The sequence below is a fragment of the Salibaculum halophilum genome, assembly GCF_002094885.1.
Classification (GTDB): domain Bacteria; phylum Pseudomonadota; class Alphaproteobacteria; order Rhodobacterales; family Rhodobacteraceae; genus Salibaculum; species Salibaculum halophilum.
Map to the genome: position 1 here is coordinate 111,293 of NZ_MSIT01000003.1, position 55,256 is coordinate 166,548.

At 67.3% G+C, this 55,256-nt stretch carries 58 protein-coding genes, 1 tRNA gene and 1 riboswitch (1 of these 60 cut by a window edge); of the genes, 24 read left to right on the top strand and 35 right to left on the bottom strand.

The window, feature by feature from the left end; genetic code table 11:
* Nucleotides 1–16: 16 nt before the first annotated feature.
* Nucleotides 17–1,675 (bottom strand): NAD+ synthase, encoded by a 1,659-nt coding sequence (locus BU124_RS03455; protein ID WP_084861056.1) that lies wholly within the window; start codon nt 1,673–1,675, stop codon nt 17–19.
* Between the two features lie 149 nt (nt 1,676–1,824).
* Between BU124_RS03455 and BU124_RS03460 the strand changes: the two genes are divergently transcribed.
* Nucleotides 1,825–3,270: an MORN repeat-containing protein gene (locus BU124_RS03460; protein ID WP_084861057.1), complete on the top strand. Its 1,446-nt coding sequence runs from the start codon at nt 1,825–1,827 to the stop codon at nt 3,268–3,270.
* Between the two features lie 33 nt (nt 3,271–3,303).
* Here BU124_RS03460 and BU124_RS03465 read toward each other — a convergent pair whose 3' ends face one another.
* From BU124_RS03465 to BU124_RS03485, 5 genes are all read right to left on the bottom strand, one after another.
* Nucleotides 3,304–3,957 (bottom strand): class I SAM-dependent methyltransferase, encoded by a 654-nt coding sequence (locus BU124_RS03465; RefSeq protein WP_084861058.1) that lies wholly within the window; start codon nt 3,955–3,957, stop codon nt 3,304–3,306.
* Nucleotide 3,958: 1 nt separating this feature from the next.
* Nucleotides 3,959–4,717, bottom strand: coding sequence for a CDP-diacylglycerol--serine O-phosphatidyltransferase (pssA, locus tag BU124_RS03470; RefSeq protein WP_084861059.1), 759 nt, complete (start codon nt 4,715–4,717; stop codon nt 3,959–3,961).
* A complete protein-coding gene (locus BU124_RS03475) occupies nt 4,704–5,420 on the bottom strand; it encodes a phosphatidylserine decarboxylase (protein ID WP_281250891.1) in 717 nt (238 codons plus the stop codon). Before BU124_RS03475 ends, pssA begins: the two co-directional genes overlap by 14 nt.
* A gap of 124 nt (nt 5,421–5,544) precedes the next feature.
* Entirely contained in the window at nt 5,545–7,074 is a 1,530-nt protein-coding gene (locus BU124_RS03480; protein ID WP_084861222.1) for a cryptochrome/photolyase family protein, read from the bottom strand.
* Nucleotides 7,068–7,727 carry an SDR family NAD(P)-dependent oxidoreductase gene (locus BU124_RS03485; protein WP_084861061.1) on the bottom strand — a complete coding sequence of 220 codons (660 nt, stop codon included), beginning with the start codon at nt 7,725–7,727 and terminating at the stop codon, nt 7,068–7,070. The genes BU124_RS03480 and BU124_RS03485 overlap by 7 nt, the downstream gene beginning before the upstream one ends.
* A gap of 55 nt (nt 7,728–7,782) precedes the next feature.
* On the opposite strand from BU124_RS03485, the gene BU124_RS03490 reads away from it, so the two are divergent.
* The 8 genes from BU124_RS03490 to BU124_RS03525 all read left to right on the top strand — a co-directional run bounded on the left by BU124_RS03490 (nt 7,783) and on the right by BU124_RS03525 (nt 17,113).
* Nucleotides 7,783–8,469 carry a histidine phosphatase family protein gene (locus tag BU124_RS03490; RefSeq protein WP_342743716.1) on the top strand — a complete coding sequence of 229 codons (687 nt, stop codon included), beginning with the start codon at nt 7,783–7,785 and terminating at the stop codon, nt 8,467–8,469.
* Nucleotides 8,470–8,792: 323 nt separating this feature from the next.
* Nucleotides 8,793–10,352 (top strand): 2-isopropylmalate synthase, encoded by a 1,560-nt coding sequence (locus BU124_RS03495; RefSeq protein ID WP_084861063.1) that lies wholly within the window; start codon nt 8,793–8,795, stop codon nt 10,350–10,352.
* Nucleotides 10,353–10,537: 185 nt separating this feature from the next.
* On the top strand, nt 10,538–11,575 hold the full coding sequence (locus BU124_RS03500) for a rod shape-determining protein (protein ID WP_084861064.1): 1,038 nt from the start codon (nt 10,538–10,540) through the stop codon (nt 11,573–11,575).
* A gap of 29 nt (nt 11,576–11,604) precedes the next feature.
* Nucleotides 11,605–12,546, top strand: coding sequence for a rod shape-determining protein MreC (mreC, locus tag BU124_RS03505; RefSeq protein ID WP_084861065.1), 942 nt, complete (start codon nt 11,605–11,607; stop codon nt 12,544–12,546).
* Nucleotides 12,539–13,078, top strand: coding sequence for a rod shape-determining protein MreD (locus BU124_RS03510; protein ID WP_084861066.1), 540 nt, complete (start codon nt 12,539–12,541; stop codon nt 13,076–13,078). Before mreC ends, BU124_RS03510 begins: the two co-directional genes overlap by 8 nt.
* Complete coding sequence (gene mrdA / locus BU124_RS03515) at nt 13,075–15,033, top strand: penicillin-binding protein 2 (RefSeq protein WP_084861067.1); 1,959 nt, start codon at nt 13,075–13,077, stop codon at nt 15,031–15,033. The genes BU124_RS03510 and mrdA overlap by 4 nt, the downstream gene beginning before the upstream one ends.
* A gap of 10 nt (nt 15,034–15,043) precedes the next feature.
* A complete protein-coding gene (gene rodA / locus BU124_RS03520) occupies nt 15,044–16,183 on the top strand; it encodes a rod shape-determining protein RodA (RefSeq protein ID WP_084861068.1) in 1,140 nt (379 codons plus the stop codon).
* Between the two features lie 3 nt (nt 16,184–16,186).
* Nucleotides 16,187–17,113, top strand: a complete 927-nt coding sequence (locus BU124_RS03525; protein ID WP_084861069.1) for a 2-hydroxyacid dehydrogenase — start codon at nt 16,187–16,189, stop codon at nt 17,111–17,113.
* Between the two features lie 92 nt (nt 17,114–17,205).
* Here the strand turns inward: BU124_RS03525 and BU124_RS03530 are convergent, their stop codons facing one another.
* Nucleotides 17,206–17,994 (bottom strand): SseB family protein, encoded by a 789-nt coding sequence (locus BU124_RS03530; RefSeq protein ID WP_084861070.1) that lies wholly within the window; start codon nt 17,992–17,994, stop codon nt 17,206–17,208.
* Nucleotides 17,995–18,221: 227 nt separating this feature from the next.
* Here BU124_RS03530 and BU124_RS03535 point away from each other — a divergent pair, with 227 nt between their 5' ends.
* The 4 genes from BU124_RS03535 (at nt 18,222) to BU124_RS03550 (ending at nt 21,597) form a co-directional block, all read left to right on the top strand.
* Nucleotides 18,222–18,881, top strand: a complete 660-nt coding sequence (locus BU124_RS03535) for an ABC transporter ATP-binding protein (RefSeq protein WP_084861071.1) — start codon at nt 18,222–18,224, stop codon at nt 18,879–18,881.
* Complete coding sequence (locus tag BU124_RS03540) at nt 18,859–20,544, top strand: KpsE/RkpR family capsule polysaccharide export protein (RefSeq protein WP_084861072.1); 1,686 nt, start codon at nt 18,859–18,861, stop codon at nt 20,542–20,544. The genes BU124_RS03535 and BU124_RS03540 overlap by 23 nt, the downstream gene beginning before the upstream one ends.
* Nucleotides 20,544–21,377, top strand: a complete 834-nt coding sequence (gene kdsA / locus BU124_RS03545) for a 3-deoxy-8-phosphooctulonate synthase (protein ID WP_084861223.1) — start codon at nt 20,544–20,546, stop codon at nt 21,375–21,377. Before BU124_RS03540 ends, kdsA begins: the two co-directional genes overlap by 1 nt.
* A gap of 145 nt (nt 21,378–21,522) precedes the next feature.
* Nucleotides 21,523–21,597 (top strand) — tRNA-Gln (locus BU124_RS03550).
* Between the two features lie 279 nt (nt 21,598–21,876).
* Here BU124_RS03550 and ychF read toward each other — a convergent pair.
* Nucleotides 21,877–22,974: a redox-regulated ATPase YchF gene (gene ychF / locus BU124_RS03555; RefSeq protein WP_084861073.1), complete on the bottom strand. Its 1,098-nt coding sequence runs from the start codon at nt 22,972–22,974 to the stop codon at nt 21,877–21,879.
* Nucleotides 22,975–23,109: 135 nt separating this feature from the next.
* Here ychF and trpA point away from each other — a divergent pair, with 135 nt between their 5' ends.
* Together trpA and BU124_RS03565 are read left to right on the top strand one after the other, a co-directional pair.
* Nucleotides 23,110–23,901: a tryptophan synthase subunit alpha gene (gene trpA, locus BU124_RS03560; RefSeq protein ID WP_084861074.1), complete on the top strand. Its 792-nt coding sequence runs from the start codon at nt 23,110–23,112 to the stop codon at nt 23,899–23,901.
* A gap of 96 nt (nt 23,902–23,997) precedes the next feature.
* On the top strand, nt 23,998–25,161 hold the full coding sequence (locus BU124_RS03565) for an alpha-hydroxy acid oxidase (protein ID WP_084861075.1): 1,164 nt from the start codon (nt 23,998–24,000) through the stop codon (nt 25,159–25,161).
* Here the strand turns inward: BU124_RS03565 and BU124_RS03570 are convergent, their stop codons facing one another.
* Nucleotides 25,162–26,319, bottom strand: coding sequence for an MFS transporter (locus tag BU124_RS03570; protein WP_084861076.1), 1,158 nt, complete (start codon nt 26,317–26,319; stop codon nt 25,162–25,164).
* 216 nt (nt 26,320–26,535) lie between these two features.
* On the opposite strand from BU124_RS03570, the gene BU124_RS03575 reads away from it, so the two are divergent.
* Nucleotides 26,536–27,189 (top strand): 50S ribosomal protein L25/general stress protein Ctc, encoded by a 654-nt coding sequence (locus BU124_RS03575; protein ID WP_084861077.1) that lies wholly within the window; start codon nt 26,536–26,538, stop codon nt 27,187–27,189.
* A gap of 57 nt (nt 27,190–27,246) precedes the next feature.
* On the opposite strand, the gene BU124_RS03580 is transcribed toward BU124_RS03575, so the two are convergent.
* Nucleotides 27,247–28,503 (bottom strand): sensor domain-containing phosphodiesterase, encoded by a 1,257-nt coding sequence (locus tag BU124_RS03580; protein ID WP_245831598.1) that lies wholly within the window; start codon nt 28,501–28,503, stop codon nt 27,247–27,249.
* Between the two features lie 132 nt (nt 28,504–28,635).
* Here BU124_RS03580 and pth point away from each other — a divergent pair, with 132 nt between their 5' ends.
* The 3 genes from pth (at nt 28,636) to BU124_RS03595 (ending at nt 30,774) form a co-directional block, all read left to right on the top strand.
* Nucleotides 28,636–29,310: an aminoacyl-tRNA hydrolase gene (gene pth / locus BU124_RS03585; protein ID WP_084861078.1), complete on the top strand. Its 675-nt coding sequence runs from the start codon at nt 28,636–28,638 to the stop codon at nt 29,308–29,310.
* On the top strand, nt 29,307–30,323 hold the full coding sequence (locus tag BU124_RS03590; RefSeq protein WP_084861079.1) for a DUF2332 domain-containing protein: 1,017 nt from the start codon (nt 29,307–29,309) through the stop codon (nt 30,321–30,323). Before pth ends, BU124_RS03590 begins: the two co-directional genes overlap by 4 nt.
* A 73-nt stretch (nt 30,324–30,396) precedes the next feature.
* Nucleotides 30,397–30,774: a DUF2237 family protein gene (locus BU124_RS03595; RefSeq protein WP_084861080.1), complete on the top strand. Its 378-nt coding sequence runs from the start codon at nt 30,397–30,399 to the stop codon at nt 30,772–30,774.
* On the opposite strand, the gene BU124_RS03600 is transcribed toward BU124_RS03595, so the two are convergent.
* From BU124_RS03600 to trmB, 14 genes are all read right to left on the bottom strand, one after another.
* The gene (locus BU124_RS03600; protein WP_084861081.1) at nt 30,692–31,249 is read right to left on the bottom strand and encodes a helix-turn-helix transcriptional regulator; all 558 of its coding nucleotides are present in this window, start codon (nt 31,247–31,249) and stop codon (nt 30,692–30,694) included. The two genes, BU124_RS03595 and BU124_RS03600, sit on opposite strands and share 83 nt — an antisense overlap.
* A 20-nt stretch (nt 31,250–31,269) precedes the next feature.
* Nucleotides 31,270–31,767: a PepSY domain-containing protein gene (locus tag BU124_RS14735; RefSeq protein ID WP_179141857.1), complete on the bottom strand. Its 498-nt coding sequence runs from the start codon at nt 31,765–31,767 to the stop codon at nt 31,270–31,272.
* A gap of 46 nt (nt 31,768–31,813) precedes the next feature.
* Entirely contained in the window at nt 31,814–32,437 is a 624-nt protein-coding gene (locus BU124_RS03610; RefSeq protein ID WP_084861082.1) for a TIGR02466 family protein, read from the bottom strand.
* 98 nt (nt 32,438–32,535) lie between these two features.
* Entirely contained in the window at nt 32,536–33,039 is a 504-nt protein-coding gene (locus BU124_RS03615; protein WP_084861083.1) for a PepSY domain-containing protein, read from the bottom strand.
* Nucleotides 33,040–33,196: 157 nt separating this feature from the next.
* Complete coding sequence (gene trpB, locus BU124_RS03620; protein WP_084861084.1) at nt 33,197–34,447, bottom strand: tryptophan synthase subunit beta; 1,251 nt, start codon at nt 34,445–34,447, stop codon at nt 33,197–33,199.
* A gap of 150 nt (nt 34,448–34,597) precedes the next feature.
* A complete protein-coding gene (locus BU124_RS03625; protein WP_084861085.1) occupies nt 34,598–34,825 on the bottom strand; it encodes an N-(5'-phosphoribosyl)anthranilate isomerase in 228 nt (75 codons plus the stop codon).
* Between the two features lie 35 nt (nt 34,826–34,860).
* On the bottom strand, nt 34,861–35,505 hold the full coding sequence (locus tag BU124_RS03630; RefSeq protein ID WP_084861086.1) for a phosphoribosylanthranilate isomerase: 645 nt from the start codon (nt 35,503–35,505) through the stop codon (nt 34,861–34,863).
* Between the two features lie 2 nt (nt 35,506–35,507).
* Nucleotides 35,508–35,858, bottom strand: coding sequence for a LapA family protein (locus BU124_RS03635; RefSeq protein ID WP_084861087.1), 351 nt, complete (start codon nt 35,856–35,858; stop codon nt 35,508–35,510).
* 9 nt (nt 35,859–35,867) lie between these two features.
* On the bottom strand, nt 35,868–36,149 hold the full coding sequence (ihfB, locus tag BU124_RS03640; protein ID WP_084861088.1) for an integration host factor subunit beta: 282 nt from the start codon (nt 36,147–36,149) through the stop codon (nt 35,868–35,870).
* A 256-nt stretch (nt 36,150–36,405) separates the two neighbouring features.
* Nucleotides 36,406–38,088: a 30S ribosomal protein S1 gene (rpsA, locus tag BU124_RS03645; RefSeq protein WP_084861089.1), complete on the bottom strand. Its 1,683-nt coding sequence runs from the start codon at nt 38,086–38,088 to the stop codon at nt 36,406–36,408.
* Nucleotides 38,089–38,316: 228 nt separating this feature from the next.
* Nucleotides 38,317–38,925: a (d)CMP kinase gene (locus tag BU124_RS03650; protein ID WP_084861090.1), complete on the bottom strand. Its 609-nt coding sequence runs from the start codon at nt 38,923–38,925 to the stop codon at nt 38,317–38,319.
* Nucleotides 38,922–39,401 carry a hypothetical protein gene (locus BU124_RS03655; RefSeq protein ID WP_084861091.1) on the bottom strand — a complete coding sequence of 160 codons (480 nt, stop codon included), beginning with the start codon at nt 39,399–39,401 and terminating at the stop codon, nt 38,922–38,924. The genes BU124_RS03650 and BU124_RS03655 overlap by 4 nt, the downstream gene beginning before the upstream one ends.
* Nucleotide 39,402: 1 nt before the next feature.
* A complete protein-coding gene (gene aroA, locus BU124_RS03660) occupies nt 39,403–40,752 on the bottom strand; it encodes a 3-phosphoshikimate 1-carboxyvinyltransferase (protein WP_084861092.1) in 1,350 nt (449 codons plus the stop codon).
* A 230-nt stretch (nt 40,753–40,982) separates the two neighbouring features.
* Entirely contained in the window at nt 40,983–41,693 is a 711-nt protein-coding gene (gene trmB / locus BU124_RS03665; protein WP_084861093.1) for a tRNA (guanine(46)-N(7))-methyltransferase TrmB, read from the bottom strand.
* 163 nt (nt 41,694–41,856) lie between these two features.
* Here trmB and BU124_RS03670 point away from each other — a divergent pair, with 163 nt between their 5' ends.
* Nucleotides 41,857–42,279, top strand: coding sequence for a DoxX family protein (locus BU124_RS03670; RefSeq protein ID WP_084861094.1), 423 nt, complete (start codon nt 41,857–41,859; stop codon nt 42,277–42,279).
* Nucleotides 42,280–42,333: 54 nt separating this feature from the next.
* Here BU124_RS03670 and metK read toward each other — a convergent pair whose 3' ends face one another.
* The 8 genes from metK to miaB all read right to left on the bottom strand — a co-directional run bounded on the left by metK (nt 42,334) and on the right by miaB (nt 50,244).
* On the bottom strand, nt 42,334–43,515 hold the full coding sequence (metK, locus tag BU124_RS03675) for a methionine adenosyltransferase (RefSeq protein ID WP_084861095.1): 1,182 nt from the start codon (nt 43,513–43,515) through the stop codon (nt 42,334–42,336).
* 6 nt (nt 43,516–43,521) lie between these two features.
* A riboswitch (SAM-SAH riboswitch) is annotated at nt 43,522–43,572 on the bottom strand.
* A gap of 17 nt (nt 43,573–43,589) precedes the next feature.
* A complete protein-coding gene (lnt, locus tag BU124_RS03680) occupies nt 43,590–45,134 on the bottom strand; it encodes an apolipoprotein N-acyltransferase (protein WP_084861096.1) in 1,545 nt (514 codons plus the stop codon).
* Nucleotides 45,127–46,014, bottom strand: coding sequence for a hemolysin family protein (locus tag BU124_RS03685; protein ID WP_084861097.1), 888 nt, complete (start codon nt 46,012–46,014; stop codon nt 45,127–45,129). Before BU124_RS03685 ends, lnt begins: the two co-directional genes overlap by 8 nt.
* 51 nt (nt 46,015–46,065) lie before the next feature.
* Entirely contained in the window at nt 46,066–46,584 is a 519-nt protein-coding gene (gene ybeY, locus BU124_RS03690) for an rRNA maturation RNase YbeY (RefSeq protein ID WP_084861098.1), read from the bottom strand.
* 21 nt (nt 46,585–46,605) lie between these two features.
* Complete coding sequence (locus BU124_RS03695) at nt 46,606–47,619, bottom strand: PhoH family protein (RefSeq protein WP_084861099.1); 1,014 nt, start codon at nt 47,617–47,619, stop codon at nt 46,606–46,608.
* A 156-nt stretch (nt 47,620–47,775) separates the two neighbouring features.
* Nucleotides 47,776–48,102 (bottom strand): hypothetical protein, encoded by a 327-nt coding sequence (locus tag BU124_RS03700; RefSeq protein WP_084861100.1) that lies wholly within the window; start codon nt 48,100–48,102, stop codon nt 47,776–47,778.
* Nucleotides 48,103–48,105: 3 nt separating this feature from the next.
* Nucleotides 48,106–48,678 carry an OmpA family protein gene (locus BU124_RS03705; RefSeq protein WP_245831599.1) on the bottom strand — a complete coding sequence of 191 codons (573 nt, stop codon included), beginning with the start codon at nt 48,676–48,678 and terminating at the stop codon, nt 48,106–48,108.
* Nucleotides 48,679–48,903: 225 nt separating this feature from the next.
* Nucleotides 48,904–50,244 carry a tRNA (N6-isopentenyl adenosine(37)-C2)-methylthiotransferase MiaB gene (gene miaB / locus BU124_RS03710; protein WP_084861101.1) on the bottom strand — a complete coding sequence of 447 codons (1,341 nt, stop codon included), beginning with the start codon at nt 50,242–50,244 and terminating at the stop codon, nt 48,904–48,906.
* A 119-nt stretch (nt 50,245–50,363) separates the two neighbouring features.
* Between miaB and BU124_RS03715 the strand changes: the two genes are divergently transcribed.
* Nucleotides 50,364–51,227, top strand: a complete 864-nt coding sequence (locus BU124_RS03715; RefSeq protein WP_084861102.1) for a hypothetical protein — start codon at nt 50,364–50,366, stop codon at nt 51,225–51,227.
* Nucleotides 51,228–51,245: 18 nt separating this feature from the next.
* Here the strand turns inward: BU124_RS03715 and BU124_RS03720 are convergent, their stop codons facing one another.
* Together BU124_RS03720 and irrA are read right to left on the bottom strand one after the other, a co-directional pair.
* Complete coding sequence (locus tag BU124_RS03720) at nt 51,246–51,695, bottom strand: hypothetical protein (RefSeq protein ID WP_084861103.1); 450 nt, start codon at nt 51,693–51,695, stop codon at nt 51,246–51,248.
* A gap of 50 nt (nt 51,696–51,745) precedes the next feature.
* Complete coding sequence (irrA, locus tag BU124_RS03725) at nt 51,746–52,162, bottom strand: iron response transcriptional regulator IrrA (protein ID WP_084861104.1); 417 nt, start codon at nt 52,160–52,162, stop codon at nt 51,746–51,748.
* 165 nt (nt 52,163–52,327) lie between these two features.
* On the opposite strand from irrA, the gene fabA reads away from it, so the two are divergent.
* The 3 genes from fabA (at nt 52,328) to BU124_RS03740 (ending at nt 55,103) form a co-directional block, all read left to right on the top strand.
* Nucleotides 52,328–52,837 carry a bifunctional 3-hydroxydecanoyl-ACP dehydratase/trans-2-decenoyl-ACP isomerase gene (fabA, locus tag BU124_RS03730; protein ID WP_084861105.1) on the top strand — a complete coding sequence of 170 codons (510 nt, stop codon included), beginning with the start codon at nt 52,328–52,330 and terminating at the stop codon, nt 52,835–52,837.
* Nucleotides 52,838–52,935: 98 nt separating this feature from the next.
* Nucleotides 52,936–54,165, top strand: coding sequence for a beta-ketoacyl-ACP synthase II (locus BU124_RS03735; RefSeq protein WP_084861106.1), 1,230 nt, complete (start codon nt 52,936–52,938; stop codon nt 54,163–54,165).
* A gap of 152 nt (nt 54,166–54,317) precedes the next feature.
* Nucleotides 54,318–55,103 carry an enoyl-ACP reductase FabI gene (locus BU124_RS03740; protein WP_084861107.1) on the top strand — a complete coding sequence of 262 codons (786 nt, stop codon included), beginning with the start codon at nt 54,318–54,320 and terminating at the stop codon, nt 55,101–55,103.
* 91 nt (nt 55,104–55,194) lie between these two features.
* Here the strand turns inward: BU124_RS03740 and BU124_RS03745 are convergent, their stop codons facing one another.
* A protein-coding gene (locus BU124_RS03745; RefSeq protein ID WP_084861108.1) for an FKBP-type peptidyl-prolyl cis-trans isomerase crosses the window boundary here: on the bottom strand, nt 55,195–55,256 show its 3' portion. Its footprint extends 373 nt past the window's final position; the window shows 62 of its 435 coding nt (coding positions 374–435); its start codon lies off the right edge, out of view; its stop codon occupies nt 55,195–55,197.

The window sequence follows — 55,256 nt, forward strand, 5'->3', positions numbered from 1 at the left end:
CCGCGAAATCGCGCTATCAGCCCTCGTCGCGCCAGCGGTTCACGATGGGATAGCGCCGGTCCAGCCAGAAGGCGCGGCGTGACAGGCGCGGCCCGGGGGCCGACTGGAACCGCTTGTATTCGCTGGTATAGAGCAGGCCCTCGACCTGCTTGACATCATCGCGGGCATACCCGGCCGCCACGCACTCGGCGACGCTGGCCTCGTCGTCCACCAGCATCTGGAGGATCCCGTCGAGCACCGGGTAGTCGGGCAGGCTGTCACTGTCCTTCTGGTCGGCACGCAGCTCGGCCGAGGGCGGCTTGTCGAGGATCGCTTGCGGCACGACCTCGCCGGCCGGCCCAAGCATCCAGTCGCGGTGATTGGCATTGCGCCAGCGGCAGATGTCGAAGACCCGCGTCTTGTAAAGGTCCTTGATCGGGTTGTAGCCGCCGGCCATGTCGCCGTAGATCGTGGCATAGCCCACGGCCACCTCGGACTTGTTGCCGGTGGTCAGCAGCATCTCGCCGAACTTGTTGGACTGCGCCATCAACAGCAGCCCGCGGATGCGCGACTGGATGTTTTCCTCGGTCAGGCCTTCGGACAGGCCCTCGAACAGCGGGGCCAGCGTGCCGGTCACCGCGTCGCGCACCGCGCCGATGGGCACAGTGTCGTAGCGCACGCCCAGCGCCGTGGAGGCGGCCCGGCCATCGTCCAGCGAGCCCTGCGAGGTATACGCTGAGGGCAGCATGACACAGCGCACGTTGTCGGGGCCCAGCGCATCCACGGCGATGGCCGCCACGGCGGCCGAATCCACTCCGCCGGACAGGCCCAGCAGCACCTTTTCGAAGCCGCTCTTGGCGATGTAGTCGCGCAGGGCGAGCACCATCGCGTTGTAATCATCCTCCAGGCTGTCGGGGACATGCGCCATCAAGCCGGCCTCGGCCTGCCAGCCCTCCGCGCTGCGGGTGAACTCAACCTCGGCGATGGCCTCCTCGAAATGCGGCAGCTGCACCACCAACGCCCCGTGGCGGTTGAGCACGAAAGAGCCGCCGTCGAACACCTGGTCGTCCTGCCCGCCGACCGTGTTCAGATAGACCAGCGGCAGGTCGCATTCGGTCACCCGGGCGACCATCTGGTTCATGCGGACTTCGCGCTTGTCGCGGAAATAGGGGCTGCCGTTGGGCACAAGCAGCAGGTCGGCCCCGCTCTCGGCCATGGCCTCGCAGACATCCGGATACCAGGCATCCTCGCAGACCGGCGTGCCGATGCGCAGCGGCCCGGCATCCCACGGGCCCTGCATGTCGCCGCGCGAGAACACCCGGACCTCGTCGAAAACGTTGAAATTGGGCAGGAAATACTTGCGCGTCGTGGCATGCACCTTGCCACCCCTGAGAATGAAATAGGTGTTGTGCAGCTTGTCGTCCTCGGCCATCGGCCCGCCGACGCCGAGGATCGGGCCATCGGCACAGTCCGCCGCCAGCGCCGCGATGGCCTCGACCGCGCGGCGCACGAAGGCGGGTTTCATCACCAGGTCCTGCGGCTGATAGCCGGTGATGAACATCTCGGGCAGCATCACCATGTCGGCGCCGGCCGCCCTGCCCTTGTCCCAGGCCGCGCGCGCCTTTGCGGCATTGCCCGCGATATCGCCCACGGTGGGGTTGAGCTGTGCCAGTGTCAGGCGGAAGCGGTCGGCCATTGCGGAACACCCTCGGTAAGTCCTGCGGGCCATGTAGCAGATCGGCGGGCAAGGTGAAGCCGAATGCCCAGGGGCGGGCCGGTTTCTCCGTTGTCTTGTCGCGCCGTGCTGATTACCCTTGGCGCAAATTGTGGGGAGAGCCGCCGATCATGCCGCGCACCAAGTCGCATCACATCCTTGCCGCCACGCTGGTCGCGCTGGCCGCACTGCCAGCCGGGGCGCAGTCGGTGCAGACCAAGCAATACGACGACGGTGGCGTCTACGAGGGCCAGTTCCTGAACGGTCTGCAGCACGGCCAGGGCACGTACCGGCTGCCCAACGGCTATGAATACACCGGCGAATGGTTCGAGGGAGAGATTCGCGGCGAGGGCACGGCGAAATTCCCGAATGGCTCGGTCTACGAGGGCGAATTTGCCGCGGGCAAGCCGCACGGAACCGGCAAGATCACCTTCGCCGACGGCGGCACCTACGAAGGCGACTGGACCGAGGGCAACATCACCGGGCGCGGCATCGCGCGCTATGCCAACGGCGTCGTCTACGAGGGCGAGTTCCGCAACGCGATGCACCACGGCCAGGGGGTCATGCGCAGCCCCGACGGCTATGTCTATGAGGGGCCCTGGGTCAACGGCGTCAAGCAGGGCGTCGGCCGCATCACCTATCCCGACGGCGCGGTCTACGAGGGCAACCTCGTGGATGGCACGCGCCAGGGCGAAGGCAAGCTGACCATGCCCGACGGGCTGGTCTACGAAGGCACCTGGGAGGACGGCCAGATCCAGGGCGAGGGGCGCCTGATCCAGCCCAACGGCGACATCTACGAAGGCGACCTCGTGGCCGGCAAGCGCGAGGGCGAGGGCACCGTGACCTTTGCCAACGGCGACGTCTACCAGGGCGACTTCAAGAACGACATGCGCCACGGCGAGGGAACCTTCACCGGGACAGACGGCTATCGCTACGTCGGCCAGTGGTCCGAGGGCCAGATCGAGGGCGAAGGCGAGGTGACCTATCCCGACGGCTCGACCTACGTGGGCGAGTTCAAGGACGACATCGCCCACGGCACCGGCAAGATCACCTATCCCGACGGCTCCACCTACGAGGGTGAATGGCGCAACGGCGTGATCCATGGCGAGGGCGTCGCCACCTACGCCAACGGGCTGGTTTACGAGGGCGAGTTCAAGGACGGCAAGAACCACGGCCAGGGCACGATGACCTATGCCGACGGATATTCCTACACCGGGGAATGGGCCAACGGTCAGCGCAACGGCACCGGCACGGCCACCTATGCCGACGGAACCGTCTACGAGGGCGAGTTCAAGGACGGCCAGCGCCACGGCACCGGAAAGATCACCATGGCCGACGGCTTCGTCTACGAGGGCGAGTGGGAAAACGGCGAAATCAGCGGCCAGGGCGTGGCCACCTACGCCAACGGCGATGTCTACGAGGGCACCTTCCGCTCGGGCCGCCGCCAGGGCGAGGGAACCATGACCTACGCCACCGGCCAGGTGGCCGAGGGCGAGTGGCAGGACGGCGCCCTCGTCAGCCAAGACAGCGGCAGCCCGGCCGCCGACCCCGTCAGCGACGAGCAGGCGACCGAGTAGAGGTCGGCGTCACGGTCATTGGCGGACCGCCGCTCAACGCTCGGTTTCGGTTTGGTCAGTCCCGTCGGCCGCGCCGGACTTCTGCAGAACGAGGAACGTCATCATGCCGAGCGGCGGGAGGGGCGCCTGCTCCGCGATCGCCAGTGACGGGTCTTGCAAAACAGTGTCCATTTCAAAATCCGAGTGCCAGCCAAGGACATTGGCAAAGGGAGACGAGACACGTTCGAGGAACGCCAGAAACCCGCGTTCTCGCACAAAGTGGTTCGTGATCACCACGCGCCCGCCGGGCTTCAGGACCCGCACAATCTCTGCCATCACCTTTTCCGGTTCTGGAACCACGGACAGCACGTGCATGGCCGCAATCGTGTCAAAGCTGGCATCGTCGAACTCCAGCAAGCGCGCGTCCATCTGGCGCAGCTCGACCACCTGCGCGAGGTTCAGCCGCTGAACCTTGGCCCGGGCCTTGGCGAGCATGTCGGTGCTGAAATCAATTCCGGTGACCTGCAGATCGGCCTTGTAATACGGCAGGGCAAGGCCGGTTCCGACACCGACCTCCAGCACGGTGCCGGACAGCCCGTTGATATACCGCACGGCCCGGCGTCGGCCGACATTGGTGACAGCGCCAAAGGTCTTGTCATAGACCGGTGCCCAGCGTGCGTATGAGGTCTGAACGGCTTCGATTTCCAAGTCAGTCTTCCTTCCCGTAAGTGTCTGAGAACGCGGCAATCTGGCTCCAGATGACCATTGCCACGTATCCAAACGAGAAGACCACCAGCGTGATCCAAGCGTAGGTCAGCAACGTGGCGACGATCAAGGCGAACCCGAGCAGAAAGTACTTGATGTTCCCGCGTGAAATTCGGAGCCGCTTGGGCGACCATGTCGGGATGCGACTGATCATGGCCATTCCGACCAGGACCATATGGCCGCAAATCAAAACGTCGGGCAGAAGCGGTTGATTTGAAAAGGCAAAGGAAACGGACATCGGCAGGAGGACCAGGATCGCGCCTGCCGGTGCCGGGACACCGACAAAATCGTCGTCAGGGGGGCGGGCGTCTCCATCGGCATTGTTGCTCACGTTGAACCGCGCCAAGCGGAGGACACAACAGATCGCGAAGACCAGCACGCACAGCCACGCCGCACTGGGCATGTCCTGCAGCGCCCACAGATAGATCACGAGCGGGGGGGCAACACCGAAATTCACGAAGTCAGCGAGCGAGTCCAGCTCGGCCCCCATTTTGCTGTCACCACCCAAGAGCCGTGCGATCTTTCCATCCAGGCCGTCGAGGATGCAGGCCGCCACAATCAACAGCACCGCCAATTGATAGTCGCCCTGCACGCCGAAACGGATGGCCGACACCCCCGCGCAGATGGCCGCGATGGTCAGCATGTTCGGGACCAACTGGACCAGTGGGAGGTCGGTGAAGGATTTGCCGTTATTCGTCGGCATCGGCGCCTTCCGTCCCGGCCATGTCCAGCTCCGCCAGCACCGTCTCGCCCGCGATCATGGTCTGCCCGACAGCAACGAGGGGGGCGACATCAGGGGGCAGGTACACGTCCAGCCGTGAGCCGAAGCGGATCAGGCCGAACCGGTCACCGGTGCTCAGCCGGTCGCCCTGTTTCACGAAACAGACAATGCGACGGGCCACCAAGCCGGCAATCTGGACGACAGCAAGCTCTTGTCCGCCGGCAAGGCGCAGGCACACACCATTGCGTTCGTTATCCGTGCTGGCCTTGTCAAGCGACGCGCTGACGAACTTTCCCGGGCGATAGGCGACCGATGTGATTTCCCCTGCAATCGGGCTTCGGTTCACATGGCAATCGAAGACACTCATGAACACGCTGATCCGCGTGAGCGGCGTGTCGGCCATACCCAGTTCGGCCGGCGGAACAGCCGGTTCGATCAGTGACACGATCCCGTCGGCCGGGCTCACGATCACGCCGGGCCGTGTGGGCGTGACGCGATGCGGGTCGCGAAAGAAGTAGTAACACCAGATCGTAAGCCCGACACCGATCCAGCCGAGGACAGAGGCAACCAGGAAAAGGCCAACAGTCCCGGCCGCAAAGATCGCAACGAACCTTTTGCCCTCGGGGTGCATCGGCTTGATGAATGTCGAAAGCAGGTTCAATGCATCTTTCCTCGATGCTGGCAGGCACTTGTCATGGAGGTATTAGTGCCACGTGCAGACCACAGTCGCCAGAGCATGTTTCGCAGCTGCGTTGCCTGGCCGCGTGTCCTTGCGGATTTGCACCGGCTCGGGCCCACCCCGTTGCGCCCTACACCACCTCGCCCGCGTCCAGCCGGGCCAGTACCTGCTCGGCCTCCGACAGGATCACCTCGCGCTTGTCGGCATCCATGCGGTCCCAGGTCCGGTACATTTGCGCCATCCGCGGGTTGCCCGCGAAGCGGTCGCGGTGCCGGTCCATGAAATGCCAGTAAAGCAGGTTGAACGGGCAGGCCCCCTGCCCCGTCTTCTTGGTGACGGAATAGGCGCAGCCCTTGCAGTAATCCGACATCTTGTTGATGTAGTTGCCGCTGGAGACATAGGGCTTGGAGGCGATGATCCCGCCATCGGCGAACTGGCTCATCCCGATCACGTTCGGCGCCTCGACCCATTCGTAGGCATCCGCGTAAACCGCCAGGTACCACTCGTGAACCTGCGCCGGGTCGACCCCGGCCAGCAGCGCGAAGTTGCCCGTCACCATCAGCCGCTGGATATGGTGGGCATAGGCCTCGGTCCGGGTCTGGCCCACGGCCTCGGCCATGCAGCGCATCCCGGTTTCCCCGCCCCAGTAGACCGGTGGCAGATCGCGCGTCTGGCCCAGCGCGTTGCGCGCGGTGTAGTCCGGCCCTTCCAGGAAATAGATGCCCCGCACGTATTCGCGCCAGCCGATGACCTGGCGGATGAACCCCTCGGCCGCGTTCAGCGGGGCGCGCCCGTCGCGCCAGGCCTGTTCGACCGCCGCGCAGACCTCCATCGGCCCCAGCAACCCGGCGTTGACATACATCGAGATCACGCCATGCCAGAGGAACCGCTCGCCGGTCACCATCGCGTCCTGGTAGTCGCCGTATTTCGGCAGGCCGCCCGCGACCCAATGCGCCAGCGCCCGGCGGGCCTGCGCGCGATCCGTGGCGAACCAGAAATCCTCCAGGTCGCCGAAATTGTCGCCGAAACGGTCGGCCACCATGTCCAGAACCTCGCGCGTCACCGCATCCGGCGCGAACCGCATCGGCCCGTCGAAATCCACCGCCCCCGGCGCGGGCTTGCGGTTGTCATGGTCGAAATTCCACTGGCCCCCGGCGGGGTGGTCCCCCTCCATCAACAGGCCCGTGGTCTTGCGCATCTCGCGGTAGAAATATTCCAGCCGCAGGGCCTTGCGCCCGGCGGCCCAGGCCTCGAAGTCGGCGTGCGAACACAGGAACCGGTCATCGGGCTGCAGCGTCACCGGCAGCGGGCAGGCCCGCAGCGCCTCGATCAGGCGCCACTCGCCCGGTTCGGTCGCGAGGACCTCGGTCGCGCCGACCTCCTCGCCACGGCGCAGCAGCTCGGCACAGACGCTCGCCCCCGTGGCCCGATCGTCGAGGCGGCCGTATCGCACATCCCAGCCCGCCGCGCGCAGCTCGGCGGCGAACTTGCGCATCGCGCTGAACACGAAAGCGATCTTCTTGGGGTGATGGGGCACGTAGCCGGCCTCGTCGGCCACCTCGGCCATGACCACCACGTCGCGCGCCTTGTCCGCCGCACGCAGCGCCGACAGGCCTTCGCTCAGCTGATCGCCCAGGACAAGGACCAGCCGCGTCACCAGGGGATCTCCGTGCCGGCATAGTCGTAGAACCCGCCCGACTGGGCCGGCTCGAGCCTCGCCATGACGTCGCACAGCCGGCCGGCGGCCACCTCCGGCGTGACCTTGTCATGCCCCGGGTACCCGGCAGTGAAGGCTGTCTCGACCGTGCCGGGGTGCAATGCAGCGACCACGGCCTGCTTGCGCTTGCGCCCGATCTCGATCGCCGCGCCATGGATCACCTGGTTCACGGCGGCCTTGGAGGCCCGGTAGGAATACCAGCCGCCCATCCGGTTGTCGCTGATGGACCCGACGCGCGCCGACAGAACGCCTACCGCCGAGCGCCCCTCGCGCGGCAACAGCCGCGGCACCTGCGCCAGCACCAGCGCCGGGCCGATGGTGTTGATCGCGATGACTCTGGCCATCTGCTCGGGCGTGATGGCCGAAAGGGCCTTCTCGGGCGCGCCCCCCGCGGCCAGCGTGCCCGTGGCGACGAAGACCGCCGCGAAGGGGCCTTCCAGCGCACCGAGGTGACGCTCTACCGACTCCGCGTCGGTCACATCCAGCCCGTCGGCCGACCGCGACAGCCCGGTCACCCGATACCCGCGTGTTTCCAGTTCCGCGGCCAGGGCCGCGCCGATCCCGCCCGAGGCGCCGATGACAAGTGCGTTTTCCATGCTGGCGAGGTTAGGGCGCGGCCCGCGGCTTTCCAGTTGTCTCCGCGCCGGTCGCGTGCCACGCAACGACAGCAGCAACATCAAGAGGCAGAAGATGGGCGAAATCGTCATGGTCCGGCACGGCCAGGCCAACACGGGCGCCACAAGCGAAGCGGACTACGACCGGCTCTCGCCGCTGGGCCACCAGCAGGCGGCCTGGCTGGGCGCGTGGATGCGCGGCCACGACCCCGCCTTCGACCAGGTCCTCAGCGGCACCATGCGGCGGCACCGAGAAACCGCGCAGGCCATGGGCGTGACCGCCGACCGCACCGACGCGCGCCTCAACGAGCTGGATTATTTCGCCCTGGCCCGGGACATCGAGATCACCCACGGGCTGGCCCAGCCGGCCTCGGAACAGGATTTCGCATCGCACATCCCGCAGACCTTCAAGGCCTGGCACGCCGCCGAGATCACCGGTGCCGAACCCTTCGCCGCCTTCGAGGCGCGCATCCGCACCGTGCTCGACGAGGCCGCCGCGCCAGGCCGCCGGGTGCTTTGCATCACCTCAGGCGGGGTCATCGCCATGGCCCTGCGCCTGGCTCTCGATCTGGACCCGGAACGCCTGGCTCAGGTGCTGCTGCCGATCTACAATTCCTCGGTCCACCGCTTCCGCGTGCTCGAAAGCGGCACCTTCCTGTCCAGTTTCAACGCCATTCCCCACCTGGACCCGCCCGAGCGCGCCGACAGCCGCAGCTGGATCTGACTCCCCGCCTCTTCGGGTCGGCAAATACCGCCGCCGGAGGCAGGCGCCGGGTCCATCCGCGCCGTCGGCAGGGTCCGGCGCGGCACCGCGCCGGTGGCCGGATAAAGAGCGCGCGGAAGCGCACATTTTTGCAGCCGCCCCCTTTGCAAACACGTTTGGCCCGTATAGTGCGGTTCCATGACGCGCATCGCTCTCAGCCCGGCCCTGCCCGGCCTGCTTCTCCTTAGCCGCCTCTGAGCGTGCCTTTCGGCGCGACCGCTCAGGGGAGATGACGCGCCGGACACCCGCCAGACCATCGCTAAGGACACCAAGGACCACATCCCATGACCGACCACGTGTTGATCTTCGACACCACGCTGCGCGACGGCGAGCAGAGCCCCGGCGCGACCATGACCCACGACGAGAAGCTGGAGATCGCCGAGATGCTCGACGAGATGGGCGTCGATGTCATCGAGGCGGGCTTTCCCATCGCCTCGGAAGGCGATTTCAAGGCCGTCGCCGAGATCGCCCGGCGCAGCCGCAACGCGACGATCTGCGGGCTGGCCCGCGCCAACCCCACCGACATCGACCGCGCCTGGGAGGCGGTCCGGCACGCCGCCTCGCCCCGCATCCATACCTTCATCGGCACCTCGCCGCTGCACCGGGCCATTCCCGACCTGACCCAGGACGAAATGGCCGACCGCATCCACGAGACGGTCACCCATGCGCGCAACCTGTGCGACAACGTGCAGTGGTCGCCGATGGACGCCACTCGGACGGAATGGGACTACCTGTGCCGGGTGATCGAGATCGCGATCAAGGCCGGGGCCACGACGATCAATATCCCCGATACCGTGGGCTACACCGCCCCCGGCGAAAGCGCCAACCTGATCCGGCGGCTCATCACCGAGGTGCCCGGCGGCGAGGAGGTGATCTTTGCCACGCATTGTCACAACGATCTGGGCATGGCCACGGCCAATGCGCTGGCCGCGGTCGAGGGCGGTGCGCGGCAGATCGAATGCACCATCAACGGGCTGGGCGAACGCGCCGGCAACACCGCGCTGGAAGAAGTCGTCATGGCCCTGCGCACCCGCGGCGACATCATGCCCTTTCACACCGGCATCGACACCACCCGGATCATGGCGCTGTCGCGCCGGGTCAGCACGGTGTCCGGCTTTCCGGTGCAGTTCAACAAGGCCATTGTCGGCAAGAACGCCTTTGCCCACGAAAGCGGCATCCACCAGGACGGGATGCTCAAGAACCGCGAGAACTTCGAGATCATGCGCCCCGAGGACATCGGGCTGGCCGCCTCCTCGCTGCCGCTGGGCAAGCATTCGGGTCGCGCGGCGATGCGTGCCAAGCTTGACGAACTGGGGTTCGAGCTGGGCGACAACGAGGTCAAGGACATCTTCGCCCGTTTCAAGGAACTGGCCGACCGCAAGAAGGAGGTCTACGACGACGACCTGATCGCGCTGGTGCGCATCAACGAGGGCGCGGAGGATCATCTGCAGCTGCTCGATCTCGGCGTGAGTTGCGGCACCGGCGGCCCGGCCGAGGCGACGCTGACGATGGCGGTGGACGGCACCGGCCACACCGTAACCGACACCGGCGACGGCCCTGTCGATGCCACCTTCAAGGCGGTGCGCGCGATCTGGCCCAACGCGGCGCGGCTGGAACTCTATCAGGTGCACGCGGTGACCGAGGGCACCGATGCCCAGGCCACGGTCTCGGTGCGCCTGGTCGAGGACGGGCGCATCGCCACGGGCTCCTCGGCCGACACCGACACTGTCGTCGCCTCGGCGCGGGCCTATATCAACGCGCTCAATCGCCTGATCGTGCGCCGCGAGAAGACCGCGCCGGGCGCCGACGTCAAGGAAATCCGCTACACCGACGCGGGCGAATGACAAGGATGCGCCGGGCCGGGGCCACGGCGCCCCGGCCCATGGCAGACGCCCCGCCAGGTCCGGCGGAATAACGCCCCTGCGCGCCAAGCCCCCTTTTCCCTGCCCGGCCACGCGCCTATAAGCACCTGCAGTCCGCGCTCCAGGGGGAGTCGCGGACCAATATCCAATGGGGGACGGGCCGCAGGATGGCTGGATTTGCAAGTTTGTTTTCGTCGGACATGGCGATCGACCTGGGCACGGCGAACACCCTGGTCTACGTCAAGGGCCGCGGCGTGATCCTGTCCGAACCGTCCGTGGTGGCCTACCACGTCAAGGACGGTGTCAAGAAGGTGCTGGCCGTGGGCGAGGACGCCAAGCTGATGCTGGGCCGAACGCCCGGCTCCATCGAGGCCATCCGCCCCATGCGCGAAGGCGTGATCGCCGACTTCGACACCGCCGAGGAGATGATCAAGTATTTCATCCGCAAGGTGCACAAGCGCTCTACCTTCTCCAAGCCCAAGATCATCGTCTGCGTGCCCCACGGCGCCACCCCGGTTGAAAAGCGCGCCATCCGCCAGTCGGTGCTGTCCGCGGGCGCCCGCCGCGCCGGGCTGATCGCCGAACCCATCGCCGCGGCCATCGGCTCGGGCATGCCGATCACCGACCCCACCGGCAACATGGTCGTCGACATCGGCGGCGGCACCACCGAGGTGGCGGTCCTGTCCCTCGGCGACATCGTCTATGCCCGATCGGTCCGCGTGGGCGGCGACAGGATGGACGAATCGATCATCAATTACCTGCGCCGCCAGCACAACCTGCTGATCGGCGACAGCACCGCAGAGCGTATCAAGACCTCGATCGGCACCGCGCGCATGCCCGACGATGGCCGCGGCCAGTCCATGCAGATCCGCGGCCGCGACCTGCTCAACGGGGTGCCCAAGGAGACCGATATCAGCCAGGCCCAGGTGGCCGAGGCGCTGGCCGAACCGGTCCAGCAGATCTGCGAGGCGGTGATGACAGCACTGGAAGCCACCCCGCCGGACCTGGCCGCCGATATCGTCGACCGGGGCGTGATGCTGACCGGGGGAGGCGCGCTGATGGGCCATCTGGACCTGGCCCTGCGTGAACAGACCGGCCTTGCCGTGTCGGTCGCCGACGAGAGCCTGAACTGCGTGGCCCTCGGCACCGGCAAGGCGCTGGAATACGAAAAACAGCTGCGGCACGTGATCGACTACGAAAGCTGAGCTGTCGGCAGACGTTGGAATGACGCCCCATGGCACGGGACAGAGCCCAGTCCGAGGACTATGTCAGCCCGGTTCGGCGCCTGCTGATCGGGGTGCTGGTGCTGTTGCTGCTTGGGTTGTTCCTGCTCTGGCGGATCGACAGCCCGCGCGTTGAACGCGTCCGGGCCGAGATCATCGACCGCGTCGTGCCATCCTTCGAATGGGCCATGGCGCCCGTGACGGGCGTTGCCAACCTGGTGTCGGACTTCCAGTCCTACCAGCGGCTGGCCGAACAGAACCGCGACCTGCGCCGCGAGCTGCAGGACATGAAGGCCTGGCGCGAGGCGGCGCTGCAACTGGAACAGGAAAACGCGGTGCTGCGCGACCTTAACAATGTGCGGCTGGACCCTGAACTGACCTGGGTGACCGGCGTCGTGCTGGCCGACAGCGGGTCGCCTTTTCGGCAGTCGGTGCTACTGAACGTGGGCGCCCGCGACGGCATCCTCGACGGCTGGCCGGTGATGGACGGCATCGGCCTGGCCGGGCGCATTTCGGGCGTCGGCCAGGACAGCAGCCGGGTGCTGCTTCTGACGGATACCTCCAGCCGCATCCCGGTGACGATCCAGCCCTCGGGGCAGCGAGCGATCCTGGCCGGCGACAACACCATGACGCCGCCGCTGGATTTCATCGAGGACCCAGACAGCATCCGCCCCGGCGACCGGGTGGTGACATCGGGCGATGGCGGGCTGTTTCCTGCCGACATCCTGGTGGGGCAGGTCGTGCGCGGCACCGACAGCCGCCTGCGCCTGCGCCTGGCGGCCGATTTCGAACGGCTGGAGTTCCTGCGCGTGCTGCGCAGCCAGAAGGCCGAACGGATCGACGCCAACGGCGCCCTGATCGCCCCGGTCACGGCGCCCGAACCCGAGGCACAACCCGCGCCCGCCGAGATCGCCGGCGACCGCGGCCCGACAGATGGCCCCGAAGATGGCTGAAGCCTCGCGCCGCCGGATCTGGATCGGCCGCGGGATCTATGTCTGTCTCTGTGCTGTCATCATGTTCCTGCACCTGCTGCCCATGGATACCATGCCGCGCAGCTGGGGCAGTCCCGATTTCGTGCTTCTGATCACGCTGGCCTGGGCGGCCCGCCGGCCCGACCATGTGCCCGCCCTGCTCATCGCTGCCGTCTTCCTGATGTCCGACATGCTGTTTCACCGGCCGCCGGGGCTCTGGACGGCGCTGGTGCTGCTCCTGACCGAGGTCCTGCGCGCGCGGTCCCGCTCGCTCCGGGTGGTGCCCTTTCCGCTGGAATGGCTGGGCATCGCCGCCGGGATCGTGGCGATCACGCTGGCCTACAGGGTCGCCCTGTCGCTGACGGTGGTGCCGCAGGCGCCCTTCGGGCTGACAGTGACGCAAATGATGCTTACCATACTGGCCTATCCTCTGGTGGCACTGCTGTCGTTCCTGCTGTTCGGTGTCAGTCGCCCCGCACAAGGTGAAGTCGACTCACTGGGGAACCGGCTATGAAGCGCGGACCGAAGGAAACCGAAACCAGCGCGCGCCGCGTCTCGCGCCGGGCCCTGCTGCTGGGAGGCACCCAGCTGGGCGTCGTCGGAATCCTCGGCTGGCGCATGCGCGCGCTGCAGGTGGACCAAGGCGACACTTACCGCAGCCTGGCCGAGCGCAACCGCATTGACATCGAGCTTCTGCCCCCCGACCGCGGGCTGATCTTCGATGTCAACGGCGTTGTGCTGGCCGAGAACGAACAGTTCTACAACATCACCATCACCCGCGAGGACGCGGGCGACGTCGACACCGTGCTGGCCAAGCTGGCCCGGCTGATCCCGGTGACCGAGGTTCAACTGACCCGCGCCCGCGCCGAACTGGACGAGGTGCGCGGCGACATTCCCGTGACCGTGGCCGAGCGCGTGGCCTGGCGCCATGTCAGCCGCGTGGAGGTCAACGCCCCCGCCCTGCCCGGCGTCACCGCCGAACTTGGCCTGAGCCGGCTCTACCCCCAGGCCGAGGACATGGCCCATGTCGTCGGCTATGTCGGCCCGGTCAGCGATTACGACCTGAACCGCATAGAAGATCAGGACCCGCTGTTGCGGCTGCCGCGGTTCCAGATCGGCAAGACCATGGTCGAGGCCAATCTGGAGCGGGTCCTGCGCGGCAAGGCCGGCACGCTGGAAGTCGAGAAGAACGCCTCGGGACGCGTCATGCGCGAGCTTAACCGCACCGAGGGCGAGCCGGGTGCGGACGTGCAGCTGACCGTCGATGCACGGTTGCAGAACTACGTGCAGGAACGGCTGCGCGGCGAAAGCGCGGCGGCGGTGGTTCTCGACCTGGACCAGGGCGATATCGCCGCCATCGGCTCGGCCCCGTCGTTCGATCCCAACATGTTCGTGCGAGGGATTTCGCAAGCCGACTGGGACGCGCTGAACGAACGTGGCCTCGACCCTCGCAAGCACCGCCGCCCGCTGTCGGCCAAGACCGTGCAGGGGGCCTATCCGCCGGGGTCAACCTTCAAGATGGTGGTGGCTCTGGCGGCCCTGGAAGCCGGCGAGATCGACCCCGAGGAAACCGTGCGCTGCCTGGGCCACCTCGATGTGTCCGACGTGCGGTTTCACTGCTGGAAACGCGGCGGGCACGGCAACATGAACCTGCACGAGAGCCTCAAGCAGAGCTGCGATGTCTATTACTACGACGTCTCGCAGCGGGTGGGCATCGACAAGATCGCCGCCATGGCCCGGCGGCTGGGCCTGGGCCAAAGCCACGACCTGCCGATGTCCGCGATCACGCCGGGCATCGCCCCCGACAAGCAGTGGAAGCGCAGCCAGCGTGGGCAAAGCTGGCGCATCGGCGACACGGTCAATGCCTCGATCGGACAGGGATACGTGCTGGCCTCGCCGCTGCAACTGGCCGTGATGACCGCGCGAATCGCCACCGGCCGGGCGATCACGCCGCGGCTGGTGCGCTCGATCGACGGGGTCGAGCAGCCGTCCGGCGGCGGCGAAACGCTGGGCCTGAACGAGAATCACCTGCGCCGCGTCCGCGCGGCGATGTACGATGTCTCCAACCATCGGCGCGGGACGGCCTATCGCACCCGGATCGTCGCCGAGGACATGCGCCAGGCCGGCAAGACCGGCACCAGCCAGGTCCGCCGCATCACCGCCGAGGAACGCGCCCGCGGCGTGTCGCGCAACGAGGACCTGCCCTGGCACCGCCGCGACCACGCGCTTTTCGTATCCTTCGCCCCCTACGACGACCCCAGGTATGCCGTTGCCGTGGTCGTGGAACATGGCGGGGGCGGGTCCACCGCCGCCGCCCCGATCGCCCGCGACATCATGCTGCAGGCCCTGCACGGGGGCACGCCGCCGCTGTCGTCCTACCCAAGTGCCGACCGGCGGCAGATCGAGCAACAGCAGCGCGCGCTGGAACTGCGCGACATCCGCCCCGGCCGCAGCGCCGACCGGGCCTGAGGGGCGCCGCATGAGCTATCTCGAATATCAGGTCAAATACGTCCCCACAGGACTGCGCAAGCTGCTCTACCTCAACTGGCCGATCATCTTTCTTGTCGTGGCGGTCTGCGGCACCGGGGTCCTGATGCTCTATTCCGTCGCGGGTGGCAGCATGCAGCCCTGGGCCGAACCGCAGATGCAGCGCGTCGGCCTCGGCCTCGGGCTGATGATCGGGGTCGGCTTGGTACCGATCTGGTTCTGGCGCAACATGGCGCTCTTGGCCTATGCCGTCTCGCTGATCCTGCTGGGCCTGGTCGAGCTTGTCGGGGTCGAGCGCAACGGCTCGCAACGCTGGCTCGACCTGGGCCCGATGGACCTGCAGCCCTCGGAACTGATGAAGATCGCGCTGGTGATGCTGCTGGCCGCCTATTACGACTGGCTGCCCCTGAACAAGGTCAGCCGCCCGGTCTGGATCGCGATCCCGCTGCTGCTGATCGCCATTCCCGCCGCGCTGGTCCTGCGCCAGCCCGACCTGGGCACCACGCTGCTGCTGGTCATGGGCGGCGGGGCGGTGCTGTTCGTCGCCGGCGTCCACTGGGCCTATTTCGCCAGCGTCATCGCGGCGGGCGCGGGTCTTGTCACAACGGTTCTCGTCTCGCGCGGGACCTCCTGGCAGCTCCTTAAGGATTACCAGTTCGCCCGGATCGACACCTTCCTCGAGCCCAGCCGGGACCCGCTCGGCGCGGGCTATCACATCATGCAGGCCAAGATCGCCCTGGGCTCGGGCGGCTGGACCGGGCGCGGCTACATGCAAGGCACGCAAAGCCGCCTGAACTTCCTGCCCGAGAAACACACCGATTTCATCTTCACCACCCTGGCCGAGGAATTCGGCTTTCTCGGCGCCTCGACGCTGCTGGTGCTCTATGCGCTGATCATCATGTTCTGCATCGCCTCGGCGCTGACCAACAAGGACCGTTTCGCGGCGCTGCTCACCCTCGGCGTGGCCGCGACCTTCTTTCTTTACTTCGCGGTCAACATGGCCATGGTCACGGGGCTGGCCCCGGTCGTCGGCGTGCCGCTGCCGCTGGTCAGCTACGGCGGCTCGGCCATGCTGGTGCTGATGATCGGCTTCGGGCTGGTGCAATCGGCCCATGTTCACAAGCCAAGGTAGACCATGATCCGCGTTCTCTTCGCCGCCGGGGCGCGGTGCTGGCCCGACTACGAGAAGGTGCTGCGACAGGCCCTTGCCGAAGCCGGGCTGAGCGCCGATCTGTCCCCCAATCACGCCCCCGAGAGGGTCGATTACATCGTCACCGCGCCCAACGGGGATGTGCAGGATTACAGCCCCTATACCCGCTGCAAGCTGGTCCAGACCATCTGGGCCGGGGTCGAGACCCTGACCGACAACCCCACCCTGGTGCAGCCGCTGGCGCGCATGGTCGACCCCGGCCTGACACAGGGCATGGTGGAGTGGGTCACCGGCCATGTGCTGCGCCATCATCTCGGCATGGACCGGCACATCCTCGGCCAGGACGGCAGCTGGCGCAGCGAGGTGCCGCCGCTGGCCGCGGACCGGCCCGTGTCGGTACTGGGCCTCGGCGCGCTGGGGACCGCCTGCGCCACGACGCTGGCCGGCCTTGGCTTTGCCGTGCGCGGCTGGGCCCGGCGCGACAGGGAAATCCCGGGGGTCGAGGTGTTTTCTGGGGACGATGGCCTCGCCGCGGCGCTGCGCGACGCGGAGATTGTCGTCCTTCTGCTGCCGCTGACCGCGCAGACCCGGCACGTCATGCGCCCTGACCGGCTGGCCCTTATGGCGCCGGGGGCCGTGCTCCTAAACCCCGGTCGCGGGCCGCTGATCGACGAGGCGGCGCTGCTCGCCGCCCTCGACAGCCACCTCGGCCACGCCACGCTGGATGTCTTCGAGACCGAGCCCCTGCCCGCCGACCACCCCTTCTGGGCGCACCCCAAGGTGACCGTGACGCCGCACATCGCCTCGGCCACCCGGCCGGCCACGGCCGCCACCGTCATCGCCGAAAACATCCGCCGTGGCGAGGCCGGCGCGCCCTTCCTGCACTTGGTGGATCGCGACACCGGCTACTGACCGGCGCGCCCCATCCGCCACCCGCGCCCCGCCCGAGGTGGCGCCGCAGGCGACGCCGAGACAGGACAGCGTGGCGCAGCCACCCCGCCGGGTCAGCGCAGCCGGGGCGGCTTGTCCGGGTCCATTCCGGGATCGGACCCCGGTGCCGTTCGAACCTCGGGCCGGGGCAGATCGAAGCGCAGCCCGACCCGCGCCAGGCGCGCGGCCATGTCGGAACCGGCCGCAAGGTGGGTGACGTCGATGCCACCCGTCTCCAGCCCCGAGAAGGTCAGCGCCTCGCCCACCGCGCGGGCCAGGGCGGCCTCGGCCCCCGGTGCCGTTCCGACAAAGGCCAGCAGCAGGCCCCGGGCACCATCCTCGGCCACCGCGCCGGCCAGGTAGGCGCAGTCGGCCAGGCCCGCGGCCTGCGCCAGCTTGCGGTCCAGCGCCTCGAGCAGCCCGCCGGGCAAGTCGAACGGGGCGGTCAGTTCGCGCAGCCGTGTCTCCACCTCGGTCGGCGCCGCGTCCAGCGTGCGGGCCAGCCAGTCCACACCCTCCGGGCCGATCAGCATCGCCGAGGGCGCAACATCAAGGTTCAGCGCCAGCCCGGTTTCCTGACCCGCAAGCATCCTGGCCAACTCACGACCCGACAGGCCGGCATAGGGCGCAGCCCCGCCCGAAAAAGACGACAGCCGCTCGATCCGGTCGAAGACCAGGACATGGGACTGCCCCGCGACCTCGACGACCTCGGGCGCGACGGAGTCCGCCCCAGGGTCCTCCTGCAAGAGCACGAACACCTCGCCCTCGGCCAGCCGCTCGTAGAAGCGCAGCCGCGCCGCGTCGTCCTCGGGCGCGGCCTGCATGGCCGCATGGGCCCTGTCGATCTCGGTCGTCTCGGTCATCGCGCACCTCTCCGCGGTCGGCGGTAGTAAGTCGCGGCGCGGTTTGCAAGCGCCCTCCTGTCACTCGTCGCTACGTCGCGAACGAGACCGCAATGCCGCTCGCCATTGCCAAATCCATCACCGATCCGACATATTATCGCCAGATTGTCACGCTAGCGAGAACAATACAGAGTCACGCGGACCCGCGCGGCGAGTTGCTTGCGCCCGCCGCGGGAAACGAGGCACCGATGCTGGAATTCGACACCGTCAGCAAGTCCTTCTGGACCGGCACGCAGCGCAAGGTCATCCTCGACCGCGCCTCGTTCCGGGTGGACCTGGGCCGGTCGCTCGGCATTCTCGCCCCCAACGGCACCGGCAAGACCACGGTCATCAACATGATGGCCGGTCTGGAAAAGCCCGACGAGGGCGAGGTACGCCGAAACTGCCGAATCTCCTTCCCGCTGGGGTTCATGGGCGGCGTCGTGGGCCGCCACACTGCGCGCGAGAACGCCCGCTACATCGCCCGCCTCTACGGCCTCGATCCCGACTACATCGAGGCCTTCACCCGCTGGCTCGCCGGGATCGCGGAATACTACGACATGCCCGTGGGCACCTATTCCTCGGGGATGAAGGCGCGTTTCACATTTTCCCTGATGCTTGCGCTGGATTTCGATATATACCTCATCGACGAGGGGATGCCCCATACGACTGATGCAGAATTCAACCGCAAGGCCGGCGAGATCCTCAGGGAGCGGCTGGCCACCACGACCGTGGTCATCGTCTCCCACCAGCCCGAAACGCTGGAAAAATTCGCAAGCTCGGCGGCGGTTCTGCACGATGGCCGCTTGCAGATGTTCGACACCCTGGACGAGGCGAAACAGCTTTATGACTACCAAGCCCAAGGCTAGGAAATACCGCATCCGGCGCAATGCCTCGCTGGCCTCGCAGGCCCAGCCGGAGGCGGCCGCCGACCCCCAGCCGGACGCCGGGCGCGTGGTGCGCTCCGACAGCGCCCCGGCCGCGGCGGCCAACGCCAATGTCACCAGCCCAGAGGGTGTTGCCACCGAAGCCGACCTCGACGCGATCCGCAAGGAGGGGCTGACCGGACGCCAGTTGCGCATGGCCCGGCGCGTGGCGCACAAGCACGGGCTGGCGGTGACCTCGGATTTCGACGCGGTCCGGCAGTTGCGCAAGCGCGGCATCGACCCGTTCCAGCGCAACAACGTGCTCGAACTCGTCACGCCGGGGGACAAGCAAACCGACAAGGCCTCGAAAGACATGGCCAACACCGCCCGGCCCGCCAGCGGCGGCGCCCAGGCACAGGGCGCCGGGCAGGAGCAGGACCGGGTGCAATTGCCGCAGACGGTGGTGCACAAGACCAACGTGGCGTCGCCGGATCAAAGCGCGCGCCCGGAAATGGACCAGCGCGCGAGCGAGATCCGCGCCATGCAGCGCGACATCGCCAAGCGCCGCCGTCGCAAGCTCCTGGCCCTTTTTGCCCGGCTGACCGCTTTCGTCTTCCTGCCGACCTTCGCCATGGGCTGGTATTTCTTCGTCATCGCGACACCGATGTATGCGACCAAGTCGGAGTTCGTCATCCAGCAGGCCGAAGCGCAGGGCAGTTCCGGTTTCGGCGGGCTTTTCCAGGGCACGGGGCTGGCCACCCAGTCAGAGGCGGTCAACGCACAGGCCTTCCTGACCTCGCGCGAGGCCATGCTGCGGCTGAACGAGGATCACGGCTTCAAGGCGCATTTCCAGACCCCCGAGATCGACGCGATCCAGCGTCTGGAACCGGATGCCACGAACGAGGATGCCTATGATCTTTACCAGGATCACGTGCAGGTCGGCTACGACCCCACCGAGGGCGTGGTGAACATGGAGGTGATCGCCGCCGATCCCGAGAAGAGCCAGGAATTCGCGCAAGCGCTAATCCGCTATACCGAGGACCGTGTCGACGCCCTGACCCAGCGCATGCGCGAGGACCAGATGGCCGACGCCATCGCCAACTACGAGGCCGCCGAGGCCGACCGGCAAGAGGCCCTGAGCACCCTCACACGCGTCCAGCGCGAGGCAGAGGTCGTGGACCCGGCCAGCGCGGTATCCGCGCTGCAACAGCGGATCAGCGCGCTGGAAATGCGGCTCGACGAAAAACGGATCGAACTGGCGAGTTTGCAATCCAACACGCGCCCGAACGAGGCCCGGGTTTCCGCCGTGCAGGGCGAGATCGACCGGATCAGCGACCAGATCGACGACCTGCGCGGCCAGCTTTCCGAAGGGCGCAACGGCGGCCCCAGCCAGGCCGAGGTCGTGGCCAAGCTGCGCGAGGCCGAGGAAAACTATGCCTTTGCCATCGAACGTGTCACGGCGGCGCAGGCGGCGATGGACCAGGCCCGCATCGAGGCCAACCGCCAGGTGCGCTTCCTGTCGGTCTCGGTCGCCCCCGTCGCACCGGACGAGCCGACCTATCCACGCGCCTTCGAGAACACGCTGTTGTCCTTGCTGATCTTCTCGGGCATCTACCTGATGATTTCGCTCACGGCCTCCATCTTGCGGGAACAGGTCAGCTCATGATGAAAGACGTCTCCCTGAAGGGCCTGACCGTTTCCAACGACCGCCCGCTGACGGTGATCGCGGGGCCGTGCCAGTTGGAAAGCGCGGCGCATGCCCTCATGATCGCCGAGACGATGGCCGACATCTGCGACCGGCATGGCGCGCAATTCGTCTTCAAGGCCAGCTACGACAAGGCCAACCGTACCTCGCTGGGCGGCGCGCGGGGCCTCGGGATGGAGGAGGGCTTGCGCGTGCTTCAGACGGTCAGGGACAGCCTCGGCTGTCCGGTCCTGACGGATGTTCACGGCCCCGATCACTGCGCCCCCGTTTCCGCCGTCGCGGACGTGCTGCAGATCCCCGCGTTCCTTTGTCGACAGACCGACCTTCTGCTGGCGGCGGGCGAGACCGGCGCGGCGATCAACGTCAAGAAGGGCCAGTTCATGGCCCCCTGGGACATGCCCAACGTGGTCTCCAAGATCGAAAGCACCGGGAACGACCGGATCGTGCTGACCGAGCGCGGCACCTCCTTTGGCTACAACACCCTGGTGGCCGACATGCGGGCGCTGCCGCAGATGGCGGCCACTGGCTATCCGGTGGTGATGGACGCGACCCACTCGGTGCAGCAGCCCGGCGGCCAGGGCGGCAGCAGCGGCGGCCAGCGCGAATTTGCCCCCGTGATGGCCCGCGCGGCGGTCAGCTTGGGCGTGGCGGGCGTCTTCATCGAAACGCACGAGGTCCCCGACACGGCGCCCTCGGACGGGCCGAACATGATCCCGCTGGACAGGATGGAGGCACTGGTCGGCGCGCTCATGCGCTTCGACACCCTGGCCAAGCAGGAGCCGGTCCGACTGTAGCCGCACCGGGCAGGCCGGCGCCGCCGATGCCTTTGGCCGGATCGGCTTTTCAGGGGCCACCGCGGACACCGCCAAAGAATGGGCCGGATCAGCACATTGAGGGCTTGAACCCCGGCGGCCTTCGGCGTATGACGCCCCCTGCTGCTGGGGTGTAGCCAAGTGGTAAGGCAGCAGTTTTTGGTACTGTGTATCGTAGGTTCGAATCCTACCACCCCAGCCAGCTTTTCTTGAAATCAGCGATTGACGGGCGCTTTCGCGGCCCCTTCTCGCAGGCGCACCCGGGCCCGGAATCCCGGTGGCACAGGCTTGCGAAACGCGGCTGCAAGGCAGCTTCACTCAACAGACGGGCGGCGACGTTGCGCTTCGGCCTTTCCTTAGGTGTCTGCCCTGCCCGCTGCGCCTTCTCGACCCAGTGAGGAGTCTGCGCAGGCCGGCGCGGTAGACCGCGAAAGAATTCGGCCTCATATGCCCTTATGCGCGTTGTTCGCGCCGGGGGCCGTCAGGTGTTGAACAGGAAGTGGAGCACGTCGCCATCGCGGACGATGTAACCCTTGCCTTCGGCGCGCATCTTGCCCGCCTCCTTGGCGGGCTGTTCGCCGCCCAAGGCGACGAAATCGTCGTAGGCGATGGTCTCGGCCCGGATGAAGCCCTTTTCGAAATCGCCGTGGATCACGCCGGCGGCCTTTGGCGCGGTGGTGCCCGCCGGGATGGTCCAGGCGCGGGCCTCCTTGGGGCCGACGGTGAAATAGGTTTCCAGGTGCAGCAAGGCGTAGCCCGCCTTGATCAGGCGATCGAGGCCCGCCTCGTCAAGGTCCATCTCGGCCAGGAACATCGCGGCCTCTTCGGCGTCGAGCTGGCTGATCTCTTCCTCGATCTGCGCGGAGATGACGACATGGGCGTTGCCCTGCGCAGCGGCCATCTCGGCGGCGGCGGCGGAATGGGCATTGCCGGTGGCCGCGTCGCCCTCGCCGACATTACAGACATAGAGCACTGGCTTGGTGGTCAGCAGTTGCAGCCCTTTCCAGGCCTTGGCGTCCTCGGGGTCGACTTCGGCCATGCGGGCCGGCTTGCCGTCTTCCAGCATGTCCTGGGCCGCGGCCAACAGGCGGTCCTGTTGCCGGGCGTCGGGGTCGTTGCCCTTGAGCTTGCGCACCAGCCCGGCGCGGCGCTTCTCGATGCTGTCCAGATCCGACAGCATCAGTTCGGTCTCGATGACCTCGGCGTCGGCGACGGGGTCGACGCGGCCGTCGACATGCGTCACGTCGCCGTCCTCGAAGCAGCGCAGAACATGGGCGATGGCGTCGACCTCGCGAATGTTGGCCAGGAACTGGTTGCCGAGCCCCTCGCCGCGGCTCGCCCCCTTCACCAGCCCAGCGATATCGACGAAGGTCATGCGCGTGGGGATGATCTGTTTCGACTTCGCGATCCCGGCCAGCGTGTCGAGGCGCGGGTCCGGGACGTTGACCTCGCCAACGTTGGGATCGATCGTGCAGAAGGGGAAATTGGCGGCCTGCGCGGCGGCGGTCCGCGTGAGCGCGTTGAACAGCGTCGACTTGCCCACGTTCGGCAGGCCGACGATCCCCATCTTGAAGCCCATGGCGCGTTCCTCTCGCTGGTGGTTGCGCGCCTCATAGGGGCTGGGGCGCGGGGCTGCAAGGCCGCGGCGGGGCGATGCGCTTGATCTCGGGGCGGAATTGCCGCACATCGGGGCATCATCTGGAAAGGACCGCCCATGACCCGCATCGACGCCAAATTCGCGGAGCTGCGCGCCGCCGGCCGCAAGGCCTTCGTGGCCTATGTCATGGCCGGCGACCCGGATTACGAGACCTCCCAGAAGATCGTGACGGGCCTGCCCGCGGCCGGGGTGGACATCATCGAGCTGGGCCAGCCTTTTACCGACCCCATGGCCGACGGCCCGACGATCCAGCGGGCCGGGCAGCGCGCGCTGGAGGGCGGCCAGACCCTGGACCGAACGCTGCAGATCGCCCGCGAGCTGCGCAAGTCGGACGACACCACGCCGATCGTGCTGATGGGCTATTACAACCCGATCTATTCGCGCGGCGTGGCCCGGTTCCTCGAACAGGCGCAGGAGGCCGGGATCGACGGGTTGATCATCGTGGACCTGCCACCCGAAGAGGATGGCGAACTGTGCCTGCCCGCGCAGCAGGCCGGGCTGAACTTCATCCGGCTGGCCACGCCCACGACGGATGATAAGCGCCTGCCCAAGGTGCTGACCAACACCTCCGGTTTCGTCTACTACGTCTCGATCACCGGGATCACCGGCGCGGCCACGGCGCAGGCGGGCGATGTCGGCCCCGAGGTGGCGCGCATCAAGGCGCAGACCGATCTGCCGGTCATCGTGGGCTTCGGGATCAAGACGCCCGAGGGCGCGCAGGCCATCGCCGAGGTCGCCGACGGCGCGGTCGTGGGCTCGGCTATTGTCGAGCGCATCGCGCAGGGCGACAGCGTCACGGACGTTCTGGCTTTCGTGAAGACCCTGGCCGACGGGACCCATTCGGCCTGAGCGCCGGGGCCGCCGCACCGCGACCCGGCTTTATCATTGCGACACGCTGGTCCGATTGGTAACAGAACCTAACCAATATGGATCAAAGGCGCCGCCATGCCCGTCATAACCTGCATCGACGACCTCAAGCGGCTTCACAAGCGCCGCACGCCGAAGATGTTCTACGACTACGCGGAGTCGGGCAGCTGGTCGGAGCAGACCTTTCGCGAGAATTCCAGTGATTTCGACAGGATCTACCTGCGCCAGCGGGTGGCCCGGGACATGACCGGCCGCAGCACCGAAAGCCGCATGATCGGGCAGGACGTGGCGATGCCCGTGGCCCTCGCCCCGGTGGGCCTGACGGGCATGCAATCGGCCGATGGCGAAATCAAGGCGGCCCGCGCGGCGGAGAAGTTCGGCGTGCCCTTTACCCTGTCGACGCTGTCGATCTGCTCGATCGAGGACGTGGCCAGCAACACCGACAAGCCCTTCTGGATGCAGGTCTACACCCTCAAGGACGACGCCTTCATGCAGCGCCTGTTCGACCGGGCGAAGGCGGCCAAGTGCTCGGCCGCCGTGATCACCGTCGATCTGCAACTGATGGGCCAGCGCCACAAGGACATCAAGAACGGCCTAGGCGCGCCGCCCAAGCTGACGGTCAAATCCGTGGCCGACATGATGACCAAGGTGCGCTGGGGGCTGGGGATGCTGGGCACCAAGCGGCGCTTTTTCGGCAATGTCATCGGCCATGCCGAGGGCGTGACAGACGGCTCGTCGCTTGCCACCTGGACGGCCGAGGCCTTTGACCAGGCACTCGACTGGGACCGCATCCGGCAGTTTCGAAAGATGTGGGACGGCCCACTCATCATCAAGGGCATCATGGACCCGCGCGACGCGCGCGAGGCGCTGAACGTGGGCGCCGACGCGATCATCGTGTCGAACCACGGCGGGCGGCAGCTGGACGGGGCGCTCAGTTCCATCCGCGCGCTGCCAGCGATCCTGGATGCCGTGGGCGACAAGATCGAAGTGCATCTCGACAGCGGTATCCGCTCGGGCCAGGACGTGCTCAAGGCGCTGGCCATGGGGGCCACGGGCACCTACGTCGGGCGCGCCTATACCTACGGCCTCGGCGCGATGGGCGAGGCCGGCGTGACCCGCGCGCTCGAGGTCATCCACAAGGAACTGGATGTCTCGATGGGGCTGTGCGGGCGGCGCGATGTCACCACGCTGGACCGCGATATCCTGATGGTGCCCGAGGACTTCGAGGGCCGCTGGCAGTGATCAGGCCGCAAGGACGGCCCGGCGGGCCTGCAGCGCGCGGATCATGAGCGCCAGCGGCACCGCCAGCAGCAGCGTCCCCGCGACCCCGGCAAAGGCCACGCGCAGGCCCCAGACCTGGCTCGACCAACCCATGAGGACCGGCGCGAAGAAAAACGCCGAAAAGCCCATGATCGAGACGCGGGCGATGGCGCGCGACCGTTGCCGCGGCGTGACCAGCTTGCCCACCAGGCCCAGCGCCAGCGGCCCGATCACCGAAACGCCAAGCCCCAGAACCCCGAAGCCCAGGTAGGCCATGCCCGGCGCGGGGGCGGCGGCGGCGATCACGGCCCCGGCGGCGGCGATGCAGGCCGCGACCATGACGACATGCGTTTCGCGGAACGTCTGCGACACCGCCTGCCCGGCGAAGCGGCCGAAGGCCATGGTCAGGCCCAACGTGGCGGGGCCCATGGCGCCCTCGGCCGCGCCGCCGGCCAGAGTGCGCTCGATATGCAGGGCCGACCACGCCTCGACCGTGGCCTCGGCCCCGAAGGCGACCAGCACCACCAGCCCGCAGAGCAGCACCGGCCCCAGCGGCGACCGCGTGCCGGCCGGGTCGGTGCCCGCCTCGGTGGCCGGGGTCATCCGCAGCCGCAGCACCATCAGCGCCATGATGGCGGCGATCCCGGCGAAGATGGCCAGCGCGGGCAGGCCCGCCTCGCGCCCCAGCCCGGCCAGAATCGCGCCGGTCGCGTAGCCCACCGAGAAGAGCGCGTGATTGGCATTCATCAGGGGCTGGCCGGTCTCCGCCTCCAGGTCGCTGACGCGGGTGTTCATCAGCACGTCCAGCAGGCCCGAAGACAGCCCCAGCAGCACCATGACCAGGAAAAAGGCCACCGGCGCGGTGACAAGACCCGGCAATAGCATGGCCAGCGCCACCATCAGCGCCGCCGTCTGCATGCTGCGCGCGCCCAACCGGGCATCGACGCGCGGCGCGATCAGCATGGCCGTCACCAGCCCGAAGGAGGACCCCAGCAGCAGCGTGCCGAACAGCCCGTCCGACGCCCCCAGCCCGGCCTTGAGCGTCGGGACCTGCGCGGCGAAACTGCCCCAGAACAGGCCCAGCGCCAGGAAGGCGGAGCCGGGCACGCGGGACAGTCTGATAGCGCTCACGATCGACATGTCCGGCAGTCATCACAGACACGCACCGGCGGCAAGCCCCCACCGCCCGGGCCGCCCTGGGAATTCCGCGCGGCCCGCACAAGACCCCCCTTTTCAACGGTGTCAAACCGTCTTATACGCGCGGCTTCACCGGGGCGCCTCCCAGACAGGGGGCCCTCTCATGGCAAAGTGGGCCCCGACCAGACCGCGGGGTGCGCGAATTGAAAGGACAGACCTATGGCTGGTGAGATTCCCGATCTCGTCGCACATGAACGCAAAGGCACCGGCAAGGGCGCGGCCCGTCAGGCCCGGCGCGAACACATGGTGCCCGGCATCGTCTACGGCGGCGAAGCCGATCCGCTGCCCATCAACATCCCCTTCAACGTCCTGATCAAGCGGCTGCGCGACGGGCGGTTCCTGTCGACGCTGTTCAACCTCAAGGTCGAAGGGCACGACGACGTGCGCGTGATCTGCCGCAACGTCCAGCGCGACGTGGTCAAGGACCTTCCGACGCACCTGGACCTGCTGCGCCTGAAGCGGTCCACCAAGATCAACCTGTTCATCCCCGTCGAATTCGAGGGCGAGGACGACTGCCCGGGCCTCAAGAAGGGGGGCATCCTCACGGTCGTCCGCCCCGAGGTCGAGCTGATCGTCACCGCCGGCGACATCCCCGAAAAGCTGACCGCCTCGGTCGCCGGGCTGGAGATGGGCGACACGATCACCATTTCCTCGATCGACCTGCCCAAGGGCACCAAGCCGACCATCGACCGTGACTTTGTCATCGCCAACGTGCAGGCCCCGTCGAGCCTCGCCGCCGCGGATGACGAGGACGAGGACGAGGCCGCAGCCGACGACGTGCCCGCCACCGCGCAGGACGACCCGGATAGCTGACCCGCTGCAGGACCGGCATGCAAGACACGGGATCCGGCGACGGGTCCCGTTTTTGCGTCAGGCGGATCGTATCACGCCGGGCGGCTGGCGAATCTTGGGCCGCCCAAGGTAATAGCCCTGCCCGTGCGAGACACCCAACCGGCGCAGCATGTCCAACTCTGCCCGCGTCTCGACCCCCTCTGCGACCACCCGGGCCGAGGTGTCCGCCGCGAATTTCACCATCGCAGCGGCCAGGGACCGGCGCGCCGGGTCAGTGTCGATGTCCCGAGTCAACGACATGTCCAGCTTGATGACGTCCGGGCGCAAGCGGATGATCTGTTGCAGGCCGGAATAGCCCGCACCGGCGTCGTCCACGGCCAGCCTCGCCCCGCGACGGCGCAGCCTGGCCGCTTCGAAAGCGAACAGGTCAGGGTCCGCGATGACCGCATGTTCGGTCACTTCGACCTGCACACGCCCGCTCGGACCATCTTGCAACAGCGGCGCAAGCCGACCTGCCGCAAGGGTGTCCGGCGAAATGTTGATCGAAATGTACTGGTTCGGGTCCAACGCGGGTAAAAACTCTAGGGCACGCTCGATCACGCGGCATTCGAGGTCCTGCGACAGGTCCACCGTCGCGGCCAGATCGAACCACTCGTTCGGGGGGCGATACGGGTCCGGCGTGAAGCGGCACAGCGCTTCGTGGCCGGCAACCCGGCCGGTGGCGATATCCACGATGGGCTGCATGGCGATATCAAAGGCGGACTGGTCAAGAACGCGCTCGACCATCTGCACCGTTTCGCGATACTCGGCCTCGCGGGACAGCCGGGTGTTCACCTGATCGGCCGACACGTCGGCGAAGGCGCGCATGACCTCCAGGTCGCGGGGATTCAGCCCGGACTTGGGCTCGCGGCTGAGACAACAGAACATGCCGTAGGGGCTACCGTCGGGCCGACGGATCGGCACACTGACATGCGACCGGATGGGCAGGTCATGCGTGATTGCGATGCCTTGTGCAAAGGGTTGATCGGCGGTGTCCGGGATCAATTCGGGAAGCCGCCCTTCAAGGATGTGACGACAATAGACCCGGTCCAGCGGCATCGTGCCGCCCACCTGCACAAGGTCTTCGAACCCCGGCGCACTGACCGCCCGGAACACGAAATCGTCGCCCTGGAATTCGGAAAGATAGGCAACGTCCATCCCGAGGTGTTTGCGCACGAACGTCAGCGACGAGGTGATGACGGCGTCGGCATCCCCGCTATCGACGTTCAGGACATGCAGCAATCCGTCGGTCGGCGGCAGGCCGGTGTGCGATTGTTCGTTTCGACCGGTGTTCACGACGCATTCCCTTGCAAGTTGATACCGTGTCGTCGCCCTGCAGGCCCTAAGACACGGTTATCCCGCTAGGGCGTTTTCCATCGCATTCGGTTTGAATTGTGCAGGTGGCGTGCCCCGCGTTATAGCGGTGGCATGAAACTCTTCGTCGGACTCGGAAATCCGGGCGCGAAATACGCGCGCAACCGTCACAACATCGGCTTCATGGCCGTTGACCGGATCGCCGGGGACCACGGCTTCGCGCCCTGGCGGTCGAAGTTCCAGGGCCAGCTGACCGAGGGGCGGCTGGGCCCGCAAAAGGTTGTTCTGCTCAAGCCGCAGACCTTCATGAACCTCTCGGGCCAGTCGGTTGGCGAGGCGATACGGTTCTACAAGCTCGACAGCACCGACGTGGTGGTCTTTCACGATGAGCTCGACCTGGCCCCGGGCAAGGTGCGCCTGAAATCCGGGGGCGGGCACGCGGGCCACAACGGGCTGCGTTCGATCCATCAGCACATCGGGCCGCATTACGACCGGGTGCGGCTCGGCATCGGGCATCCCGGCGACAAGACCAAGGTGTCCGGCTACGTGTTGTCCGACTTCGCCAAGGCCGACGCGGACTGGCTTGACGACGAGATGCGCGGCATCTCGGACGGCGCAGTGCAGCTTGCGCAGGACGAGGGACCGAAGTTCCTCAATGCCGTGGCCGCGCGGGTGGCGCCCAGCCGGCCGGCGACAGCGGCGCCGAAACCCGCGGCCAGGCCCGAACCGGAGCCCGCCCCAGAGGACGATCGCAGCGCGCTGCAAAAGCTGGTGGACCGGTTCAAGTGACACGGCTGGCCGAGGCATTCACCTATCAAGCCCGGTCCTGCGAAGACCTCGGTTCGCCCTTTATGGGCCAGCTTTGCGCCCTTTTCGCCGAACGTCTGACACCCGCACATCCGCTGGGGCCGCGCCTGTTCGACTGGCCGGGAGATCTTGGCCCTGGCGCGGAAAGCGTGCCCCTGCGCCTGTGCAGTGCATTGCACGCGCTGCGCCTTATGGACCGGGGCGGGCTGACCCCGGCCTATCCGCCCCAGCGGGTCGACGACGATGCGCTTTGGGATGCCGTCGAAACCGCGCTGGCGCTCGAGACCGCGTTCATCGACGACTTCATCAAAAGCCCGCCTCAGACGAACGAGGTGCGCCGCTCTGCCGCGCTGATCCTGGCCGGTCACGTGATTCACGACCGTTTCGCCCTGCCCTTGCGGCTTTCGGAACTGGGGGCCAGCGCGGGGCTGAACCTTTTCTGGGATCGTTTCGCATTGCAGTTGGGCAATCTTCGGTTAGGGCCGGGGCACAGTCCGTTGGTCCTGACCCCGGATTGGCACGGGCCGACGCCACCCCCCAACAACCCCACCGTGATCGAACGACGCGGCGTCGACCTGAACCCGCTGGACACGGTGCGCGACAGGCTGCGCCTGCGCGCCTATCTCTGGCCTGACCAGACCGACCGCCTGCACTGGACCGACGCGGCCATCGCCATGTCGGACCATGTTGTGGACCGGGCCGACGGGATCGACTGGCTGGAAAGCCGCCTGCCTCACCAGTCCGGAACGTGCCACATGGTCTATTCCACGGTCGCCTGGCAGTATTTTTCCGCCGGCGCTCGCGCCCGTGGCACCGCGCTGGTCGAGGCGGCCGGCCGCTCCGCGACGGACCTGTCACCGCTGGCCTGGTTCACCGTGGAAAACGACGGCAACTCACCCGGCGCGGCCATGACCCTGCGGCTGTGGCCCGGCGATATCACGTTGAACCTCGGGCGGATCGACTTCCACGGTCGTTGGGTCCGGTTCAGCGGCTGATTATTGCCCGTCCGTCGGGCCGACGAAACTCAGCCACACCAATGGTGTGCTAGATGACAAAGGCTTTGAACTGATGGAAAAAGACGCTTCCGTGAACGTGCTGGGCGAGCCGCTCGCCCAGTGCTCGATGGACCCGGTGACCGGATTCTTCCGCGACGGGGCCTGCAATACCTGCGCCGAGGATCGGGGCAGTCATACCGTTTGCGCGGTGCTGACGGCCGAATTCCTGGCCTATTCGAAATACGTCGGCAACGACCTGAGCAGCCCGCGGCCCGAGTTCGGCTTTGACGGGCTGAGCCCCGGCGACCAGTGGTGCCTGTGCGCCAGCCGGTTCCTGCAGGCCCACGACGAGGGCTGCGCGCCCCGGGTCAGCCTGGCGGCGACGCATCAGCGGGCGCTGGAGATCGTGCCGCTGGAGGTTCTTCGGCAATACGCGCTGGACGCCCGGTGACGGGGCCGTCCATCAGGTCCTCGATGAACAGGCTGAGCAGTTGCGGGCGTCCGCCGACGCCGGCCTTGCGGTAGATCGCGTTGGTCTGGGCCTTGACCGTCCCTTCCGAGGTCTCGCGCATCGCGGCGATCTCGGCCGTGGACAGGCCCTTGATTGAAAACTGCGCCACGTCCCGTTCCGCCGCGGTCAGGCCCCATTGGGCGAACCGCTCCTGCATCAGGTCCATGAAGGCCCCAGAGGCCGCGCGCAACTGGGCTTCGACGCGGGCCGTGCGGCGACGCGCCCGGCGCAGGGCAATGCCGCCCATCACGATCCCGAGGACAAGCCCGAGGGCGGCCCCGATCTGTATCAACTCGTAGGCCTGCCAGCCGATCGGTGGCAGACCGAGCAGGGATTCGAGGATCGTCCAGACGAAAAACGCCGCGCAGGCGACCTGCACGACCAGCGCCGCGACGATGAAGCGATCCGCTGACATCGACGGGTCAGGCGACCGGATCAATCGTCGTCTTCATCATCGTCGTCATCATCTTCACCATCGTCATCATCGTCGTCGTCTTCGTCGTCGCTGTCGTCGTCGTCGGTGTCGTCGTCGTCGTCGTCCTCGTCGTCGTCGTCCTCGTCGTCGCGCCGCACCTCTTCGTCTTCCCTGTCCGCGCGGTCATCGTCCCGGTCGTCGTCGTCCTCATCATCACGCCTGTCGCCGTCTGCGCCATCGGGGATGAAAACGCGCACACCATCATCATCGTCCTCATCATCTCCGTCCCGCTCTTCCCAGTAGTCTCGCAGGATTGCGCCGCTGCCCGGATTGATGACGATCTCTCGGCGATGGGTCTCGCTCGTCGCGACCACCCTCAGGCGGCCCAGCAGGGTGCGCCGCATGTCGATCTCGGTGAACCCCTGCGCGCTGAGCTGGCTCCGGACCTGTTCCTCGACGCTTTGCGCCAGGGCCGGTGAGGCTGTCAAGGCGAGTATGATCAGGGCGATGCGGATCATGGCGATAGGTATAGCACGGGTGCACGACGAACAGCACTTGAAAAGGTCATGCTTTGGCCTTCCGGAAGGTGGCGTTGAAGGCGATCGACCAGCGTTCCTCGTCGGTTTCGTTGGGGTAGACCCAATGGACGAGGTAGGAGGGGAACAGGATCATCTCGCCCGGCGCCGGGCGCAACTTCTTTTTCATTCGAAACGGCGGGGCCTGGAGGATGCGCCAGTTCGGAAGATCGCTGCGCGGGTCGACGAATTCGATCATCCCGGAATTGCCCGCCTCGATCTCGGGCTGGGCAACGTAGTAGACGCCCGACCAATGCGCCCCGGGGTGGGTATGGGGCGCATTGAAGGCCCCCCGCGGGTTGGCGTTCATCCAGCCGAAGATCTTCAGGGCCAGTGACTCGCGCGGGGCCTGCGCGCCGATCCTGTCATTGGCCGCGAAGATCGCCTCGGTCGCGAGGCGGCGCAGCCGGGTGACACAGGCGGTGTCGCGGTCGAAGAGGTTCCCCTCGGAATGCCATCCGCCGCGGTTGGACTTCGCCGCCCCGTCAGTGTCGGCGCGCAGGCGCGCGCCCTCGTCCAGAAGGGCGGCGTTGAACGCGGCGTGATCCGGGACCCGAAACCGGAATACCGGGGTCGAGAAGAGCTTTTCGTACCGGGTCTGTTCGAGCGTCATCTTTGGCCTTTGGATTTGGGGGGAAGCGGACCGCCCCGCCGACAAGGCATCGACGGGGCGGTCGGGACGGGCGGCGGCAGGGAAACTACCCCGCGGGATCAGTCGTCTTCGCCCTCGTCATCGTCTTCGTCTTCGTCGTCCTCGTCATCGTCTTCGTCGTCCTCGTCGCCTTCATCATCGTGCTCATCGTCGTCGTGCTCATCGTCGTCGTGCTCTTCATCGTCGCGCTCTTCATCGTCGCGATCTTCATCGTCGCGTTCGTCGTCCATCTCGTCGTCGTCGGCCTCGTCCATATCGTCGTCATCGAGGAAGTCCTCGTCATCGCTGTCGACCTCGACACCCGTGCGCGTGGCATAGTCGCCCTCGGCCGCCTCGGTCTCCTGCTTGAGGATCTCGCCGGTCGCGGAATCATAGACCACTTCCAGTTTCCTGCCGTCGCGGACGGCCTCGGCCTTGATCTGGCTGGGGCCTTCCTTGACCTCAATGTATGTGTAGCCTTGGCTCTGCAGGTCAGCAACGATCTGGTCGGTGGCCGATTGCGCGAATACTGGCGATGTGGCCAGGGCGAGGGCGGCGGTGGTGCTCAGAAGGGTCGTTTTCATGGGTCAAACTCCGATGTCTGTGTTGCGCCGCGACTGCGACGTGCCCCGACACTGGACGGCCCCGTAGCCCTGATCCATTGACACAGGGTTTAGCCAGGCTGCGATAAACCGCGGGTAGCCGCCCCTAAACCGAGGTTTACGGTCGGCCGGCCGGGTCTCAGGCGATGTCGCGGCCTTCCTCGGTATCGGTCATGTCGAACCCGAGGTGCCTGGCCACGGTCTGCACGTCCTTGTCGCCGCGCCCGCACATGTTCATGACGATGACGTGGTCGCGCGGCAGGTCCGGCGCGATCTTCATCAGGTGGGCAAGGGCATGGCTGGGCTCAAGCGCCGGGATGATCCCCTCTTTGGCGCAGCACAGCTGGAACGCCTCCAGCGCCTCGGCATCGGTGATCGAAACATATTCGGCCCGGCCGATATCGTGCAGCCAGGAATGTTCGGGTCCGATGCCGGGATAGTCCAGACCGGCCGAGATCGAGAACCCTTCGAGGATCTGCCCGTCATCATCCTGCAGCAGATAGGTGCGGTTGCCGTGCAACACCCCCGGACGCCCGCCGGTGAGCGAGGCGCAATGCTCCATCTGATCGTCAACGCCCTTGCCGCCGGCCTCGACCCCGATGATGCGCACCTCCTTGTCGTCGAGGAAGGGATAGAACAGCCCCATCGCGTTGGACCCGCCGCCGATGGCCGCGATGATCGTGTCGGGCAGGCGGCCCTCGGCCGCCTGCATCTGTTCCTTTGCCTCCTTGCCGATGATCGACTGGAAATCGCGGACCATGGCCGGATAGGGGTGCGGCCCGGCGACGGTGCCGATGCAGTAAAACGTGTCGCGGACATTGGTGACCCAGTCGCGCAGCGCGTCGTTCATGGCGTCCTTCAGGGTGCCGCGCCCGGAGCTCACCGGGATGACCTCGGCCCCCAGCAGCCGCATCCGGAACACGTTGGGCGCCTGGCGGCGCACGTCATGCGCGCCCATGTAGATGATGCACTGCAGGCCGAACTTGGCGCAGACCGTGGCGGTGGCCACGCCGTGCTGGCCGGCGCCGGTTTCGGCGATGATCCGGGTCTTGCCCATGCGGCGGGCCAGAAGGATCTGGCCCAGCACGTTGTTGATCTTGTGCGCCCCGGTGTGGTTCAGTTCGTCCCGCTTAAGGTAAATCTTCGCCCCGCCGAGATGCTCGGTAAGGCGTTCCGCGAAATAGAGCGGACTGGGCCGGCCAACGTAATGTATCCAGAGATGCTGCATCTCATCCCAGAAGGCCGGGTCGTCCCTGGCCTTGTCGTATTCGGCCTGAAGCTCGAGGATCAGCGGCATCAGCGTTTCCGAGACGAAACGCCCGCCGAAATTGCCGAAACGGCCCTGCTCGTCCGGGCCCGTCATGAAGGAATTGAATAGGTCGTTGGCCATGGGAACCTCCAGGCTTGGCTTGATCGTTCCTAATGAAGCGATCTGGCGGAAACAAGCGCAAGGCGCGTCGATGCGCCTTGGTTACACGCGCGGTGACCGCGCGTGCGCCGCTGCGTCGACGCAGCGGGCCGCGGTCCGTCGACGGACCGCCTACAGCACCCGCAAGACAGGGGCGGCGTTGCAGATGATGAAAGGCTTGCCGTTGCGCAGGATCTGAAAGCCCCGCTTGCGCGCCTCGTACAGGAACAGGTCCAGTCCGCAGATGCGCTCGACATCGCGTACCTGCCGTTTGAGCACACCGCCCCTGCGCGCTTCGGCCGCGGCAAAGACGTTGTCGAGCCATATCTCGGGTGTGAGATAGTCGGGCAAACGGGTCATGACCGCAGCCTTGCCCGTGGAAGGTAAAGGCACGGTTAACCGCGGGCGGCGGCGCAGAAGGCGGCCATCCTGCCCGCATCCTTGACCCCGGGGGCGCTCTCGACGCCCGAGGCCACGTCGACCTGTGTCGCGCCGGTCCGGCGCACGGCCTCGCCCACGTTTTCGGGGGTCAGCCCGCCGGCCAGCATCCAGGGCCGGTCCCAGGACCCGCGCCCGGCCAGCAGGCGCCAGTCGAAGGCCAGACCGTTGCCGCCGGGCAGCGCCGCCCCCTCGGGCGGCTTGGCATCCAGCAGGAGCTGGTCGGCCACGTCGCTGTAGCGGTCGATTGCCTCCAGATCCCCGGGACCGGCGATCCCGAGGCATTTCATAACCGGCAAGCCGTAGCGCGCGCGGACCTCGGCCACGCGCGCGGGCGACTCGCGCCCGTGCAATTGCAGCATGTCCACAGGCACGGTTTCGACCAGCGCGTCGAGCGCCACATCGGACGCATCGACGACAAGCGCCACCTTGGCGACGCCCGGCGGGACGTCCAGCGCGAGCGCACGAGCGACATCCGGCGTCACCGACCGGGGCGAGGGGTCAAAGAAATTGAAGCCGAGATAGCGCGCGCCCGAAGAGACAGCCGCACCGATGTCCGCCGCGCTCCGCAGACCGCAGATCTTCACCGCTATGTCGGGCACCGTCAGCTGGCCTTGTCGAGCACGGCGAGGATCTCGTCCTGGCCCTCGTGCTTTTCTTCCTTCAGCCGGTCAACCTCGCGGCGCAGCCGGTCCAGCTCGCGCGATTTCGACCGCGCATCCGAGCGCAGACGATGTTCGCGCAGCCACTCCCAGAGAAAGCCGATGACGAGGCCAAGCCCGACGCCGAGGAACAGCACGACAAACAGTGGCAGTTCGATCGTGGGTGACAGGCCGAGGAATTCGGCCAGCTCGTCGGGCATCGCGCGCAGCTGCGTCGGCGTGCGGTTGGCCAAACCAACGACGACCAGCACGATCGCGACCACGCCCCAGAAGGTATATCTGATATAGCTCATGGACCTGTCCTACCCGCCGTTCAACCGGTCGCGCAAGAGCTTGCCAGTCTTGAAGAACGGGACATGCTTCTCGTCGACCTGAACCGCCTCGCCGGTGCGCGGGTTGCGCCCGATACGGGCGTCCCGCTTTTTCACCGAAAAGGCACCGAATCCGCGCAACTCTACCCGGTTGCCCTCGGACATGGCGTCGATGATGCGCTCGAACACGGTGTTGACGATGCGCTCGACGTCCCGCTGGTAGAGATGCGGGTTCTCCTCGGCAATCTTCTCGATCAGCTCCGACCGGATCATGTGATCGCCCCCCTGCGACTGCGGCGCCCGTCTGTCCGACGCGTGAACACTATAGGCGCGATGACGCCATCGTGAAATAGCCGTGACGGCGTTTACCGACGAAATTCGACCATAGACCCGCGGGGCTGCAGCGTGACCGCCCGACCGGTCGGGCTTGTCCGCCGGTGCCGCACCGGCCCGCCCGACGTCGATTCGCAAAAGAAAACCCCCGCCGCGGGTGCAGCGGGGGCCTCGGGCCGGACCAGTCCGGCCGGCGTCAGTCGTCGTCACCCTTGAGCGCGGCGCCGAGGATATCGCCCAGCGAGGCGCCCGAGTCCGACGAGCCGAACTGCTCGACGGCCTCTTTCTCCTCGGCGATCTCGCGTGCCTTGATCGACAGGCCGAGGCGGCGGGACTTGTTGTCGATGTTGGTCACGCGCACGTCGACCTTGTCGCCGACCTGGAACCGCTCGGGGCGCTGCTCGGCGCGATCGCGGCTCAGGTCGGAGCGGCGGATGAAGGACTTGAGCCCGTCGTATTCGACCTCGATGCCGCCCTCCTCGATCGAGGTGACCGCGACGGTGATGATCGACCCGCGCTTGATGCCGCCGACGGCCTCGGCGTAGGGATCGCCCTCCAGCGCCTTGATCGACAGCGAAATGCGCTCCTTGTCGACGTCGACCTCGGTGACCTTGGCCTTGACCACGTCGCCCTTGCGGTAGTTCTGGATGGCGTCCTCGCCGCGCTCGTCCCAGCTGAGGTCGCTGAGGTGCACCATGCCGTCGATGTCGCCCTCCAGGCCGATGAACAGGCCGAACTCGGTGATGTTCTTGACCTCGCCCTCGACCTCGGTGCCCTCGGGGTGGGTTTCGGCGAAGACTTCCCAGGGGTTGCGCTGGGTTTGCTTGAGGCCCAGAGAGACGCGGCGCTTGGCCTCGTCGATCTCGAGAACCATGACCTCGACTTCCTGGCTGGTCGAGACGATCTTGCCGGGGTGCACGTTCTTCTTGGTCCAGGACATTTCGGAGACGTGGACCAGGCCCTCGACACCCGGTTCGAGCTCGACGAAGGCACCGTAGTCGGTGATGTTCGTCACGCGGCCCGTGTGCACCGATTCCAGCGGATACTTGGCCGCAACGGCATCCCAGGGATCGTCCTGCAGCTGCTTCATGCCGAGGCTGATGCGGTGGGTTTCCTTGTTGATCTTGATGACCTGCACCTTGACCGTCTCGCCGATCGAGAGGATCTCGGAGGGGTGGTTCACCCGGCGCCAGGCCATGTCGGTGACGTGCAGCAACCCGTCGACGCCGCCAAGGTCCACGAAGGCCCCGTATTCGGTGATATTCTTGACCACGCCGTCCACGGCCTGCCCCTCGGCCAGCTTGGCGATGACCTCGGCGCGCTGTTCGGCGCGGCTTTCCTCGAGGATGGCGCGGCGCGAGACCACGATGTTGCCGCGGCGGCGGTCCATCTTGAGGATCTGGAAGGGCTGCTTGAGGCCCATCAGCGGGCCGGCGTCGCGCACCGGGCGCACGTCGACTTGGCTGCCGGGCAGGAAGGCCACGGCGCCGCCGAGATCGACGGTGAAGCCGCCCTTGACGCGGCCGAAGATCGCGCCCTCGACGCGCTCCTCGTCGGCGTAGGCTTTTTCCAGACGGTCCCAGGCGGCTTCGCGCCGGGCCATCTCGCGGGAAATCACGGCTTCGCCGCGGGCGTTCTCGGAAGCGCGCAGGTAGACCTCTACCTCGTCGCCGACAGCGATTTCGGGAGTCTCGCCAGGATTTGCGAATTCCTTGGTATCGACGCGGCCTTCCATCTTGTAGCCGACGTCGATGATGGCCTGGCCCGCCTCGATGGCGATGACCTTGCCCTTGACGACCGAGCCCTCTTGGGGCGTGTCCATTTCGAAGCTTTCGTTCAGGAGGGCTTCGAATTCCTCCATGGATGCGTTCTGAGCCATGTGGCGTGTGGTTCCTTATAGCGTCTTATTCCGGCCGCGCGGTTGTCTCCGCGGGTCTTGGGGTGGATTGGTCGACCCCGCGGGGGTGATAGAACGAGAGAGGGCCGGGGACCCCGGCCCTGCGCCTCGTGCGGCTGTCCCAACGCGTCGACAGACGCGCGTATAGGCGATAATCGCACCGCCGGCAAGGGGCGCGGGCGCTGCGTCGACGCAGCGCCGGCCCGGGCCTCAGGCCCGGGCTGCGGCCACCGCGGCGATGGCCCTGTCCACGGCCGCGGCGATGGTCAGCTCGGATGTGTCGATGTAGACGGCACCCGGTGCCGGCCGCAGCGGGGCCTCGGCCCGGTCTGTATCGCGCGCGTCGCGCGCGCGAACGTCGGCGAGCACATTTTCGTAACTTGCCGGGTGGCCGGCCTCGACAAGCTCCTTCAGGCGGCGTTCGGCCCGGCGTTCGGCGCTGGCGGTGACGAACAGCTTCGCCTCGGCCTCGGGGCAGATCACGGTGCCGATGTCGCGCCCGTCCAGCACCGCGCCCCCGGCCCGCCGGGCGAAGGCGCGCTGGAAGTCCACCAGTGCCGCGCGCACCTGCGGAATCGCGGCCACCTTGCTGGCCTCCTGTGCCACCTCGGGCGTGCGCAGGCCGGCGACCTCCAGATCCTCGGCCCGCAGAGCGCAAGCCGCGGCAACCGGGTCCTCGCCTGCGAGCACACGCTTGCCGACGGCCCTGTAAAGCACCCCCGTATCAAGGTGGGCCAGTCCGAAATGCGCCGCGACCGCCCGGGACACCGTGCCCTTTCCGGCGGCGGCAGGGCCGTCGATGGCGACGGTGAAACTCATGGTTGGGGCCTCCTCAGATGCCAGATCAAGACAAGCACGACCAGGTAGAGCGATGCAAACTTCGCCTGTGTCAGGGCCGACGCGGCGCGCACCGCGGCCGCATCCGGTGCCGCGCCGACGACAAGACGTTGGATCGCCGCATTCTCGGCCAGGTCGATCCCGGCATAAAGCGCCGCAAGCCCCGCCACCAGCACCCGCAATCCGCCCCGGCGCCAGCCGACCAGCGCCAGCCAGGCGGCCAACGCGACCGCAAAGACCCTGTCCCAGCCGGCCAGCACGGCGGCATAGGCCCGGCCCGCCTCCGGCGTCAGGGCCGCCAGGAAGGGCGTGATCGCCGCGGCATCATAGCCCAGAAGTTGAAAATCGGGCGGGTAATGCCCGCCGGCACCCGGGATGACGGTGAAATAGAGCAGCGCCCCCATCACAAGGTAGGTGCCCAGGGCCACGGACCCGGTGATCCGCCGCGCCAGACGCATCTCAGTTCGACCGGGTGAGGCCCGCGCCCAGACCGGTCATCAGCCCCTCGAAGATCGGGAACGAGGTCCCGATCGGCCCGCAATCGTCAACGCGCATCGGCCGTTGCGTGGCCAGCCCCATCACCAGGAAGGCCATGGCGATCCGGTGGTCCAGGCGGCTTTGCACCGTCACCCCGCCGGGCACGTCTCCCGGCCCGCGGCCGTGAACGATCCACCAGTCCGCGCCGTCCTCGACGATGACACCGGCGGCGCGCAGCCCCTGCGCCATGGCATCGATCCGGTCGCATTCCTTGACGCGCAGTTCCCTGACGCCGCGCATTTCGGTCTTTCCCTTGGCAAAGGCGGCCACCACCGACAGCACCGGGTATTCGTCGATCATGCTGGCCGCACGCTCTGGCGGCACCGCGACCCCTGTCATGTTCGGCGAGAACCGCGCGCGCAGGTCGGCGACGGGTTCGCCACCCTCTTCGCGACTGTTCTCGAAGGTCAGGTCCGCGCCCATCTCCTGCAGGGTATAAAACAACCCCGCCCGCGTCGGGTTCAGCCCGATATTGGGCACCAGCACGTCCGAGCCCTCGACCAGCAGCGCGGCGCAGACCGGAAAGGCCGCCGAGCTCGGGTCGCGCGGCACGGCAATGGCCTGCGGCGTCAACTCGGGCTGGCCGGTCAGCGTGATGACGCGGCCGTCTTCGGTATCCTGAACCGATAGCTCGGCCCCGAAGCCCGCCAGCATCCGTTCGGTGTGGTCGCGGGTGGCCTCGGCCTCGATCACCACGGTTTCGCCCGGGGCGTTCAGCCCGGCCAGCAGCACCGCGGATTTCACCTGCGCCGAGGGCACGGGCACCGCGTAGCGCACCGGCACCGGGTCCGCCGCCCCGACGATGGTCATCGGCAGACGCCCGCCCGCACGCCCCACGGCCTGCGCCCCGAAGAGCGCCAGCGGCTCGGTCACCCGGCCCATGGGCCGGGCGGTCAACGAGGCATCGCCGGTGAAGGTCGCCACCACGGGCGAGGTCGCCATTGCCCCCATGATCAGCCGCACGCCGGTGCCGGAATTGCCGCAATCGATCACCTGGTCCGGCTCGGTGAAACCGCCGACACCCACACCATGCACTGACCACTCGCCGCCGCCGTGGTCTGTCACCTCGGCGCCGAAGGCCCGCATGGCCCGGGCGGTATCCAGCACGTCCTGGCCCTCCAGCAGGCCGGTGATCCGCGTCTCGCCCACGCTCAGCGCCCCGAGGATCAGCGCCCGATGCGAGATGGACTTGTCACCGGGCACATGCGCCGCGCCTTGCAACGGCCCGCCCTTGCGGGCGGTCATCGGGATGGGGGCACCATGGCGTGACATGCGGGTCTCCGGTCTTTCAGTCTACCGCCTGATAGACCGGCCCGGCCCAAGGGTCCACACCGTCCGCTTCTTTGGGTGCCAAGTACCGCGGGGGCTTGGGCCGTCGCGCAATCGCTCCGGTGCGCGATCATGGCCGAGGCGGGGATGGGTATCGCTCGATCGCTTCTTTGGGTCGGAAATACCGCGGGGGAGTCGGCCAGCGGCCGACGGGGGCAGCGCCCCCGGCCCGGCTACAGCCTGCGGAAGGTCAGGTAATGCGGCACGCGGCCTTCACGCAGCGCCTTTTGCTCGTACCGGGTCGGCACCCAGTCCGCCCAGGGATTGCGCCAGTCATCCGGTCCCTCGGCGAGCCATTCGAAGCCGTACGCGGGCACCTGTTCCAGCGTCTGGCGCACGTAATCGGGGATATCCGTCGCCACGCGAAACTCGGCCCCGCGCCGGACTACCCGGGCCAGCGCCTTCAGGTAGTCCGGCGTCACGAAGCGGCGGCGATGGTGGCGCGTCTTGGGCCAGGGGTCGGGGTAGAGCAGGAAGGCCCTTGCGATCGAGGCGTCGGGCAGCACGTCGAACAGATCGCGCACGTCGCCGGGATGCACCGCCAGGTTCGTCACCCCGGCGGTGCGGATCTTGCCCAGCAGCATGGCGACACCGTTGATGTAGGGCTCGCAGCCGATGAGGCCGATCCCGGGGTTATGCGCGGCCTGGTGGACCAGATGCTCGCCCCCGCCGAAGCCGATCTCGAGCCAGACCTCCCTGCCGCCGAACAGCGCCACCAGATCAAGCGGTGTGCGTTCGGGGTTCGCGTCCCAGTCGACCGGCCCGGGCGAGAGCCTGGCAAGGTCCTCGTCCAGATAGGCCTGCTGGCTGTCGCGCAAGCCCTTGCCCTTGGTCCGGCCGTAGAAATTGCGCCAGGGGGCGCGGGGGTGTTTGCGCTCGCTCATGCCGGCGGTCTCTAGCCGCACTCCCGCGATGGCGCAACGCCAACACTGGCCGCACCGTCAGAGGCGTGCGCAATCGCACAGAAACTCCGCGTCTCAGCCCAATTGCGCCCAAACCGCGCCGCTTGCAGATAGTGGCGGTATCGCAATTCAAGGAATGACACCGATGACAAACCTGACCCCCTACGCTGCGCCGCTGGCCCGGCTGCTGCTGTCCTTCATGTTCATCATGTCGGGGCTGCAAAAGATCACCGGCTATGCCGGCACCCAGCAATACATGGAAGCCATGGGCGTGCCCGGCGCCCTGCTGCCGCTGGCCATCTTCACCGAAGTCGTGGGCGGCCTCGCCCTGCTGCTGGGCTGGCAGGCCCGCATCGCTGCGGTCCTTCTGGCCGGCTTCTCGGTGCTTTCGGGCGTACTGTTTCACCTCGTCCCCTCTTTCGGGATGGAGGGCATGGCCGCCCAGGGCGAGATGATCAGCTTCATGAAGAACATGACCATTGCCGGCGGCATGCTGATGGTCGTGGCGTTCGGCGCCGGCGCGTGGTCGCTCGACGCGCGGGCCGGACGCGCGCCATCCGCAAGCTGAGCCACTCGCAAACCTGCAAACGGCCCCGCCCCGGCGGGGCCGTTTCCCGCTTGGTCAGACTGCGCCCCGCAGCGCCTTGACCAGGTCGGTGCGTTCCCAGCTGAAGCCGCCGTCGGGCTCGGGCGCCCGGCCGAAATGACCATAGGCGGCGGTGCGGGCATAGATCGGCCGGTTCAGGTCGAGATGCCTGCGGATGCCGCGCGGGGTCAGGTCCATGACCTTGCCGATGGCGTCCTCGATCGCCGTTTCCGGCACCTTGCCCGTGCCGTGGGTGTCGATGAAGACCGACAACGGGTGCGAGATGCCGATGGCATAGGACAGCTGAAGCGTACAGCGCGCCGCCAGACCCGCGGCCACGACGTTCTTGGCCAGATACCGCGCGGCATAAGCCGCCGAGCGGTCCACCTTGGTGGGGTCCTTGCCCGAGAAGGCGCCGCCGCCGTGGGGCGCGGCCCCGCCGTAGGTGTCGACGATGATCTTGCGCCCGGTCAGGCCGGCGTCGCCATCGGGGCCGCCGATGACGAAGGTGCCCGTGGGGTTGACCCACCATTCCGTGCGGTCGGTGATCAGGTCGGCCGGCAGGATCTCGCGGATGTAGGGCTCGACGATGTCGCGGATCTCGGCGCTGCTCTGGCCCTCGTCGGAATGCTGGGTTGACAGAACGATCTGGGTCGCCTCGACCGGCTTGCCCCCCGCGTAGCGCAGGCTGATCTGGCTTTTCGCGTCCGGGCCGAGGGTGGGTTCGGTGCCGTCCTTGCGGACCTCCGCCAGGCGCTTGAGGATCGCGTGCGAATAGAGGATCGGCGCCGGCATCAGGTCCGGCGTCTCGTCGCAGGCATAGCCGAACATGATGCCCTGGTCGCCCGCGCCCTCGTCCTTGTCCGCGCCGGCATCGACCCCCTTGGCGATATGGGCGGACTGTTCGTGCAGCAGGTTGGTGATCTCGCAGGTGCGCCAGTGGAACTTGTCCTGCTCGTAGCCGATGTCGCGTATGCAGTCGCGGGCGATCCCCTCGATCGCTTCCATCTTCTCGGCCAGCTTGCCGGTGTCGGCCAGGCCGATCTCGCCGCCGATCACGACGCGATCGGTCGTGGCGAAGGTTTCACAGGCGACACGCGCCTCGGCCTCCTCGGCCAGAAGGGCATCCAGAATGGCGTCAGAAATCCGGTCGCAGACCTTGTCCGGGTGCCCCTCGGAGACGGACTCCGAGGTGAAGGTGTAATTGTCGCGTGTCATGGGAAGTGCTCCGTTGAGGATTTGCCGCGCCACGCCAGGAAGCCGTTGTGGGCGGATTTCTTGTTGCAGTCGGCCTAGCGGGCGGCCGCGTCACCGTCAATGTCAATCCGCCGGCCGCGCACCGCGACCAGCCCCAGTGTGCCCAGCAGCACCACCAGGACGGGCCAGTCCCCGGCCCGCGCATAGAGCGTCGGCGGCAGCGTGTCACCCACCTGCACGTCCAGGTGCCCGGTCTCGCCCAAGGGCAGGCTGGCACCGACGCGCCCGCGCGCGTCAATCACCGCCGAGATGCCGGTGTTGGCCGCGCGCAGCACCGGCAGGCCCTGCTCGATGGCGCGGGCGCGGGCCTGCAGCAGATGCTGGCGCGGCCCCGGCCCGGTGCCAAACCAGGCGTCGTTGGTCATCACCACGAGGACATCCGGGCGCGGGCCCTCCGCGATGATCTCTTCCGGGAAGATGCCTTCGTAGCAGATCAGGATGCGGGCCCGGCCCAGCCCGGCAACATCCACCGTGCCGCCGCCGGTGCCCGGCGCATAGCCGCGCGCCATGTCTACGACGCCGGTCAGGCCGATCTTGCCGAAGATCCAGACCAGCGGCACGTATTCGCCAAAGGGCACCAGGTGCTGTTTGTCATAGAGGGCGGCGACGCTGCCGTCGCGCTCCACCACCACGGCGCTGTTGTGATAGCCGGCCTCGGGCGCCCAGCGCTGCAGCCCCGCCAGAACCGGCGCACCGCGCGCGGCCCGCCCCATCCGTTCCAGCTGCGGGTCGGCATTGCGCAGCAGCGACGCGACCGAGGTCTCGGGCCAGATCACCACGTCGGGGGGCGGGTCGGCGGCGGTCGCCGCGATGGCGCGGTCGAAGAAGGTGGGAATCGAGGCCGGGTCCCACTTCAGGTGCTGCGGCGCATTGGGCTGGACCAGCCGCACCGTGGGCGCCTGCGGGTCCGTCTCCGGCACCGGCATGGCCAGGCTGCCGCCGGCCACCCCCGCGCAAATCAGCACGGGCATGGGCCAGAGCCTCGCCCGACCGGGCTCCAGCGCCAGCGCGGCCAGAACAGCGACCGCGGCCAGACCGGCACTGGCCCCGTGCGGCCCCACCTGCGCGAACAGATAGTCCGCAGGGCCGCCGATCAGGCTGTAGGACAGCATTGCCCAGGGAAAGCCCGTCAGAACTTGCGCGCGGGCGTATTCCGCCGCGATCAGCGCGGCCGCGACCCCGACCGGCCTGAGGGCCGGGTTCCGCGCCAGGCGCGCGCCCAGCCCGAAAGCCACGGCCCAGAACAGCGCCAGGCCCCCGGCCATGCCGACCGCGGCGAAGGGCGCCATCCAGCCGTGGCGCACCGGGTCCACGAAGAAGGGCTCGACGATCCAGCGCAGGGTGATGCCAAAATAAGCCAGGCCCATGGCCCAGCCGATCCACGCGGCCTGCCCGGCCGAGACGCCACGGGATAGTCGCAGGGCCAGCACAAGGCCCGCCAGAACCCAGACGACCCGCAGCGGCCCGTCACCCATCTGCCCCAGCGCCAGGCAGGCACCGATCGCCAGGCCCGCCGCCAGGCGCGGCCAGCGCCCCTTGCGGCCAGCGATCGCCGCCGCGGGGCGCGAGGTGTCAGCCACCCTCGCGTCCGCGCAGACGCACCCGCAGCCGCTTGATGCGGCGCGGATCGGCCTCGACCACCTCGAACTCGACGCCGTCGGGGTGCGGGATCACCTCGCCGCGCGCGGGCACGTGCCCGGCCAGCATGAACACCAGCCCGCCCAGGGTGTCGACCTCGTCCTCGTCGATCTCCTCGGGGCCGGTCAGGGGCAGGCCGATCTCGGCCTCGAACTCGTCCAGCGGTGTGCGGGACTCGACCATATATACGCCGGGCTGCTCCAGCTTCCAGGGCACCGACTCGTCGGTGTCGTGTTCATCCTCGATCTCGCCCACGACCTGTTCCAGCAGGTCCTCGATCGTCAGCAAACCGTCGGTGCCGCCGTATTCGTCGATCACTAGGGCCATGTGAATCCGGTCCGACTGCATCTTCTGCAGCAGCACCCCGAGCGGCATCGAGGGCGGCACATACAGCAGCGCCCGCAGCAGGGCGTGCAGGTCGAAGGTGTCGTTGTCGCAGTCAAAGCCGTGGGTCAGCGCCAGGTCCTTGAGGTTGGCAAAGCCCACCGGCGTGTCCAGCGTGCCGTCGAAGACCGGAAGCCGCGTGTAGCCGCTCTCGCGGAAGATTTTCACAAGGTCCTCTTTCGAGATGTCTCGCGGGACGGCGACGATCTCGGCCTTGGGGATCATCACGTCCTCGACCCGCATGCGGCGCAGGTTGGCCAACCCCGGGCGCGGCGCGGTAACCGCCTGGCCGTTGGCCTCGGTGGTCTGGGTCTGGGACATGTCAGAGGGATTGAACGCCTCGACGATGCGGTCGAAGAAACCGCGCTGAACGTGCTGGGTGGCATCCGGTGGCGCGCTTTGCGCCGCGTCAGAAGACCCGTCGGTCGTGTCGCCCATTTTCTCCTACCGGTGCTGGCCCCTGGAACACGCCGGGCCGGAAAGCGTCTGTCACCTATATGGGTCAGGAACACCCAGTTTGCCAAGTATCTCCACCTCCAATCGCTCCATGAGGGTGGCATCCCCGTCACGCTCGTGGTCGTAGCCCAGCAGGTGCAGAGCGGAATGGACGATCAGGTGTATCACATGCGCCTCCAGCGGCTTGCCCTGCGCGGCGGCTTCGCGGGCACAGGTGTCAAAGGCGATGGCGATATCACCCAACTCCGGGTCCGACGGCGGGTGCGGCTGGCCGCCCTCGGCTTCGGCGCCACGCTCCTCAGAGGGCCATGACAGCACGTTGGTCGACTGCGGCCTGTCACGGAAATCGGCATTGAGTTCGGCGATGCGGGCGTCGTCGCAGGCCAGCAAGGCGATCTCGAACGCCTCCGCATCGTGGCCGAGGTGCGCAAGTGTCGCCGCCGCTGCCCGATCCGCCAGGGATTGAAGGTCGACACTTTCCCAACCCTCGGCCTCGATCAGGCAATCCACCGTCACCGCCGCCTTTTTCCCCGGTCGGAGACTGTCGTACATGACCATCCGTCCCGGTCGGCGCTACAGGGCCGCGTCGGCATCATAGGCCTCGATGATAGCGGCCACCAGAGGGTGGCGCACCACGTCGCGGGCGCTGAAGTAGTCAAAGGAAATCTGGTCGATGTGCCCCAGCAGCCGTTCGGCGTCATGCAGGCCCGATTGCTGGCCGCGTGGCAGGTCCACTTGGCTGCGGTCGCCCGTGACCACCATGCGGCTGCCCTCGCCCAGGCGGGTCAGGAACATTTTCATCTGCATCGTGGTGGCATTCTGCGCCTCGTCCAGGACGACGAAGGCGTCGGACAGGGTGCGCCCGCGCATGAAGGCCAGCGGCGCGATCTCGATCTTCTTTTCCTCCATCAGCTTGGCGACCTGCTTGCCGGGCAGGAAATCGTTCAGAGCGTCGTAAAGCGGCTGCATGTAGGGGTCGACCTTGTCTTTCATGTCGCCGGGCAGGTAGCCCAGCTTCTCGCCGGCTTCGACGGCCGGGCGCGACAGGATCAGCCGGTCAACTTGCCCGCCAATGAACATGTTCACCCCAACGGCGACGGCCAGGTAGGTCTTGCCGGTGCCGGCCGGGCCGATCCCGAAGGCCAGTTCGTTTTCGAACAGCGACCGGACATAGGCCTTCTGGGCATCGGTGCGCGGCTCTATGATCTTCTTGCGGGTCTTGATCTCGATCCGCGCGCCGGGCAGCAGGTCCAGCTGATCCCCCTTGCGCGCGATACCGGGGTGGCTTTCGGCCTCGCTCATGCGCATCTCGCGGTCGATATCGGCAGCCTCGACGGATCGGCCGGCCTCCAGCCGTTCATATAGCGACGTCAGTATCCCGGCCGCGTCGCGGCGCCCGGCCTGCGCGCCGTGGATCGTCAACCTGTTGCCACGCCGCAGGATCTGGACGCCCGTCTTCGACTCGATGTCGGCCAGATGCGCGTCGTGTTCGCCACACAGGTCGATGAGCAGGAAATTGTCGGGAAATTCGAGCACCTCTGGCGCGTCTGCGTCAGGCTGGGACGGGGGCGGTGCGGATATGGCCAAGCAAGACTCCGGGTCAGCGTTTGCCTGATGTTGGCAATCAGGGCCGACCAGCGCAAGGGACCCCGGCACAATGTCACATGTTTGAGACGAAAAAGGGCGCCGCCGGTCCGGCCGCGGCGCCATTTTTAATTGTCCCGGCGGGCCAGGACAGGAACGTCAGGGCAGGATGTCGATGAAGCCGGTCCGCTGCGGGTCGCTGATGACGGCGCCGGGCGGCAAACGGTCGGTGCAGACAGGTTCGCCGGTCACCGGGTCGTATCGCGCGTTCGCATAGCCTTCGGCACCGTCGTCGCCCACCCAGTGCATGCAGCCATCCGGGTCGACCGCGATCGCCATGGGGCGATCGGACAGAAGATCGGTGTTGTTGACAGCGCTGTCGGTGGGCCGCGCCAGCAGTCGGGTGCCATCGGCCGTGGTCGACTGGCCCATCTCGCAGGCGGCGAGCGCGGGCGTCAAAGCCAATATGATGAAATGGATGCGCATGACTTACCTCGGCATGTGATAGCAGACGACCTCGACCCGGCGGTTCTGCCGCCAGGCGCGCTCGTTGTGACCGGTCGCGACCGGGCGCGTTTCGCCGAAGCCTTCTTCGACTTCGACGAAGGCCCCCACCGACCGCGCCACCGAGGCGACCGTTCCCGCGCGTCGCTCGGACAGCGCCTGGTTATAGGCCTCCGAGGCGCGCTCGTCCGTATGGCCGTAGACGGCGTAGGAGAAGGCCCCCTCGGATCGGAAGAACCGTTCCAGCACGTCACGCTGCCCGGGCTTGAGGTGATGGCTGTCGGTGTGGAACAGCGTGTCTGTCGACTCGGTCAGGCAGCTTTCTTTCTGCAGGCACAGCGGACGCCCGGTTTCCGGGTTGAAGCGGGTGGTCATGTAGCCCTCGAGCCCGCCATCGGCCCACCAGTGCATGCAGCCGTCGCGGTCGACGAATATGCCCCATTCGATCTCGCCCGACACCACGACCCGGTCCTGAGCGACCGCAGGCTGGACCAGCGCCATGGCCGCAAGCGCGGCCGCCGCGAACCCGGCCGGGATCGCCTTTGCATGTCTCGTCATCAGTCCTGCCACTCCACTACTCCCCGAAATTGCAACCGGGCCGGGCCGGACTCCAGCCCGACATGAATTGATGCCTTGGTAACAGCAATGTCTAATAAAAAACACTATCTGGTCAAACTTAAACGCGATTTGTCCAGATTTCGTGTCATTTCGCGCGACAGAAGACCGTTTTGCGGCGCATTGTTCACCGAAGCGCGCGTCACCCGGGCGCGGCCCGGGGCAATTTCAATTCACGGTTGCGTTTCTCGGCGCGGTTACCAGTTCACCGGCCAGGGAATTGGGCGCGCTCTGCGTGATCCGGACCCGGTGGATCTGCCCCGGTGCGATGTCATCGGCCGTGACATGCACAGCGTGCAGATGCTCGGACTTGCCCACCATCTGCCCCGCCATCCGGCCGGGCTTCTCGAAGAGGACCGACACCTCGCGCCCGACCATGGAATCCTGCAGGGCCGTCTGTTGCGCGGTTATGCGGGCCTGCAAACGCTGCAGCCTTTCGCTGGCGACCTCGGGGGCGACCATCTTCGCCGTCTTCTCGGCCGCGGGGGTGCCGGGCCGCGGCGAATACTTGAACGAGAACGCGGTTCCGAACCCCGCCGCGCGGGTGATCTCCATCGTGTCCTCGAAATCCTCGTCGGTCTCGCCCGGAAAGCCGACGATGAAATCCCCCGACAGGTGCAGATCCGGCCGCGCCGCGCGGATGCGTTCGATCAGGCGCAGGTAGTCCTCGGCGGTGTGCTTGCGGTTCATCGCCTTGAGAATGCGGTCCGAGCCGGACTGCACCGGCAGGTGCAGGTAGGGCATCAGCTTGTCGCAGGTGCCGTGCGCCTCGATCAGGGCCTCGTCCATGTCGTTGGGGTGGCTGGTGGTGAAACGGATGCGCGCCAGCCCGTCGATCCTGTCAAGCTCCCAGATCAGCCCGGCCAGGCCCTGCGGATGGCCGTTGTAGGCGTTCACGTTCTGGCCCAGCAGGGTGATTTCGCGCACGCCGGCGGCGACCATGTCCTGCGCCTCGCGGATCACGCGATCCGCCGGGCGGCTGACCTCGGCGCCGCGGGTGTAGGGCACCACGCAGAAGGCACAGAACTTGTCGCAGCCCTCCTGCACGGTGAGAAAGGCGGTCGGGCTGCGCCCGGCCTTGGGGCGCCGTTTCAGCTCTTCGAACTTGTCCTCATCGGGAAAGTCCGTATCCAGCGCCTTGCCGCCCTGCGTCACAACATCGTCCATCGCCGGAAGGCGGTGATAGCTCTGCGGGCCGACGACCAGATCGACCATCGGCTGGCGGCGCATGATCTCCTCGCCCTCGGCCTGGGCGACGCAGCCGGCGACACCGATCTTCAGGTCGGGGTTGTCGGACTTCAGACCCTTGTAGCGCCCGAGCTCGGAATAGACCTTCTCGGCAGCCTTTTCGCGGATGTGGCAGGTGTTGAGCAGGATCATGTCCGCGTCGTCGGGGCTTTGGGTCTGCACGTAGCCCTTGCCGCCCAGCGCCTCGACCATGCGCTCGCTGTCGTAGACGTTCATCTGGCAGCCGTAGGTCTTGATGAAGAGCTTCCGGGGCGCGGACATTCGGGGCACTTTCAGGGGTCTGGAGTGTAGCTACGCAGGTCATATAGCGCATGGGGGGCGCTTGCAATGAAAGACGATTTGACGGAGTCTGCCGCCGATCGGGCAAGACCACGGGCAAGATGCGGTATTCCTCGCTTTCCGACTTCCTCTCCAACGGGAAAACTGCCCTGGCCAAGGGCCCGGTAGCCCTCGTCATGGCCGAGGACGAGGTCGAGTTGGACAGCACGATTCGCCACAACCTTGATGCCGGGTTCCGGGCGGTGTTGGTCTTCGCCCTGCCCCATTTCACCCTGGCCGACGATGTCGCCGACCGGGTGCATCGCGTCGACTACGAAACCTGCAACGAGGGCGCGCTGGAACGCGCGGTCAACGCCGTGATCAACGCGGCCGGGCCGATCTGGTTCTACTACTGCTACAACGCCGAATACCTCTTCTACCCCTTCTGCGAAAACCGCAGGGTGGGCGAGATGCTGGCCTTCAACACCGAGGAACGGCGCGACTCGGTCCTGACCTACGTGATCGACCTCTACGCCGGCGACCTCGGCCAGCACCCCGGCGCCGTCGCGCTGGAAGACGCCCACCTTGACAAGTCGGGCTATTACGCCCTGTCGCGCAAGGACCGATGGAACAACGACCTGGACCGCCAGATGGATTTCTACGGCGGGCTGCGCTGGCGGTTCGAGGAACATATCCCCAAACCGCGCCGCCGGATCGACCGGGTGTCATTGTTCCGCAACGCGCCGGGGCTGGAACTTCTGCCCGGGCACCTGTTCAATTTTCCCGAGTACAACACCTATGCCTGCCCGTGGCACCACAACCTGACCGCGGCCGTGTGTTCGTTCCGCACGGCCAAGGCGCTCAAGCGCAACCCGGGCAGCACCTTCGAGATCGAGACTTTCCGCTGGCACAATTCTGCACCGTTCGAGTGGCATTCCCAGCAGTTGCTGGACCTCGGCCTGATGGAGCCGGGGCAGTGGTTCTGACCGGCCCCGCGGGCCGCGTCAGGCCGGGGCGGCCTCGGCCTGCGGCGCCCCGCGCCGATGCAGCGAACTGTAGGGCCAATCGCCCGCGTCGCGGACCAGCCCCGCCCGCACCGGCGCCGACAGCAAAAAGCGGCGCCGGGCGGCCAGCGCCGCGGCCGGCACCTCGACAACGGTCATCTCGCGGTCCCATATGGCGCCACCCTCTCCTGCGTGGCGCGCGAAGCCGGCGCGGATCGCGCGCAGGGCCGCACCCGGGTGCTCGCCCGGCATGAGGCGGCAGAGCAGATGCATCTCGGCGGGAAGGACGGCGGCGCTGTCGACCTCCACGCCCGTGCGCCGCTGTGCCAGCGCAACGCAATCGCGCAACAGCGCCATGCGCCGGACAAACAGGTCGGATGTGGCGTCCGCCAACCGCATGGTGACGAAGAAATGGGTGAAGAATCGGCCGGAGGCGGGAAAATCTGTCATGCCCGGCAGTCTGGGCCGGCAGGGTTAACGCCCGGTGAACGGCCGCGCGGTCAGCCCTTGCGCAGACGAATCACCACGTCCACCGCCGCGATCTCGGCCCCCTCGGGCGCGTCGGGCAGGCTTGCGATGCTCAACTCCTCTGAGGGGGCGTCGGACAGATGCCCGTCCTCTTCCCAGAAGAAATGCGGATGGTCGGTCATGTTCGTGTCGAAATAGCTTTTCGAGCCATCAACGGTGATCTCGCGCAGCAGGCCCGCGTCGCAGAAGGCCTTGAGCGTGTTGTAGACCGTGGCCAGTGAGACCTTCTCGCCCGAGCGCTCGACAGCCGCGAACAGGCTTTCGGCCGTGACGTGCCGATCCTTGCCGTCACCGACCAGAAGCTCGGCCAGGGCAAGCCGCTGCCGGGTGGGGCGCAGCCCTGCCTCGGCCAGCCAAGTGCTGGTGCGTTCGGATCTCGTCTCGGTCATCTCGCAACCCGTTTCCTTACAGTGCAGAATATGGCTGACTGCGAGCCGTTTTCAATAGCAAAGCCCGCCCTGCGGCCCCGACCGGCGCGCGGCGGTCGGCCTTGCCCTGGCGCGCCCGCGGGTGCTAGGGGGCGTGAACGGTACCGACCAGGAGACCCTCAGCACATGTCCGACCTTCCGCGCAGCTTCGACCGCGACGATCTTCTCAAGTGCGCGCGGGGTGAGTTGTTCGGCCCCGGCAATGCCCAGTTGCCCGAGCCGCCCATGCTGATGATGGACCGGATCACCGACATCAGCGGCGACGCGGGCCTGCACGGCAAGGGCCATGTCGTGGCCGAGTTCGACATCACGCCCGACCTTTGGTTTTTCGAGTGCCACTTTCCCGGCAACCCGATAATGCCCGGCTGCCTCGGGCTCGACGCGCTTTGGCAGTTGACCGGGTTCAACCTCGGCTGGCGCGGCTGGCAGGGGCGCGGCTATGCCCTGGGCGTCGGCGAGGTCAAGCTCAAGGGCATGGTCCGCCCCGAGCGCAAGATGCTGACCTACAAGGTGGATTTCACCAAGGCCGTGCAAAGCCGCCGCCTGACCATGGGCGTGGCCGACGGCATCGTCGAGGCCGACGGCGAGGTCATCTACGAGGTCAGCGACATGAAAGTGGCGCTGAGCGAAAGCTGAGCGGGCATAACGCGACCGATGGCGGCCGCGCCTAACCGCTTGCCCCTCGCCCCCCGCATCCCCTACACCGGGGCCTGCAATGCAAATGGAGGCCGCGCATGCGCCGCGTCGTCGTTACCGGGCTGGGGATCGTCTCGCCCATCGGAAACAGCGCCCAGGAGGTGACCGCCGCCCTCAAGGCCGGGCGTTCGGGCATCGAGGCTGTTCCCGAAATGGCCGAACATGGCTTTCGCAGCCAGATCGCCGGCACCCTCAAGATCGACCCCGCCGACCACGTTGACAAGCGCACCCTGCGGTTCATGGGCCCCGGCGCGGCCTACGCCCACATCGCCATGGGGCAGGCCATCGCCGATGCGGGGCTGGACGAGGACGACGTGGTCAACCCGCGCACCGGGCTGGTGGCCGGGTCGGGCGGCCCCTCGACCAGCGCCATGCTGGCCGCGCACCAGACGGTCCTCAACTCCGGCAGCCCCAAGCGGATCGGCCCCTTCGCGGTGCCCAAGTGCATGAGTTCGACCATCAGCGCCAACCTGTCCACGGCCTACCGGATCAAGGGGTTGAACTATTCTATCACTTCGGCCTGTTCGACCTCGCTGCACTGCATCGGCAATGCGGCTGAGCAGATCATGATGGGCAAGCAGGACGTGATGTTCGCCGGCGGCGGAGAGGAACTGGACTGGACGCTGTCGTGCCTCTTCGACGCCATGGGCGCGATGTCATCCAAGTTCAATGACGACCCCGGCCGCGCCAGCCGGGCCTTCGACACCGACCGCGACGGCTTCGTGATCGCCGGCGGCGGGGCCATGCTGGTGCTGGAAGAGCTCGAGCACGCGAAGGCCCGCGGCGCGACGATCCATGCCGAGGTGACGGGCTATGCCGCGACCTCGGACGGTCACGACATGGTCGCCCCCTCGGGCGAAGGCGGCGAACGCGCCATGCGGCTGGCGCTGGAGGGCCTGCCCGAGGGCCGCGCGGTCAGCTACATCAACGCCCATGGCACCAGCACGCCGGTGGGCGACGTCGGCGAGGTCGAGGCGGTGCGGCGGGTCTTTGGCGCAGGGCGCACGCCGCCCATTTCTTCGACCAAGTCGATGACCGGCCACAGCCAGGGCGCCACCGGCGCGCAGGAAGCGGTCTATTGCCTGCTGATGCTGGCCGGGGATTTCATCACCCCCTCGATCAACGTCGAAACCCTCGACCCGGCGATCACCCCCGGCGAGGTCGCCACGGACCTGGTCGAGTCCGCCGGGCTGGACTCGGTGATGACCAATTCCTTCGGTTTCGGCGGAACCAACGGGTCGATGATCCTGTCGAAATACACCGGCTGAGCGCCGCGCGGGCCGGTGCCTGCGACACGCAATCCGCCCGCCTTCGCCGGCGCCCTCGGCGGTCGGCTGCGCGTTGCGCGCGCCGGCCACCGTCCGCTTGACGGCTGCGGCCAAAAGTGAACAAACCCTCGGGATCATCGGAAGGACGGGCCATGCAATCACTCTCGGGAAAGCGCGGACTCATCATGGGGGTCGCGAATGACCGCTCCATCGCCTGGGGCATCGCCAGGTCCATGGCCGACGCCGGGGCCGAACTGGCCTTTTCCTACCAGGGCGAGGGCCTGAAGAAGCGGGTCGAACCGCTTGCCGCCGCCGCTGACAGCGACTTCCTGATCGAGGCGGACGTGAGCGACGACGCCTCGATGGACGCCTGTTTTACCGAGCTGCGGGAGCGCTGGGGCAGCCTCGATTTCGTGGTCCATGCCATCGCCTTTTCCGACAAGAGTGAACTGACGGGGCGGTTCTCGGACACCAGCCGCGCCAATTTCACCAATTCCATGCTGATAAGCTGCTATTCCTTCGTCGACGTGGCCCGCCGCGCCGCCGACCTGATGCCCGAGGGTGGCTGCCTGCTGACCCTGACCTACCAAGGCAGTCAGCGGGTGACGCCGAATTACAACGTCATGGGCGTGGCCAAGGCGGCGCTGGAAAGCGCCACGCGCTATCTGGCGGCCGACCTCGGGCGGCAGGGCATCCGGGTGAACGCCATCTCGCCGGGACCGATGAAGACCCTCGCCGGGGCGGCCATCACCGGCGCGCGGCGCACTTTCAAGCACGCCGAACAGAACGCGCCACTGCGGCACAACGCGACGCTGGAGGCCGTGGGCGGCACCGCCGTCTACCTGGCCTCGGAGGCGGGCAGTTGCACCACAGGCGAGATCATCCGCGTCGACAGCGGCTACCATGTCCTGGGCATGCCGGTGCTGGACAACCTGTGACAGCCGCGGGCCGCTGACCCGCCGGCCAAACGAAAAGAGGCGCCCGAAGGCGCCCCTTTGAAACGGTCCGCGAAACGGTCCGGCCGTCGGCTCAGGCGGCCTTGATCTCGACCAGTTCGATATCGAAGTTCAGGTCCTTGCCGGCCAGCGGGT

Excerpts from the sequence above, each read along its gene's own strand:
- BU124_RS03455 (WP_084861056.1), bottom strand. The coding sequence starts at position 1,675 with ATGGCCGACCGCTTCCGCCTGACACTGGCACAGCTCAACCCCACCGTG.
- BU124_RS03460 (WP_084861057.1), top strand. The coding sequence starts at position 1,825 with ATGCCGCGCACCAAGTCGCATCACATCCTTGCCGCCACGCTGGTCGCG.
- pssA (WP_084861059.1), bottom strand. The coding sequence starts at position 4,717 with ATGCCGACGAATAACGGCAAATCCTTCACCGACCTCCCACTGGTCCAG.
- BU124_RS03485 (WP_084861061.1), bottom strand. The coding sequence starts at position 7,727 with ATGGAAAACGCACTTGTCATCGGCGCCTCGGGCGGGATCGGCGCGGCC.
- BU124_RS03495 (WP_084861063.1), top strand. The coding sequence starts at position 8,793 with ATGACCGACCACGTGTTGATCTTCGACACCACGCTGCGCGACGGCGAG.
- BU124_RS03500 (WP_084861064.1), top strand. The coding sequence starts at position 10,538 with ATGGCTGGATTTGCAAGTTTGTTTTCGTCGGACATGGCGATCGACCTG.
- mreC (WP_084861065.1), top strand. The coding sequence starts at position 11,605 with ATGGCACGGGACAGAGCCCAGTCCGAGGACTATGTCAGCCCGGTTCGG.
- BU124_RS03510 (WP_084861066.1), top strand. The coding sequence starts at position 12,539 with ATGGCTGAAGCCTCGCGCCGCCGGATCTGGATCGGCCGCGGGATCTAT.
- mrdA (WP_084861067.1), top strand. The coding sequence starts at position 13,075 with ATGAAGCGCGGACCGAAGGAAACCGAAACCAGCGCGCGCCGCGTCTCG.
- rodA (WP_084861068.1), top strand. The coding sequence starts at position 15,044 with ATGAGCTATCTCGAATATCAGGTCAAATACGTCCCCACAGGACTGCGC.
- BU124_RS03525 (WP_084861069.1), top strand. The coding sequence starts at position 16,187 with ATGATCCGCGTTCTCTTCGCCGCCGGGGCGCGGTGCTGGCCCGACTAC.
- BU124_RS03530 (WP_084861070.1), bottom strand. The coding sequence starts at position 17,994 with ATGACCGAGACGACCGAGATCGACAGGGCCCATGCGGCCATGCAGGCC.
- BU124_RS03535 (WP_084861071.1), top strand. The coding sequence starts at position 18,222 with ATGCTGGAATTCGACACCGTCAGCAAGTCCTTCTGGACCGGCACGCAG.
- BU124_RS03540 (WP_084861072.1), top strand. The coding sequence starts at position 18,859 with ATGACTACCAAGCCCAAGGCTAGGAAATACCGCATCCGGCGCAATGCC.
- kdsA (WP_084861223.1), top strand. The coding sequence starts at position 20,544 with ATGAAAGACGTCTCCCTGAAGGGCCTGACCGTTTCCAACGACCGCCCG.
- ychF (WP_084861073.1), bottom strand. The coding sequence starts at position 22,974 with ATGGGCTTCAAGATGGGGATCGTCGGCCTGCCGAACGTGGGCAAGTCG.
- trpA (WP_084861074.1), top strand. The coding sequence starts at position 23,110 with ATGACCCGCATCGACGCCAAATTCGCGGAGCTGCGCGCCGCCGGCCGC.
- BU124_RS03565 (WP_084861075.1), top strand. The coding sequence starts at position 23,998 with ATGCCCGTCATAACCTGCATCGACGACCTCAAGCGGCTTCACAAGCGC.
- BU124_RS03570 (WP_084861076.1), bottom strand. The coding sequence starts at position 26,319 with ATGTCGATCGTGAGCGCTATCAGACTGTCCCGCGTGCCCGGCTCCGCC.
- BU124_RS03575 (WP_084861077.1), top strand. The coding sequence starts at position 26,536 with ATGGCTGGTGAGATTCCCGATCTCGTCGCACATGAACGCAAAGGCACC.
- pth (WP_084861078.1), top strand. The coding sequence starts at position 28,636 with ATGAAACTCTTCGTCGGACTCGGAAATCCGGGCGCGAAATACGCGCGC.
- BU124_RS03595 (WP_084861080.1), top strand. The coding sequence starts at position 30,397 with ATGGAAAAAGACGCTTCCGTGAACGTGCTGGGCGAGCCGCTCGCCCAG.
- BU124_RS03600 (WP_084861081.1), bottom strand. The coding sequence starts at position 31,249 with ATGTCAGCGGATCGCTTCATCGTCGCGGCGCTGGTCGTGCAGGTCGCC.
- BU124_RS14735 (WP_179141857.1), bottom strand. The coding sequence starts at position 31,767 with ATGATCCGCATCGCCCTGATCATACTCGCCTTGACAGCCTCACCGGCC.
- BU124_RS03610 (WP_084861082.1), bottom strand. The coding sequence starts at position 32,437 with ATGACGCTCGAACAGACCCGGTACGAAAAGCTCTTCTCGACCCCGGTA.
- BU124_RS03615 (WP_084861083.1), bottom strand. The coding sequence starts at position 33,039 with ATGAAAACGACCCTTCTGAGCACCACCGCCGCCCTCGCCCTGGCCACA.
- trpB (WP_084861084.1), bottom strand. The coding sequence starts at position 34,447 with ATGGCCAACGACCTATTCAATTCCTTCATGACGGGCCCGGACGAGCAG.
- BU124_RS03625 (WP_084861085.1), bottom strand. The coding sequence starts at position 34,825 with ATGACCCGTTTGCCCGACTATCTCACACCCGAGATATGGCTCGACAAC.
- BU124_RS03635 (WP_084861087.1), bottom strand. The coding sequence starts at position 35,858 with ATGAGCTATATCAGATATACCTTCTGGGGCGTGGTCGCGATCGTGCTG.
- ihfB (WP_084861088.1), bottom strand. The coding sequence starts at position 36,149 with ATGATCCGGTCGGAGCTGATCGAGAAGATTGCCGAGGAGAACCCGCAT.
- rpsA (WP_084861089.1), bottom strand. The coding sequence starts at position 38,088 with ATGGCTCAGAACGCATCCATGGAGGAATTCGAAGCCCTCCTGAACGAA.
- BU124_RS03650 (WP_084861090.1), bottom strand. The coding sequence starts at position 38,925 with ATGAGTTTCACCGTCGCCATCGACGGCCCTGCCGCCGCCGGAAAGGGC.
- BU124_RS03655 (WP_084861091.1), bottom strand. The coding sequence starts at position 39,401 with ATGCGTCTGGCGCGGCGGATCACCGGGTCCGTGGCCCTGGGCACCTAC.
- aroA (WP_084861092.1), bottom strand. The coding sequence starts at position 40,752 with ATGTCACGCCATGGTGCCCCCATCCCGATGACCGCCCGCAAGGGCGGG.
- trmB (WP_084861093.1), bottom strand. The coding sequence starts at position 41,693 with ATGAGCGAGCGCAAACACCCCCGCGCCCCCTGGCGCAATTTCTACGGC.
- BU124_RS03670 (WP_084861094.1), top strand. The coding sequence starts at position 41,857 with ATGACAAACCTGACCCCCTACGCTGCGCCGCTGGCCCGGCTGCTGCTG.
- metK (WP_084861095.1), bottom strand. The coding sequence starts at position 43,515 with ATGACACGCGACAATTACACCTTCACCTCGGAGTCCGTCTCCGAGGGG.
- BU124_RS03685 (WP_084861097.1), bottom strand. The coding sequence starts at position 46,014 with ATGGGCGACACGACCGACGGGTCTTCTGACGCGGCGCAAAGCGCGCCA.
- ybeY (WP_084861098.1), bottom strand. The coding sequence starts at position 46,584 with ATGTACGACAGTCTCCGACCGGGGAAAAAGGCGGCGGTGACGGTGGAT.
- BU124_RS03700 (WP_084861100.1), bottom strand. The coding sequence starts at position 48,102 with ATGCGCATCCATTTCATCATATTGGCTTTGACGCCCGCGCTCGCCGCC.
- BU124_RS03705 (WP_245831599.1), bottom strand. The coding sequence starts at position 48,678 with ATGACGAGACATGCAAAGGCGATCCCGGCCGGGTTCGCGGCGGCCGCG.
- miaB (WP_084861101.1), bottom strand. The coding sequence starts at position 50,244 with ATGTCCGCGCCCCGGAAGCTCTTCATCAAGACCTACGGCTGCCAGATG.
- BU124_RS03715 (WP_084861102.1), top strand. The coding sequence starts at position 50,364 with ATGCGGTATTCCTCGCTTTCCGACTTCCTCTCCAACGGGAAAACTGCC.
- BU124_RS03720 (WP_084861103.1), bottom strand. The coding sequence starts at position 51,695 with ATGACAGATTTTCCCGCCTCCGGCCGATTCTTCACCCATTTCTTCGTC.
- irrA (WP_084861104.1), bottom strand. The coding sequence starts at position 52,162 with ATGACCGAGACGAGATCCGAACGCACCAGCACTTGGCTGGCCGAGGCA.
- fabA (WP_084861105.1), top strand. The coding sequence starts at position 52,328 with ATGTCCGACCTTCCGCGCAGCTTCGACCGCGACGATCTTCTCAAGTGC.
- BU124_RS03735 (WP_084861106.1), top strand. The coding sequence starts at position 52,936 with ATGCGCCGCGTCGTCGTTACCGGGCTGGGGATCGTCTCGCCCATCGGA.
- BU124_RS03740 (WP_084861107.1), top strand. The coding sequence starts at position 54,318 with ATGCAATCACTCTCGGGAAAGCGCGGACTCATCATGGGGGTCGCGAAT.